This window comes from Flavobacterium sp. UBA4197 (genome assembly GCF_002379575.1).
In the GTDB taxonomy this organism is placed as follows: domain Bacteria; phylum Bacteroidota; class Bacteroidia; order Flavobacteriales; family Flavobacteriaceae; genus Flavobacterium; species Flavobacterium inviolabile.
Window position 1 is genome coordinate 1 of sequence record NZ_DFUB01000012.1, and the last position, 57671, is coordinate 57671.

Annotated in this window: 47 protein-coding genes, 2 tRNA genes and 1 pseudogene (1 of these 50 running past the window's edge); 28 read left to right on the plus strand and 22 right to left on the minus strand. The window is 41.9% G+C overall.

Annotated features, from left to right (window positions below; all coding sequences use genetic code 11):
* Positions 1-62: 62 nt before the first annotated feature.
* Positions 63-572 (minus strand): GNAT family N-acetyltransferase, encoded by a 510-nt coding sequence (locus B3394_RS06270; protein WP_286914259.1) that lies wholly within the window; start codon positions 570-572, stop codon positions 63-65.
* Positions 573-583: 11 nt separating this feature from the next.
* On the minus strand, positions 584-1273 hold the full coding sequence (locus B3394_RS06275) for an IclR family transcriptional regulator (protein ID WP_286914262.1): 690 nt from the start codon (positions 1271-1273) through the stop codon (positions 584-586).
* 101 nt (positions 1274-1374) lie between these two features.
* Between B3394_RS06275 and B3394_RS06280 the strand changes: the two genes are divergently transcribed.
* The 5 genes from B3394_RS06280 to B3394_RS06300 all read left to right on the plus strand — a co-directional run bounded on the left by B3394_RS06280 (position 1375) and on the right by B3394_RS06300 (position 6881).
* A complete protein-coding gene (locus B3394_RS06280) occupies positions 1375-2550 on the plus strand; it encodes an MFS transporter (protein WP_286914266.1) in 1176 nt (391 codons plus the stop codon).
* 12 nt (positions 2551-2562) lie between these two features.
* A complete protein-coding gene (locus tag B3394_RS06285) occupies positions 2563-3285 on the plus strand; it encodes a 3-ketoacyl-ACP reductase (protein ID WP_273245767.1) in 723 nt (240 codons plus the stop codon).
* A 137-nt stretch (positions 3286-3422) separates the two neighbouring features.
* Positions 3423-4289, plus strand: coding sequence for an EamA family transporter (locus B3394_RS06290; protein WP_286914267.1), 867 nt, complete (start codon positions 3423-3425; stop codon positions 4287-4289).
* A gap of 60 nt (positions 4290-4349) precedes the next feature.
* Positions 4350-6272 carry a DUF294 nucleotidyltransferase-like domain-containing protein gene (locus B3394_RS06295; protein WP_177734460.1) on the plus strand — a complete coding sequence of 641 codons (1923 nt, stop codon included), beginning with the start codon at positions 4350-4352 and terminating at the stop codon, positions 6270-6272.
* Between the two features lie 3 nt (positions 6273-6275).
* Positions 6276-6881, plus strand: coding sequence for a 3'-5' exonuclease (locus tag B3394_RS06300; RefSeq protein ID WP_177734461.1), 606 nt, complete (start codon positions 6276-6278; stop codon positions 6879-6881).
* A 63-nt stretch (positions 6882-6944) separates the two neighbouring features.
* On the opposite strand, the gene B3394_RS06305 is transcribed toward B3394_RS06300, so the two are convergent.
* The 10 genes from B3394_RS06305 to B3394_RS06350 all read right to left on the minus strand — a co-directional run bounded on the left by B3394_RS06305 (position 6945) and on the right by B3394_RS06350 (position 18518).
* A complete protein-coding gene (locus tag B3394_RS06305) occupies positions 6945-7487 on the minus strand; it encodes a hypothetical protein (protein ID WP_286914274.1) in 543 nt (180 codons plus the stop codon).
* Between the two features lie 190 nt (positions 7488-7677).
* Entirely contained in the window at positions 7678-9585 is a 1908-nt protein-coding gene (gene acs / locus B3394_RS06310) for an acetate--CoA ligase (RefSeq protein ID WP_177734463.1), read from the minus strand.
* A gap of 11 nt (positions 9586-9596) precedes the next feature.
* Complete coding sequence (locus B3394_RS06315; protein WP_286914278.1) at positions 9597-11507, minus strand: acetate--CoA ligase; 1911 nt, start codon at positions 11505-11507, stop codon at positions 9597-9599.
* Positions 11508-11520: 13 nt separating this feature from the next.
* Complete coding sequence (locus tag B3394_RS06320; RefSeq protein WP_273245757.1) at positions 11521-11886, minus strand: response regulator transcription factor; 366 nt, start codon at positions 11884-11886, stop codon at positions 11521-11523.
* A gap of 1 nt (position 11887) precedes the next feature.
* On the minus strand, positions 11888-14587 hold the full coding sequence (locus tag B3394_RS06325; protein ID WP_273245755.1) for an ATP-binding protein: 2700 nt from the start codon (positions 14585-14587) through the stop codon (positions 11888-11890).
* On the minus strand, positions 14580-14774 hold the full coding sequence (locus B3394_RS06330) for a hypothetical protein (RefSeq protein ID WP_177734467.1): 195 nt from the start codon (positions 14772-14774) through the stop codon (positions 14580-14582). Before B3394_RS06330 ends, B3394_RS06325 begins: the two co-directional genes overlap by 8 nt.
* 80 nt (positions 14775-14854) lie before the next feature.
* Entirely contained in the window at positions 14855-15079 is a 225-nt protein-coding gene (locus B3394_RS06335; protein ID WP_177734468.1) for a DUF6814 family protein, read from the minus strand.
* A gap of 10 nt (positions 15080-15089) precedes the next feature.
* Positions 15090-16625, minus strand: a complete 1536-nt coding sequence (locus tag B3394_RS06340; protein ID WP_286914284.1) for an MFS transporter — start codon at positions 16623-16625, stop codon at positions 15090-15092.
* 20 nt (positions 16626-16645) lie between these two features.
* Positions 16646-17995, minus strand: a complete 1350-nt coding sequence (locus tag B3394_RS06345) for a porin (protein ID WP_286914287.1) — start codon at positions 17993-17995, stop codon at positions 16646-16648.
* A gap of 103 nt (positions 17996-18098) precedes the next feature.
* Complete coding sequence (locus B3394_RS06350; protein WP_177734471.1) at positions 18099-18518, minus strand: IS1/IS1595 family N-terminal zinc-binding domain-containing protein; 420 nt, start codon at positions 18516-18518, stop codon at positions 18099-18101.
* 191 nt (positions 18519-18709) lie between these two features.
* Between B3394_RS06350 and B3394_RS06355 the strand changes: the two genes are divergently transcribed.
* The 12 genes and pseudogenes from B3394_RS06355 (at position 18710) to B3394_RS06410 (ending at position 30833) form a co-directional block, all read left to right on the plus strand.
* Positions 18710-19306, plus strand: a complete 597-nt coding sequence (locus tag B3394_RS06355; protein ID WP_286914289.1) for a hypothetical protein — start codon at positions 18710-18712, stop codon at positions 19304-19306.
* A 214-nt stretch (positions 19307-19520) separates the two neighbouring features.
* Positions 19521-20126, plus strand: a complete 606-nt coding sequence (locus B3394_RS06360) for a flavin reductase family protein (RefSeq protein WP_286914294.1) — start codon at positions 19521-19523, stop codon at positions 20124-20126.
* A gap of 3 nt (positions 20127-20129) precedes the next feature.
* Positions 20130-22430 (plus strand): bifunctional salicylyl-CoA 5-hydroxylase/oxidoreductase, encoded by a 2301-nt coding sequence (locus B3394_RS06365; protein WP_286914300.1) that lies wholly within the window; start codon positions 20130-20132, stop codon positions 22428-22430.
* Positions 22431-22492: 62 nt separating this feature from the next.
* A pseudogene (locus tag B3394_RS06370) lies at positions 22493-22845 on the plus strand (four helix bundle protein).
* Positions 22846-22865: 20 nt separating this feature from the next.
* Positions 22866-24467 carry an AMP-binding protein gene (locus tag B3394_RS06375; RefSeq protein WP_286914305.1) on the plus strand — a complete coding sequence of 534 codons (1602 nt, stop codon included), beginning with the start codon at positions 22866-22868 and terminating at the stop codon, positions 24465-24467.
* A gap of 7 nt (positions 24468-24474) precedes the next feature.
* Complete coding sequence (locus B3394_RS06380; RefSeq protein WP_286914309.1) at positions 24475-26058, plus strand: FMN-binding glutamate synthase family protein; 1584 nt, start codon at positions 24475-24477, stop codon at positions 26056-26058.
* 18 nt (positions 26059-26076) lie between these two features.
* Positions 26077-26508: an acyl-CoA thioesterase gene (locus B3394_RS06385; protein WP_286914315.1), complete on the plus strand. Its 432-nt coding sequence runs from the start codon at positions 26077-26079 to the stop codon at positions 26506-26508.
* 101 nt (positions 26509-26609) lie between these two features.
* Positions 26610-27590: a carbon-nitrogen hydrolase family protein gene (locus B3394_RS06390; RefSeq protein ID WP_177734478.1), complete on the plus strand. Its 981-nt coding sequence runs from the start codon at positions 26610-26612 to the stop codon at positions 27588-27590.
* Positions 27591-27592: 2 nt separating this feature from the next.
* Positions 27593-28699, plus strand: a complete 1107-nt coding sequence (locus B3394_RS06395) for a cupin domain-containing protein (RefSeq protein WP_177734479.1) — start codon at positions 27593-27595, stop codon at positions 28697-28699.
* A gap of 24 nt (positions 28700-28723) precedes the next feature.
* A complete protein-coding gene (locus tag B3394_RS06400; RefSeq protein ID WP_286914318.1) occupies positions 28724-29641 on the plus strand; it encodes a fumarylacetoacetate hydrolase family protein in 918 nt (305 codons plus the stop codon).
* Between the two features lie 16 nt (positions 29642-29657).
* Positions 29658-30407 (plus strand): maleate cis-trans isomerase family protein, encoded by a 750-nt coding sequence (locus tag B3394_RS06405; RefSeq protein WP_273245739.1) that lies wholly within the window; start codon positions 29658-29660, stop codon positions 30405-30407.
* Between the two features lie 48 nt (positions 30408-30455).
* Positions 30456-30833, plus strand: coding sequence for a hypothetical protein (locus B3394_RS06410; RefSeq protein ID WP_286914322.1), 378 nt, complete (start codon positions 30456-30458; stop codon positions 30831-30833).
* 15 nt (positions 30834-30848) lie between these two features.
* Here B3394_RS06410 and B3394_RS18145 read toward each other — a convergent pair whose 3' ends face one another.
* From B3394_RS18145 to B3394_RS06430, 5 genes are all read right to left on the minus strand, one after another.
* Complete coding sequence (locus tag B3394_RS18145) at positions 30849-31040, minus strand: matrixin family metalloprotease (RefSeq protein WP_414654263.1); 192 nt, start codon at positions 31038-31040, stop codon at positions 30849-30851.
* Entirely contained in the window at positions 30965-31465 is a 501-nt protein-coding gene (locus B3394_RS06415) for a hypothetical protein (RefSeq protein ID WP_286914328.1), read from the minus strand. The genes B3394_RS18145 and B3394_RS06415 overlap by 76 nt, the downstream gene beginning before the upstream one ends.
* A 45-nt stretch (positions 31466-31510) precedes the next feature.
* Positions 31511-32218, minus strand: coding sequence for an NRDE family protein (locus B3394_RS06420; protein ID WP_286914331.1), 708 nt, complete (start codon positions 32216-32218; stop codon positions 31511-31513).
* Between the two features lie 139 nt (positions 32219-32357).
* A complete protein-coding gene (locus tag B3394_RS06425; RefSeq protein ID WP_177734484.1) occupies positions 32358-32903 on the minus strand; it encodes a 3'-5' exonuclease in 546 nt (181 codons plus the stop codon).
* Between the two features lie 44 nt (positions 32904-32947).
* On the minus strand, positions 32948-34045 hold the full coding sequence (locus tag B3394_RS06430) for a slipin family protein (RefSeq protein ID WP_286914338.1): 1098 nt from the start codon (positions 34043-34045) through the stop codon (positions 32948-32950).
* A gap of 47 nt (positions 34046-34092) precedes the next feature.
* Between B3394_RS06430 and B3394_RS06435 the strand changes: the two genes are divergently transcribed.
* Positions 34093-34368 (plus strand): hypothetical protein, encoded by a 276-nt coding sequence (locus B3394_RS06435; protein ID WP_286914341.1) that lies wholly within the window; start codon positions 34093-34095, stop codon positions 34366-34368.
* Between the two features lie 354 nt (positions 34369-34722).
* Here the strand turns inward: B3394_RS06435 and B3394_RS06440 are convergent, their stop codons facing one another.
* The 5 genes from B3394_RS06440 to B3394_RS06460 all read right to left on the minus strand — a co-directional run bounded on the left by B3394_RS06440 (position 34723) and on the right by B3394_RS06460 (position 40527).
* Positions 34723-35514, minus strand: coding sequence for a hypothetical protein (locus tag B3394_RS06440; protein ID WP_286914346.1), 792 nt, complete (start codon positions 35512-35514; stop codon positions 34723-34725).
* Entirely contained in the window at positions 35507-35827 is a 321-nt protein-coding gene (locus tag B3394_RS06445) for a hypothetical protein (RefSeq protein WP_286914349.1), read from the minus strand. Before B3394_RS06445 ends, B3394_RS06440 begins: the two co-directional genes overlap by 8 nt.
* A 35-nt stretch (positions 35828-35862) precedes the next feature.
* Positions 35863-35935: transfer RNA gene (locus tag B3394_RS06450), tRNA-Phe, on the minus strand.
* Positions 35936-36007: 72 nt separating this feature from the next.
* Positions 36008-36080 (minus strand) — tRNA-Asn (locus tag B3394_RS06455).
* A 769-nt stretch (positions 36081-36849) separates the two neighbouring features.
* Positions 36850-40527, minus strand: coding sequence for a GEVED domain-containing protein (locus tag B3394_RS06460; RefSeq protein ID WP_286914355.1), 3678 nt, complete (start codon positions 40525-40527; stop codon positions 36850-36852).
* 374 nt (positions 40528-40901) lie between these two features.
* Between B3394_RS06460 and B3394_RS06465 the strand changes: the two genes are divergently transcribed.
* From B3394_RS06465 to B3394_RS06510, 10 genes are all read left to right on the plus strand, one after another.
* Positions 40902-41864: an alpha/beta hydrolase gene (locus tag B3394_RS06465; protein WP_286914359.1), complete on the plus strand. Its 963-nt coding sequence runs from the start codon at positions 40902-40904 to the stop codon at positions 41862-41864.
* Positions 41865-42142: 278 nt separating this feature from the next.
* Complete coding sequence (locus B3394_RS06470) at positions 42143-44347, plus strand: tetratricopeptide repeat-containing hybrid sensor histidine kinase/response regulator (RefSeq protein WP_286914361.1); 2205 nt, start codon at positions 42143-42145, stop codon at positions 44345-44347.
* 107 nt (positions 44348-44454) lie between these two features.
* Positions 44455-45135 (plus strand): response regulator transcription factor, encoded by a 681-nt coding sequence (locus B3394_RS06475; protein ID WP_246296986.1) that lies wholly within the window; start codon positions 44455-44457, stop codon positions 45133-45135.
* Positions 45135-46496, plus strand: a complete 1362-nt coding sequence (locus B3394_RS06480) for a sensor histidine kinase (RefSeq protein WP_177734492.1) — start codon at positions 45135-45137, stop codon at positions 46494-46496. The genes B3394_RS06475 and B3394_RS06480 overlap by 1 nt, the downstream gene beginning before the upstream one ends.
* 112 nt (positions 46497-46608) lie before the next feature.
* A complete protein-coding gene (locus B3394_RS06485; RefSeq protein ID WP_177734493.1) occupies positions 46609-47853 on the plus strand; it encodes a TolC family protein in 1245 nt (414 codons plus the stop codon).
* Between the two features lies 1 nt (position 47854).
* Positions 47855-48937 (plus strand): efflux RND transporter periplasmic adaptor subunit, encoded by a 1083-nt coding sequence (locus B3394_RS06490; protein WP_177734494.1) that lies wholly within the window; start codon positions 47855-47857, stop codon positions 48935-48937.
* A gap of 2 nt (positions 48938-48939) precedes the next feature.
* The gene (locus B3394_RS06495) at positions 48940-52041 is read left to right on the plus strand and encodes an efflux RND transporter permease subunit (RefSeq protein ID WP_177734495.1); all 3102 of its coding nucleotides are present in this window, start codon (positions 48940-48942) and stop codon (positions 52039-52041) included.
* 216 nt (positions 52042-52257) lie between these two features.
* Positions 52258-52635: a hypothetical protein gene (locus B3394_RS06500; RefSeq protein WP_177734496.1), complete on the plus strand. Its 378-nt coding sequence runs from the start codon at positions 52258-52260 to the stop codon at positions 52633-52635.
* An 80-nt stretch (positions 52636-52715) separates the two neighbouring features.
* Positions 52716-57101 carry a CusA/CzcA family heavy metal efflux RND transporter gene (locus tag B3394_RS06505; protein ID WP_286914369.1) on the plus strand — a complete coding sequence of 1462 codons (4386 nt, stop codon included), beginning with the start codon at positions 52716-52718 and terminating at the stop codon, positions 57099-57101.
* Positions 57102-57109: 8 nt separating this feature from the next.
* Positions 57110-57671, plus strand: partial view of an efflux RND transporter periplasmic adaptor subunit gene (locus tag B3394_RS06510; protein WP_286914374.1) — the start only. The gene runs 569 nt beyond the window's last position; only the first 562 of its 1131 coding nucleotides appear in the window; it begins with the start codon at positions 57110-57112; its stop codon lies off the right edge, out of view.

Below are 57671 nucleotides of genomic sequence, written 5' to 3' on the forward strand. Positions count from 1 at the left end.
AACTTATTTCAGGACGGGACAAATAAAAAAGAAAAAGTCCCGGAAATCCGGGACTTTTTTATTTAATCTACTTTTACCTCAAAAAGCGCCAGCGAAATAGCCGAATAGTGTTTGGGCAAAGCAGCCGTTTCTGTGGGTGTTGTATTTCCTAAATAATGAAAACCACATTTGCGGTAATACTGGATTAACTCTTCATTATCGCCCCAGGTATCCATGCGCACATAGTCCATACCTAATGTTTTAGCGTGTTCTTTTGCCCAGGCTAAAATTTGCACCACAAAATTATTCCCTTTAAAATCCGGATGGGTCACAATCCGATGCAGGTAAACCGCCGGTATCGCATTGGCTTCGCCCCAGATAAAAGGATCTTCATAGGTTGTGGCAAAAACGCAGGCTGTTTTTCCGTCAATCAAAATCTTCCATTGCCTGTTTTCCCGGATCTCTGTCTGCACCATTTCCTTATCAAAATCCTGCCAGTGTTTGTTAAACTTCGTTTTCTGATAGGCTACAGCGGCAGCATAAAATTCAAAAATTGTTGTCAGATCGTTTAGGGTACTATTTTCTATGGTCATGTGCTTCTATATTATTTAAGGGAATTCATAATGGTGATTGCCTGCAGCATTTCGGGAAGCTTAAAGCGGAAAGCGGGTCCGGAAACACCTAAAACAGCCACTACTCTATTGTTACTGTAATACGGAATGGCGGCACAGTTCAAATCCGGTTCAAACTGTTCCAGATCTAAAGCATAGCCGTTTTGCTGTATTTCGGCTATCTCTTTTTTCAGACTTTCGCAGTCTGCTTCCTCCATATTTTTCATTAACGTAGCCTGTAAATGTTCGGAATGCGCCATAAATACTTTCCCGATGGCTGTGCGCAGCATACCGTAATCTTTATTAAGCTCCAGCGATATTTTAACGGAACGGTCCGGTTCCGAAATAAGCTCATGTCGGAAATACGTGCCCATCTGTACAGACAAATAAGACGTTTCATTCGTCAGTGCGGTGATTTGTTCCAAAATGGGACGCAGCTGGCTTTTTAACAGGGAAACCGAAGCCGAAGGCGGATAAATGCATTGCAGCTTGGTCGTCACCCGGTAACGGGGCGTTAATTCGTCCTGTTCCACATAGCCCAGATCTTTCAGGGTGTTCAGAAAATTATGAACCGTTGTATTCTGTAAGTTCAACGCATTGGCAATATCATTGAGGCGAACCAGGTTTCCGTTTTGCGTGATATACTCCAGTATATCAAAAGCTCTTTTTACCGATTGTATCATAAAATTCAATAATGATGAATAAAACAGTTTTTCAAAAGAAAATCTATTTGTAATATTCAAAATTAGTAGAATTTTGCAAACTAAACAAGCGTTTTTATTATATGCAAAAAGGACTTATCGCTCTGGCAATCGGAGCTTTTACTATTGGAATGACCGAATTTGTAATGATGGGAATCCTTCCCGATCTGGCAAGTTCCCTGAAAGTGAGCATTCCCCAGGCCGGTCATTTCATATCGGCTTATGCACTCGGAGTAGTTGTGGGTGCCCCATTATTAACCATATTATTACAGAATAAACCACCCAAAACAGCTTTAATCGCATTAGCGGTCTGGATCACGGTTTTCAACAGTCTATCGGCTTTGGCAAACGATTATACCTCATTGCTGATCCTGCGCTTTTTATCCGGTTTACCGCACGGAACCTTTTTTGGTATTGGTGCTGTTGTTGCCGGAAAACTGGCCAAAGAAGGAAAAACGGCACAGGCTATTGCCATTATGTTCTCCGGACTTACGATCGCCAATGTGATTGGTGTTCCGCTGGGAACCTATATCGGGCATTACATCAACTGGCGCATTACCTTCTGTATCGTAGGCGTTATCGGTTTACTGACCATATTGAGTGTTATGTACTGGATGCCTGAATTTGAAGCCTCCGAAAAATCGAGCTTTAAAAAGGATCTGGCTATCTTTAAGCGACTGGATTTATGGCTGGTATTGTTAATTGCTATCATCGGTACAGGCGGATTTTTCAGCTGGTACAGTTATATCGCCCCTTTGTTTACGGAAGTTTCCAAATTCGATGCCGGAACGGTTACCTATTTAATGGTAATTGCCGGATTGGGCATGACCTTCGGTAATTTCCTGGGCGGAAAACTATCCGATACCTATTCTCCCCTTTTTGCCTCAATCGGGTTATTAGTAGGCATGTGCCTGGTTTTAATGTTACTGACTTTTGTAGCCGACAATAAGATAACGGTAACCATTATGACATTTGTTATTGGTGCGGTGGCTTTTGCGATCGTTGCCCCGGTTCAGATCATGATGATGCAGTCGGCAAAAGGAGCCGAAATATTAGGCTCTTCCATCAGTCCGGCTGCGATGAATGCCGGAAATGCCTTAGGAGCTTATCTGGCCGGAATACCGTTAACGATGGGCTATGATTATACATCACCGGACTGGGTTGGATTCGGATTGGCTTTTGTAGGTATTCTGATTGCAATAGCTTTATTTTACCATAGAAAACAAAAAGAAAATACGCTGATCGCGTGTAAAGCATAAATTATATATCAAATGGAACAATTAAAAGGAAAAACAGCTTTAATTACCGGAGCCGGAAAAGGTTTGGGTAAAGCCGTTGCGCTGGCATTAGCCGCAGAAGGTGTTCATCTTGCCTTACTATCAAGAACGGAAAAAGATCTGGTTGACGTTGCCGCTGCAGTAAAAAGCATCGACAGCAGCCTGAATGTGGCTTACGCAACTGCCGATATCTCCGATTTCAACTCGGTAACGGCCGCTATCACAAAACTAAAAGAACAGCTGGGTGCTATTGATATCCTGATCAACAATGCCGGTATCGGTAAATTTGCAAAATTCATGGATTTTGAAATCAGCGAGTGGGAAAACATTATCAAAGTAAACCTTTTGGGTGCTTATTATGTCATCCATGCCGTTTTACCGGAAATGCTGGAACGTCAGTCCGGCGATATCGTAAATGTTTCTTCAAGTGCCGGTGTACGCGCTTCGGCCCTGACAAGTGCTTACAGTGCTTCAAAATTCGGTTTGATCGGTTTGTCGGAATCCTTAATGCAGGAAGTCCGTAAATCGAATATCCGGGTGTTTACGATGAATCCGAGTACGATTGCTACCGATTTATCCGTTAGCCTGAATTTAACCGATGGCAATCCGGAAAGTGTATTGCAGCCGGAAGATTTTGCCGAATTATTAGTAGCGCATCTGAAACTAAACCGTAGAGCATTTGTAAAAGATGTAGGCCTTTGGTCCACCAATCCATAAGCATCTACAATACGGTATCTTATAAAATCCTATAAATCAGATTATAGGATTTTTTTGTATCAAATTGCGGCAATCGCTATTTTTGAAATTCATTATCGTTTACCTTTACAGGACTTTTCAAATAACAAAAATTCAAAATGCATTTCCTATTATTTAGTGTACTCTGTAGCGTTTCTGTTGGCATTTTATTCAAAATAGCCAAACGGTATTCCGTTTCTTTTCAGCAGGTAATCAACTGGAATTATGTTATTGCCATTACGTTGTGTTACCTGTTTTACCAACCCGATATCAGCGCTGTAAATGCAAATGCGCCATGGCCGGTTTATACTATTCTCGCCATCCTGCTGCCCACCATATTTCTGGTTCTCGCAGCCTCAGTGCGCCATATTGGTATTGTTAAAACCGATATTGCCCAGCGTTTTTCTCTTTTTATTCCGATCCTGATCGCCTATTTTGTTTTTAAGGAAGCCATAAGCCCGTTAAAATTCTGCGGACTGTTTATCGGTTTTACCGCCATATTCCTGACGTTATACAAAAAGGAAAGCCGGCAGGACAAGCAAAATAACTGGCTGTACCCGGCAATTGTTTTACTCGGATTTGGTACGATTGATGTTTTTTTCAAACAAATCGCTTCCTATAAAGAGATTCCGTATACAACTTCTTTATTTGTTGTTTTTTGCGGTGCTTTAGTCGTTTCTACGGCCATAACACTGTATAAAACAGTCATCAAAAAGGAACGGTTAAACCGTTTGAGCCTGCTGTTTGGCGTACTTTTAGGACTGCTTAACTTCGGGAATATCCTGTTTTATCTGAAAGCACACAAAGCCTTAGCCGATAACCCTTCAACCGTGTTTGCCACAATGAACTTTGGTGTGATCCTTTTGGGCAGCCTTGTCGGCATTATTGTCTTTAAAGAAAAAATCAGCCGTACCAATTATATCGGAATCATTTTGGCACTAATTGCCATTATTGTGATTACTTTTTCACAGTTGTATACTTTTTAAGTGAATTTTCTGTTTTGAAATTGTTTTAATTTTAGTATTTTTAGGAATTAAATCCCTGTTATGAAAAACCCAATTGCAGAGCGCATAGCCGATTTTTTAAAGCATTATCCTCCTTTTATCAGCCTTTCCTATCAGGAACTGGTGGATATTTCACAAACTATCAGTGTGATCTATTTAGAAAAGAATCAGGTATTGTTTAAAGTTGGCGACGCGACCCACCAAAATTTTTATGTGGTGGCAAACGGTGCGATTGGTCTTTCGGTAATTTCCGATGCCGAGGAATTCCTGATTGATAAATGTGATGAGGGCGATATTTTGGGACTGCGTCCGTTTTTTGCCAAAAACAATTACCTGATGACGGCAAAAGCCCGTGAAGAGAGTATTATTTATGCGATTCCGATTGCCGTATTTCAGCCGTATGTGGCTAAAAATGCCAACGTTCTAAGCTTCCTGCTGGAAAGTTTCGCTTCCAATACCCGGAATCCTTATGACAAAGACCACCGCGGGAAATTGATCTCGGAGAATATTATTTTTGACGAACAAAGTGCCGCGGATATCCAGTATTTCCAGCCGGTTAAATATACTAAGAACCCCATTACAGCCAGTTCCAGCGATATTATCAAACACATTGCACAAACAATGTCCAACAGCAGGATTGGCAGTGTTATTATTCACGATAACCAGTTACCCATCGGGATCATCACCGATAAAGATCTGCGCTCCAAAATTGCAACCGGAGCTTTCCCTATCGACACGGCAGCCGATAAGATCATGTCTTCTCCGGTAATTACCGTTCCGGAAAACATTTCAATTGCCGAAGCACAAATGATGATGCTCAAACACAATGTCGGGCATTTGTGTGTAACCAGGGACGGAACCGAGAAAAGTGCTGTTTCCGGAATTATAACAGAACACGATATCGTAGCGGCACAAGCCAGTAATCCAGGAATCCTTTTAAAATTAACCCGTCGTGCCACACGCTCCAAAGAGCTCAAAACGATACGAGAAAAACTGACCGACCTGATTCAGAATTCTATCGATAAAAATATCCCGATTTCGCACATCACCAATGTGGCGGCAGAAATCAATATTGCCATTACCAAAAGAGCCATCGATCTGGCTATTGAAAAAATGGAAACACCGCCTCCTACCCGATTTGCCTGGTTTAACCTGGGCAGCCAGGGCCGAAAAGAGCAATTGCTGTTAACGGATATCGACAATATTCTGGTATTTGAAGATGTTGAGGCAGAACGTTATGACGACGTAAAACAGTACTTTATGCAGCTGGCAGACAAGGTAATCGAAACACTTGAAAAAGTGGGTTACACACCTTGTCCGCAGGAATTAATGGCTAATAATGAACTATGGTGTAAATCACTGACAGACTGGATAAAACAATACAATACCTGGATTAACACTCCAGGTGAAAAAGGAATTAATCTGAGTACTATTTTCTTTGATTATGATCTGATTTACGGGGATATTTCTTTCGAAAATTCCCTGACGGAAAGCATTTTCAACAGTACCGATAACAACCAACTGTTCTATGCTTTCTTAGGAACAAATGCGATAAAAAAACCGGCACCATTAGGCTTTTTCCGCCAGTTCCTGTTAGAACAGGATGAAGAGCATAAAGATGCTTTCGATATTAAGAACCGTGCCATCATGCCATTGGTTGATGCCGCCCGTGTGCTGTGCATCAGCAGAAACATCAAAGGCATTACCAATACCTACCAGCGTTTTAAAAAACTGGCCGATTTAGAGCCGCAAAATGCCGATTTGTATCTGGAATGTGCCGAAGCTTTTAACACCCTGATCTGGTTCAGAACCGAAGAAGGCCTGCAGAATAGTTCCAACGGCAGTTACATTAACCTGCAGGAATTATCAAAAGTAGATAAAGTGAAGCTGAAAAATTGTTTTCAGCCGATAAATGACATACAGGATTTAATTAAAAATCGTTTTCAACTGACCTATTTTACATAGATTATGGTATTAGATTGGCTTACAGGTAAAGATATTCCCCAATTCTGGAAACAATACGCAGCTCATTTTGACAAAGAAGAACAAAACGGGACAAAGCGCTATGTTGTTTTCGATACAGAAACCACCGGACTGGACTGGAAGGACGATGTAATCCTTTCCATTGGTGCTATTGCTGTAATTGATAACGAAATTAAAGTTGGTGATTTTTTTGAAGTTTACCTGAAACAAGAAGTTTTTAATCCCGAAAACGCCATTCTTACCGGCATTTTAAAAGAAGGCAAAGAAGAGAAAATCATTGAAGCGGAAGCCATTATCCGTTTTCTGGATTTTATTAAAGACGCTACTTTAATCGGCCACAACATTAACTTTGATGTGGAAATGATCAATCAGGCATTAAAACGCCTGAATTTGGGAAAACTAAAAAATATGATACTGGATGTGGATGTCATGTATCAGAAATTTAAAAACCTGCCGGAAGACAAACACCAGAGCCTGGATGAATTGTGTGATATTTTTAAAATCAAAAAGAGCGACCGCCACACCGCTTCGGGCGATGCCTATATTATTGCTTTACTGTTTTTAAAGCTAAAGAAAAAGCTGAAATTATAGCGCAGGATTTCATTTAAAGGATAAAACCGGTAATGGTTTTGAACCGCTGCTATACGTTATTTTTCAGTCAAGGTTTTCGTTTATATCATCTAAATATTCCGAAACGGAAAGTTTCAAATCTTCTTCAGACAAATTTAATGACACCAGTAGCTTATCTATTTGAGTTTCGTAATGACTTCCATGTTCGATCACTTTAAAATATGACGGATTGTTTTTTATTGTTTCAAAAGCTTTTCCAACAATACTTTTTAAAACGTCTGGCACACTGTATTTCCTTTTAAACTTTTCTAACGCTCTGACGAATACCAATAAAGAACCTGTATTTATATCTTTAAATTCTTCATCCCAAATAGCATTGCGGCATTTTGAAATTTGACAATTCGATATAACAGAGAACAAATCAGCACCCCATTGATAATATTCATCAGGATCATTCTGACTGACCAGTTTCTCTAATACCGTAACGATTTCTTCCAGATAATCAACATCTAATCTGCTTAAACCCCTATTAGGATCTGTATTGTCACTGTCGCCAAAGTACACGCTGACTTCACGTTTGTGATTTGGAAATTTATTGGCAATTACTATACCTTCTGTAAAGTTCATTTTTACTTTTTAATGGGATTAAAAGATGTATAAGAAACGCCCCGTCAGCTTTAAGATGGTGGGGCTTTTATGGCTGATATTCACAAATATACCGAAAAGTCAGAAAGAAAAAACTTCACTTCGTAACATTGATAAACAAAAAACCACTTTCAAATTGAAAGTGGTTTTTTGTTATATAGAAATGAATAAACTACAATTTCTCGTTTTTGATTTCCTCTACAATTTCCGGATTCAATAAAGTGGAGATATCCCCAAAATTAGAAAAATCACCTTCGGCTATTTTACGCAGGATTCTACGCATAATTTTCCCGGAACGCGTTTTCGGTAATCCCGATACGAATTGTATCTTATCCAGTTTTGCAATCGGTCCGATATGACTCGCCACATGTTCGTTGATCTCCTTACGCAAATTGTCGCGGTCACGGTATTCCCCGATCTCTTTCAGGATAATAAATCCGTAAAGGGCATTTCCTTTAATATCGTGCGGGAAGCCAACAATAGCCGATTCTGCTACTGCCGGATGTTCGTTGATTGCATCTTCAATTGGCGCTGTTCCTAAGTTATGACCGGAAACAATCACCACATCATCTACCCTTCCGGTAATTCTGTAATAGCCTACTTCGTCCCGTAAAGCGCCGTCGCCGGTAAAATATTTACCCGGAAAAGCCGAAAAGTAGGTATCCTTATAACGCTGATGATCGCCCCAGATGGTTCTGGCAATGGACGGCCACGGAAACTTGACACACAAACTTCCCACAACCTGATTTCCTTCAATCTCGTTGCGCTTTTCGTCCATTAAAACCGGCTGGATACCCGGTAACGGCAACGTGGCATACGTTGGTTTTGTTGGTGTTACAAAAGGTACCGGTGAAATCATGATTCCTCCGGTTTCTGTTTGCCACCAGGTATCTACAATAGGGCATTTTTTCTTGCCCACATGGTCGTTATACCAGTGCCATGCCTCTTCGTTAATAGGCTCACCTACCGAACCGATAACCTTTAAGCTGGATAAATCATGTTTATCAACCCATTCGGTACTTTCTTTAGCTAACGAACGGATTGCTGTTGGCGCCGTATAGAACTGGGTAACCTTATGTTTGTCGATAACATCCCAGAAACGTCCGAAATCCGGATAAGACGGAACCCCTTCAAAAATAACCGTTGTCGCCCCGTTTAATAACGGTCCGTATAAAATATAAGAGTGTCCGGTAATCCAGCCGATATCGGCCGTACACCAGTAAATATCGTTTTCTTCATAATTGAAGATATTTTTAAACGTATAGGCTGTATATACCATATAGCCGGCAGTCGTGTGCAGCATTCCTTTCGGTTTCCCGGTAGAGCCGGAAGTATATAAAATAAACAACGGATCTTCCGCATCCATTATTTCCGCTACGTTGTTCGGAATCGCTTCGTCTAAAAGCGGCTGTAACCACAGGTCACGGCCTTCTTTCATTGTAACAGTTGTATTGGTTCTTTTCGCAACCAATACTTTGGTTACCGAAGGGCATTTTTCCAGGGCTTCATCCACAATGACTTTTAAGTCAATCGTTTTGTTTCCTCTGAAAGCACCATCGGAGGTGATAACCATTTTACATTCGCAGTCGATAATACGGGAAGCGATGGCAGAGGCTGAAAATCCGGCAAATACCACCGAATGTATCGCTCCGATTCTGGCGCAGGCTAAAACGGCAACGGCTAGTTCCGGGATCATCGGCAGATAAATACAAACCCTGTCCCCTTTTTTAATGCCTTGTTCCCGTAAAACGTTTGCCATTTTGGCCACACGGTCGTACAACTCGTTATAGGTAATGTGTTCTGCTGCTTCTTTCGGATCGTTCGGTTCAAAAATAATCGCGGTTTTATTCCCTCTTTTTGCCAGATGGCGGTCAATACAGTTTTTTGTGATATTGACCTTTCCATTCACAAACCATTTAATATCAGCTTCCGCCATATCAAATTCCATTACTTTATCCCACAACTGGTACCAGGTAAAATTCTCTTCTGCTACTTTTCCCCAAAATTTACGCGGTTCACGAATAGACTTTTTATAGTGTTTAAAATATTCTTCGAGATTGTTTATTTTATAATAACTCATGACTAATTTGTTTATTCTTTTGCATCTTTTTTAAATATTCCTATTCCGTAGTTTTTAAAAGCGTCGGTCACTTCTCCGATAATGGCTTCATCATCAATTGTAGACGGAACCTGATATTGTTCTCCGTCAACAATACTGCGCAACAATTTTCTGAGGATTTTACCGGAACGCGTTTTGGGCAGTCGCTGGACCACGACTACATTTCGCAGGGAGGCTACCGCACCAATCTGCTCCCTTACCAGCTGTACTATTTCATATTCCAGCTGAAAGTGCTCAATATCATGTCCTGATTTTACCACCGCCATCGCTAGCGGAACCTGCCCTTTTAAGGCATCGTTAATCCCGATTACCGCACATTCTGCTACTGAATCGTGTGCCGCTACAATTTCTTCCATTTCTGCGGTAGAAAGCCGGTGTCCGGCAACATTGATAACATCGTCAACACGCCCTGTTATGTAAATATAATCATCTTTGTCTTTATACCCGCCGTCGCCGGAAAAATAATAGCCCGGAAAACGGTTTAAATATCCGGCTTTAAAGCGCACTTCGTCTTCCCATAAACCCAGCATCATTCCCGGTGGCAAAGGTAGTTTTATTACCACATATCCTTCCTCATTTGCACCCAATTCTTTGCCGTTTTCATCAAAAATCCGGATATCATAACCCGAAACGGCTTTTCCGGCAGAACCGGGCCTGATCGGCAGGTATTCCACTCCCATCATATTGGCAATCATCGGCCAGCCGGACTCCGTTTGCCACCAGTGGTCAATGGTTGGAATCGGAATATGTTTCCGGTACCATTCCAGTGTGGCAACATCGCAGCGTTCTCCTGCCAGAAACTGGATACGCAGGCTGCTCAGATCGTATTTTTTTATAAATAATCCGTCCGGATCTTCTTTTTTAATCGCCCGGATCGCAGTGGGTGCCGTAAACATAACACTTACTTTATGTTCGGCTATCACACGCCAAAAGGTGCTCGCATCCGGAGTTTTGATCGGTTTCCCTTCAAAAATAACGGTCGTATTGCGGTTTAGCAGCGGACCATACAGGATATAACTGTGTCCTACCGCCCAGCCCATATCGGAAGCTGCCCAGAAAACTTCGCCTTCATTAACGTTATAAATATAGCGCATTGAAAATTTAAGTACCGTGGCATAACCACCTGTATCCCTGACAATTCCTTTTGGTTTGCCGGTTGTTCCGGATGTATACAAAACATACAGCGGATGGCTGGATTCTAACGGTACACAAGGTACTTCTTCCGATCTGGCAACCAGATCGGCATAATCCACATCATACGTCTGAAATGGAATCCTGGCGCCCAACTTCCTGTTAAAAATAACTACTTTTTCCGGCTTGTGGTTTGCCATTTCAATAGCTTCATCCACCAATGGTTTATAGGCAATCAGCCGGTCAATTTCAATTCCTGATGAAGCCGTGATGATCGCTTTGGGTTTGGAATCGTCTATCCGGATAGCCAGCTCATGCGGGGCAAATCCGCCGAAAACCACCGAATGCGTAACCCCGATACGGGCACAGGCAAGCATGGCAAAAGCTACCTGCGGGATCATGGGCATATAAATCACTGCCGTATCGCCTTTGGTCAACCCCAACGAAACCAATCCGCCGGCTAACTTCGCTACTTCGGTTTTCACTTCATTAAACGTATATTTCCTGACATTTTGCGTTACCGGCGAGTCATAAATAAAAGCAACCTGCTCGCCGTGACCGTCCTGAATATGCTTGTCTATCGCAAGATAACAGATATTCAGCTCGCCATCGGCAAACCAGCGCGCATAACCGTTTTCATCTTTGGAAAGTATCGCCTGCGGTTTGGAATACCATTCCAAAACATCGGCCTGTTCTTTCCAGAAATCTTCCGGAGTATCAATACTCCTGTTGTAGCATTCCTTGTAGTTCATAGTCAGTTTGTTTTTAACTGGTGAGCAGCTCGTTAGCCTGTTCCACCAGTTTCTTAATCGAAAATGGTTTGGTCATATACAGATCGGCTCCCAGGGAAAGCCCTTTTTCTATATCCTTTTCTTTATTTTTAGCCGACAGGAAAATCACTTTGCAGTGCTGCAGGCGTTCGTCTTTTTTAATCTGTTCTAAAGTGGCAAATCCGTCTACCATCGGCATCATCACATCGAGGATAATGATGTCCGGCAGCTGAATCTTTAAAATATCCAATGCTTCCTGTCCGTCACGGGCAATGAATACTTCATAATTATTTTTCTTAAACGTATATTCTAATGACATAACGATATTGGGTTCGTCATCTACAATTAAAATTTTCTTCATATTATTCCTTTTCCGTTGTATTATACCTTGGCAGCGTAAAATGAAACACGGTTCCGTCTTCCCTGTTCTCTGCCCATATTTTACCTTTATGGTGTTCAATAATCTGTTTGCAGATCGCTAATCCTAATCCGCTTCCCACCGGTTTTTTGATATTCTGGTTGGTGGACTGGTAAAACTTGTCAAAAATAGCATCCAGATCTTCAGGGTTGATTCCCTTACCATTATCTTTTATACTGGTTTGCACACTGTTTTCCGTTACGCTTAAAGTTATCGAAATATACCCGTTCTTTTCCGGACAGAACTTCACGGCATTTGAAATCAGGTTGTTGACCACCTGGATAATGCGTTCTTCCTCATAAAAAGCTTCCACTTCTTCTCTATCTTCAAACACTATGGTTATCGTCTTGTTGCGTATAAGTTGTTCTAACGGTTCCAAAGCCTTATCTATTGTACTGTTCAGGCTGTTTTTTGTAGCGTGGATCCGCTGTTTTCCGGTTTCAAATTTTTCCAGATCCAGTATCTTGTTAATCAAACGATTTAACCGATCGGATTCCGAGATAATATTCTTTAAAAACTGTTTGCGCAATTCTTCCGGAATATCATCGTCGTGAAATAATATCTCGCTGGAGGCTTTTATTGCTGTAATCGGCGTACGCAGTTCGTGCGTAACGGTATCCAGGAACTCATCTTTCTGCAAGTCCTTTTCGATCAGCTGTTCATTGGCTTGCTGCAACTGGGCGGTAATCTGTTTTAACTCGTTAGATGTTTCGGTAAGCTTTTTATTGATAATGATGTTTTCTTTGGATTCTTCCAGAATGTGCAGCACTTCCTGAAGGGATATTTTTTCTTCTTTAACCACACTGGAAATCAGGATCCTTGCCGATGCCGTTCCGATGTGTCCGGTTAGCAGGTTTTCCGCAAATTTAACCAGCCTTGCATCGGCCAGTTTCTGGTTTTTATCCACATTGTATTTAAGGTTAAAAATATTCAATGCTCTTTTGGTGCGTTCTTCTCCTAAAAAGCGTTTTAAAACTTTTTCAATATCACTGGTATAGGCTGTTCCTTTCCATATAAAAGCATTTTCATGCATCGTAATATATTTGTCGATATCGATAAACATCTCGGCATAATTGCGTTCGCGGTAGTTTCCTTTAAAACTGACGGAAACGGCAAGATAAATAATTGTATTAAAGAACAAACTCCAGAACAGCGCATGCGGAATGGGCGTCAGATAATCCAGTCCAAACAACTGAAAGGGTTTTAAAAGGGAAATACCCAAAAATCCTTCGGTAATAAAGCTGTTATCGATATTCGTAATCCCGATGGAATACGGAATTAAAAGCGTGTACACACACACTAAAAATCCGGCAATCATTCCGGAAACAGCCCCTAACAGGGAACCTCTCCGCCACATCAATGCTCCGAAAAAGGCCGGAGCCAACTGTGCCATCACAACAAACGAAACCAGTCCGATGGAAAACAAATTGTAATCCAGTACGTAAAAGCGGTAAACCAGATACGAAACGATAATCAGTAAAAAAATACAAACCTTACGGATGTTTACGATACGCTTGCTGTTCTCGTCCTGAACTTCACTCTGTAAGGTTCCCAAAAAACCATACGGAATGAGCAGGTTGTTGCTCAGCATGATCGACAATCCGATTGAAGCCACGACTATCATCGAGATCGAAGCTGAAAATCCGCCTAAAAACACCAACACCGTGATAACGGAATTATCAAAAAACTGCGGAATCAATAACGAATAGGTATCGGCATTTACGCTGTTTCCCGAAAACAGGATATTCCCGCCCCATGCAATGGGATATACAAAAACATTAAAAAGCAGCAAATACAGCGGAAACAGCCAGATGGCCGTTTTGATATGGCTTTCCCTGTTGTTTTCAACCACTGCCATCTGGAACTGACGCGGCAGCAGAAAAATGGCAAAAAGGGACAACAAACACAGAAAAAACCAGTTTAAGGCCTGCGGAATACCGCCAATAGTGTTTTTTTCTTTAAATCCGGGCAACAGGCTTGCCTGCGCATAAATATCATCAAAACCGTCAAAAACAAAAAAGGTCACATATACACCAACCAGGATAAAAAAGAACAGTTTTAAAACCGATTCCATTGCAACGGCGGTGACAATTCCTTTTCTTTTTTCGGAGGCATCCACATAACGGGTACCGTAATAAGAGGCAAAAAGGGCTAAAGCGATAGCCACGTAGGTTGTGGTATCATTAAAAACATTGGAACTCAGTGATGTTTTGGTTACTATCGTAAAGGTTTCGGCTATGGCTTTTAGCTGTAACGAAATATACGGCAAAATGCCGACCACACTGATAAAGGTAACCAGCGCTCCTAAAAAACGGCTGTTCCCGTAACGCAGGGAAATAAAATCGGCAATACTGGAAATCTTGTTAACTCTTGAAATCCGGATGATCTTTCGCAGGATCAGGATCCATGCCGGAATGATAATCACCGGTCCCAGGTACACCGTAAGGTAACTCAGTCCCGATTTGGCCGCCACGCCAATACTTCCGTAATAGGTCCACGCCGAGCAATATACCGCCAGCGAAAACGTATATACATAAGGGTTATTGGTCCACTTGCTATGGGCTTTTTTCTCTGCCCAATGGGCCACAAAAAACAGTATGGCCAGATAGAGCAATAAAATGATCAGCAATCCTAAACTATTCATAATACCGCTTAATCACTAATAATGAAACCAATACTGAAAACACCCATAAGGAAAAAAAGTAAAAATAGATAATCGGAATTCCTCCAATCGCTTCAGCTTTATCGAAAAGTAAAACCAAAGGCAGGTTAAAAGCTAATAAAAGCAATAAGGATAAAACGATTAACTTCTGTTCGTGGCGATTTTTCATTTTAATATACGAAACCAAATGACTCCGGCGCTTGCAAACAAGGAAACCGGAGTACAATTAGCAACTAGGTAGTTATATACTTATTCTTTACTGTCATATTCTCCTATCAGGGCATAATAGCCAAACGTTCCCAAACCTAAAACGATTAACGGCGTTAAGATGAATAAAATGATGATTCCAAACACCAAATCGTCCTGTTTTCCGGTTGTAAACTTCGGCAGACCGAATATAAAGATACAAAAATAGGCTGCGGCTAAAGCTAATAAAAGCCAGACAATTCCGAGAATTCTTTTTATTTTGTTCATGATACTGCTTTTAGTCGTTAATATTTTTATCTTTTCCGTTAATATAGAACACTCCTATCACAAAACTGATCGCTGCAATGATAATCGGATACCATAATCCTTCCAGGTAAAACTCGGCATTGCCGTTATCTTTTGCCACAGTTACCAGATACGTGGAAATGGCTGGCAGCAAACCACCAAATATTCCGTTTCCAACGTGGTATGGCAGCGACATGGACGTATATCGGATTTTTACCGGGAACATTTCCACTAAAAAGGCTGCTATCGGTCCGTAAACCATCGTTACAAAAATCACCTGAACAAACACTAAGAAAATCAGCAGCCATTTGTCTGAAGCATTGATATGCACAGTGGTTTTAACATCCGATTTTGCTTTTCCGTCCACCATTACCGGTTTCCCGTCTTCTAAATGTACGGTTTTTATCTGTTCCCATTGGGTACCGTCTGAGAATTCTTTTGTTGTTGTGTACACGGAATCAATTGTCTGATGGGCATTTTCCTTCGTGATGGCAACCAGTTTTGTTTTTTCAACGATCTCCGTTTTTAACGCCACGTCTGTTGTGCTGTACATGGCCTTATATATGGGCCGGTATAAGAATATCGCCAGCAGCATTCCGGTCATCATAATGCTTTTTCTGCCGATCTTATCACTCAGCCAGCCGAAAACCACAAAGAAAGGAGTTCCCATCAGCAGGGCAATACCGAGTAAAGTATCCACCTGCGTGGAATCGACACTCATTACCGTTTTCATAAAGTTCATCGCATAAAACTGCCCGGTATACCAGACAACTCCCTGCCCCATTGCCGCTCCGAATAAAGCCAGCAGGACAAATTTTAGATTGTAACGGTTTCCGAAACTTTCTTTCAGCGGGTTTGTACTGGTTTTCCCTTCGGCTTTCGCTTTGGCAAAAACCGGTGATTCATGCATGTTTTTACGGATTAAATAGGATACCAGCACCATTAATATCGATACCCAGAACGGTACTCTCCATCCCCACTCGTCAAAAGCTTCCGAGGATAAGGAGGTTTTTGTTACCAGAATAACCATCAGGGAAACAAATAAACCTGCCGTTGCCGTTGTTTGAATCCAGGACGTCCAGTAACCTCTTTGTCCTATTGGTGCGTGTTCGGCCACATAGGTCGCCGCACCGCCATATTCTCCGCCTAATGCCAGTCCCTGTAAAAGTCTTAAAAGCAAAACCAGTAAGGGTGCCATAAAGCCTATCGTTTCATAACTGGGAATACAGCCTATTAAAAAAGTGGCACCACCCATTAAAAGCAGGGTAACCATAAACGTATATTTTCTTCCGATCAAATCGCCCAGACGTCCGAAAAATAAAGCTCCGAACGGACGAACCACGAATCCGGCCGCAAACGTTGCCAGTGTCGACAAAAATGCCGCAGTGGGATTGTCGGACGGGAAAAATTTGGTGGAAATAACTACTGCCAAACTTCCGAAAATATAGAAGTCATACCATTCGATAAGTGTTCCTACAGACGATGCTGTGATAACACTCCATATTCCTTTTGTTGATTTATTACTCATAAATGATTAGTCAAAGTTGTTTATAAATAGATTTGCAGTTGAATCAATAAATCCCCTTTCATGCCGTCAATATTGTCTTTTGCAATATAAACCGGGCGGGTGGAATACTGAGTGGTGATTTTAGCGTGGTGTCCGTCCAGAAAGAAATTGGCACCGATATCAAACTGAGAGCTTGATTTTTCCAATGCATCAAACTTTTTATAGGTATAGGCACTAAAAGGCTGAATGCGAACCGTTGGTTTTTCGGCTTTACACGGCAGCAGGAAACCTGCCTGGGTATACCAGATCGTTCCGGAACCAATCATGGGCTGTGTATTACCGGCTCCTGCCAAAGCTCTGTCGCCTGTAAAACCAGGATCGGAAGCTCCTACATTCATAATCCCGATATTTCTCAGGTAATTGGGTCCGAAATCATAATCGTATAGCACGGAATATGCTGTTAAAGCCATCTTTTTGTCCTTGGCTCCCAATGGCATATCCAAAAAGGCATCGGCTGCAAATAATTTCATGTCATGTTTTGAAACGATACCGTTTACCGAAGTACGGGTCGCTTCCGGTGCCGTATAAAATCCGGCTCCTAAATTGAACACTCTTTTAGTACCCAGGTAAGAACCTACTTTATAAGGAAGCAAATTCGATTCCTGATCTAAAAACTGGTATTCAAAATACCCGGCTTTCGACCATCGGGTATTTCCGCTGTTATCCACGGCAACGGCATTATCGGCAACCGCCACATCCACAGGAGTCGTACTGGTGGCAAAAGGTTTGTTGATGCTCATGCGGTATTCCAGTTTTCCGTATTTCCCTTTGGCGAATATTCCCACCTGTCGGGCAAACTGATCGGCATTATCAATTAACGGCCAGTTAAAAATCGGGGCATCAATTGTCAGAAAATTCAATGTGGAAGCCATCGTCATACGGGAAAGTCCCATATAGTAATGCAATCCGCCGCCTATCGATAAACTGAATTTCTTATCGGCTTCCGGCAATACAACTGCATATTCGTTCCAGGCATCGTGAAAAAACATACCCGGTTTTTTTGTAGAACCTGCCGGGCTGCTGAAGGTTTGATTGTTAATCCCGAAATGGGTCACAATCATGTATCTTTTTGAAATCTGTGCATACGCCAGCATTCGCAAACGTCTGTTGCCAATATCGGTATTCGTACTGGCCGGTTCATCACCAATCATTGTTCCCGGATTCATTTCGGAGGAACGAAACCAAATCTGATTCCATGCAATAAAGCGCATGTATTTGGATCCGTCTTCATTGAAATTTACTTTTAATCCTGAACCATAATCCGTGGAACCCTGAGAATAGCTTTCTACCGAGAGAAACAGTAAGCCGGCTAATAAAATGATCCGCTTCATAAGGTGTTAAAATTTGGTTGTTAATTTGTTTTTTGCTTTACCAAATTCTGAAAAGGAAACGGAAAAAAAATATTGCTGTATATATTTTTGTAAAGCAGTATAGCTAATCTTTAAAGCGCTCCCATTTTATCAGCATAAATTTGTCCCCAAGCTCCGTAATGATCATTCCGGCTCCCGATAATTGCTCTTTGTTTTTAAGATATTCTATCAGTTCTATATGGTTAAAAATCTTGTAGGTAGGATGATAATCGGCGTGTGAAGGCTTTTTGATCTTAAATTCCTTTATCCAGTTGCTCACCGTTACATGGGAAACTCCGATAATCCGTTCAATTTCGCGGTAACTCAGCCCTTCCAGGTACAGCTGCAATGCTTTTGTTACATAGTAATTATCGATCTTTTTACCCAGTTTATTAACGGTAAAGTAATATTGGCATTTTTTACACAAATACCGCTGACGCTGGTTGATCACACCGCTTTTAACGATCTTGTCGTTCTGGCATTTCGGGCAGGCTAAAATCTCCATGTATATAAATTTTGCATAAATATAGTATTTTAGCAACAATACATTCATCAATTTGCTATTTTTTTAAATAAAAAATTACACTTTACACATATTTAAAGCACTATATTTACGATTAAAACAGTAAATATGCTTTTTAAAAAATTGCACCGTTTTAATCTATATATCCGGTCATGTATATAAAATCCTTGCTTTTGTCAGCTGCCGTCTTATCATTCACGCTGTTATCCTGTAAACATCCCCTGCCAAATCATCAGTCCGAAACAACTGCAAATCATTATGATTTTCCGGTTGATTCCGTAGAAAGGGCTTTTTTAGACGGGAAACTGTTTTACAGCAGTTTTATCCGCCTGCATCCGAAAGATTATGCCTATATCTATATTGATGAAGAATACATCAATCAGCTCCATAACGAAACCACAAAACAGCTTTTTAATACTACCGAATACCTGACCGCAGAAAACAGGGAGGCATATTATCAAAAAATCATGAGTGCCATACCAAAAGAGGACCGCATCATTTTTGACAGGATCTGGGAATTAAAAGAAGTACGGGAACAAATATCCGGCGATGGCGGATTGCATACACTGGCAACCTGGATGACACAAAAACCTACAGCTGACGATCCGTTTTACTATATAGAAGTCCGGCGACTGTACCTGGAACGATTTGGAATCTGTACGGGTATCGGTTTTGTAAAGGTGCATTCCCAAAGCCATAAGATATTCGTTGCCAATCGCGATGGTGAATACCTGCCGCTAAAGGAATGGCGAAAAATCAAGGACGACTAAACCGGCAATCTATTCACAACCATCAGTCTTAAAAACACTTATAACCGGCATTCCGTTTAAAACAGGTTGAAACGCTCCGAAAACGCAATAAAATCACAAAAAATACACAATTCTTAAAAAATATAGAATAAAAATACATAGTGTATATTTTTATCATTTTAAAAATATTAATTGCAAAAAAAAACCTTTAATTTGCAATAAAACAAACAACACTATGCATCTTGATCCGTCTGTATTAGACCAATCGGCAATATACAAACTACTTACCGGCGCCGTGATTCCGCGCCCTATCGGCTGGATATCATCCGTGAATAATGAAGGCGTTTATAACCTGGCTCCTTTTTCTTTTTTCAATGCAGTTGGCGAAGATCCGCCGCATGTCATGTTTTCCACAGTGCGTCCCAACAACACCAATAAAGATACATTGAATAATGTACTGGAAACCAAACAATTTGTAGTCAATATGGTTACGGAAGAGCTGGTAGAAAAAATGAACATGACCTCGATGAATATTCCTTCCGACCAAAGTGAGTTTGAACTGGCCGGACTAACACCGCTCCCTTCCTTAAAAGTAAAAGCACCACGGGTAAAAGAATGCCAGATCACTATGGAGTGCGAACTGGTACACCACTATACACTGGAAAACCACAAGCATGGCGGCGCAACAATTGTTATTGGCAAAGTGGTCATGTTTCATGTTGCAGAAGATGTATTACTCGACAATTATAAAATTAATATGGAAACCTATAAGCCCGTAGCGCGTTTGGCCGGTTCCAATTATTCAAAATTAGGAGAGATATTCTCCATTAAAAGAGCATAAACAATGAAGATTTCAGTTATTGGCGGTGGTCCCGGCGGTTTATATTTTTCCATTTTAACCAAAAAGGCACAGCCCGATTGCCAGATAGACGTATACGAACGCAATAAAGCTGATGACAGCTTTGGCTTCGGAGTCGTTTTTTCAGATGAAACCCTGAGTGAATTCCTGACGAAAGATCCGGAATCCTATGAATTAATACGAAGCAAATTCGCTTACTGGGACGATCTCGATGTTGCCCGTGACGGTGAAGTTGTTCGCATTACCGGAAACGGATTTTGCGGCTGCTCCCGAAAAACACTTTTGGAACTATTACAGCAGCGCTGCCGCGAAGAAGGTGTTAACCTGCATTTTGAAACCAATATTGACGACCTGAGCCAACTGAGTGATAGCGACATCATTGTTGCTTCCGACGGTATCAACAGTGCGATCCGCGATCGGTTTGCTTCCGATTTCGGCACTAAAACCGAGTTAAAAAAGAATCGCTTTGTCTGGATGGGCTCTACAAGACCTCTGGACGCTTTTACATATTTTTTCAGAACAACACCATACGGAACTATTGTTGCCCATACCTATCAGTACCAGGAAGGTATGAGTACCTGGATTTTTGAATGTTCGGATGCCACCTGGCAAAAAGCCGGCTTTAGTGTAACTGATGAAAAAGATACGATACAAAAAATCGAATCCCTGTTTAAAGAAGAATTGCAGGGACACGGCCTGATCTCCAATCGTTCTCATTGGCGCCAGTTTCCGGCTATAACCAATGACAACTGGCACAAAGACAATATTGTTTTATTGGGTGATGCCAAAGCAACTGCCCACTACTCCATCGGTTCCGGAACCAAACTGGCTATGGAATGTGCCATTGCCCTGTCGGAAGCAGTAATCAGCAATCCCGGCAACGTAACGGCAGCTTTTCAGCAATATGAAAAAATGCGCAGAAACCGTGTTGAAATGATTCAATATGCTGCGAATGTTTCGCTGGACTGGTTTGAGCACATGGATCGCCATATCGAGCACGATTTTATGCAGTTTGCTTTTGGTGTGATGACGCGTTCCAAAAAAGTTACGTTTGAAAATATGGCATTGCGGGATACTACTTTTACACAAAAAGTACTTGCCGAATTTAACCATAAGAACAACAATACCGCCAATACACCTGCGGCATTTACACCTTTCCAACTACGGGAAATGGCATTAAAAAACCGGATTGTAATGAGCCCGATGGGACAATATTCGGCTGAAGACGGATTGGTTTCCGACTGGCATTTAATGCATTACGGTGCACGTGCTACCGGTGGTGTCGGCTTAATTTTAACCGAAATGACCGCCGTTTCCCAAACCGGACGCATTACTTTAGGTTGCGCCGGTATATATACTAAGGAACAAGTAGTTGCATGGAAAAAGGTAACAGATTTTATCCACCACAATACCGCTACTAAAATAGGGATTCAGCTCGGACATTCCGGGCGAAAAGGTGCCACAAAAAAACCGTGGGAAGGTGCTACCGAATCGATTGAAAAACCATGGGAACTGCTTTCTGCCTCACCCCTTGCTTTTAACGATAAAACAGCCGTTCCGAAAGAAATGACAGCACAGGATATGGAACAGGTTATTACTGAATTTGTCCAGGCTGCAAAAAATGCGGATGAAGCCGGGTTTGACATGATCGAACTACAGGCACATCACGGATTCCTGTTAGCTTCTTTCCTGTCGCCTTTAACCAATATCCGTCAGGACGAATTTGGCGGCAACATCGAAAACCGCCTGCGATTCCCGTTACAGGTTTTTGAAGCCATCCGTAAAGTATTCCCGGCTGCAAAACCAATGTCGGTTCGTATCTCTGCTTCCGACTGGGCTACAAACGGAATATCGGAAGACGATACAATCGCGATTGCTGAAGCCTTTAAAAATGCCGGAGCAGACATTATAAACGTTTCAACCGGAAATACTGTTTCCGGACAAAAACCACAGGTAGGCAGAATGTGGCAGACGCCTTTTTCGGACACGATCCGGAATACGGTTCACATCCCTACGATAACAACGGGTTATATCCAGGATATTGACCAGATCAACACCATATTGTTAAACGGCCGTGCCGATCTGGTAGCACTGGGAAGACCTTTGCTGATCGATCCTAATTTCGTGCGGAATGCACAGGCTTACGAACAGTATCAAACTGACGATATCCCCAAACAATATCAGGCGGGTATCTCGCATTTGTATCCGTTGAAAAGCGCCGAAAGAAAAGCTGCCGAAGGCATGAAAAAAGCGTTGAAACCGGAAAGCCATAAGAAGAATTCATAATTACGAATTATGAGTTACACCTGAATAAAGACACTATAAGCCATCTAAACAAAATTAAGGAAATGAGAAAAGATAACATTGTACAGTTAAAAAGCTATGCTTTTGCTGTTAGAATAATCAAAGTGTATCAATTCTTATGTAATGACAGGAAAGAATTTGTACTCAGCAAGCAATTGCTACTTCCGGCACCTCCATTGGTGCGAACATAGAAGAAGCAATCGGCGGGCAGTTGGGGAAAGATTTTTATGCCAAACGCTCTATTTCTTATAAAGAAGCCAGAGAAACACATTATTGAATCAGACTTTTAAAAGATACTGATTATTTAACCAAAGAATTATCGAAGAGTTTGCCGGATGATGTAGAAGAACTATTACGAATAATAGGCTCCATTCAAAAAACACTCCGTAATTCTTAATTCCTAATTTGTAATTAATAATGAAACATTATAGTGATAATTTCGCTCATAACAATCTGCCGGCAGACAAACACCAGCCGGACTATATTTTCAATCATACGGATTTTGAATTTCCGGAAGATCTGAATTGTGCCGAGCAATTACTGGACATTCACATTCAAGAAAACCGCGGCCATCATATTGCGATACGCACCTTTGAAACCACCTGGACGTTTCAGGAATTGTATGACAAGGCTAACCAGATTGCCAATGCACTTACTGACGACATGGATTTCGTTAGCGGCAACAGGGTTTTAATCCGTTCTGCCAACAATCCGATGTTTGTTGCCTGCTGGTTCGGCATCTTAAAAGCCGGCGGAATCGTAGTGGCCACTATGCCGCTTTTAAGAGAAAAAGAATTATCGGTAATGATCGAAAGTGCCGAAATCTCCCATGTGTTTTGCGATTACCGCCTGAAAGAGGAAATGGATCTGGTTCGTTCTCCCTTTTTAAAGAAAGTGGTACACTATGACGGTTCCGAAAAAACCAATTGTGAACTTGAAGACATGCTTCAGCACAAATCCAAAACATTTACCAATTATAAAACCAAATCCGATTCTGTTTCGCTGATCGGGTTTACTTCCGGTACAACCGGAAATCCTAAAATGACCGCACATTATCATCGCGATATTGTCCTGATTTGTGAAGCTTTCCCTAAATATTCCCTGCAACCCAAACCGGAAGATATTTTTACCGGAAGCCCGCCATTAGGCTTTACTTTCGGATTAGGCGGATTGGTATTATTTCCTTTTTATTATGGTGCTTCCACTTTTCTGATTGAAAAACCGTCACCGGAATTACTCCTGGAAGCCATTCAGAAACACAAAATAACGGTTTGCTTTACTGCTCCTACCGCATGGCGTGTTTTGGCAACAAAAGTTAAAGAATATGATATTTCTTCGCTTCGCAAGTGTATTTCTGCAGGAGAAACATTACCTTTAAAGGTCTGGGAAGATTGGTATGATGCCACCGGGTTAAAAATAATAGACGGAATCGGAGCTACCGAAATGCTGCATATTTTTATTTCGTCCAATGACGACAATATGAGAAAAGGCGCTACCGGTTTGCCTATTCACGGTTATGAAGCCAAAATAGTAGACAAAAAAGGAAACGATCTTGGGGTTAACGAACCGGGAAGATTAGCCGTTCGCGGAATTACCGGCTGTCGTTACCTGAACCGAACGGACAAACAAAAAGAATATGTACAAAACGGCTGGAACCTGACGGGTGACATCTTTAAAAAAGATGAAGACGGTTATTTCTGGTTTATCGCCCGCGGGGATGACATGATTATCTCTTCCGGCTATAATATCGCTGCCATTGAAGTAGAAAGCGTATTGCTCACTCATCCGGAAATTGCCGAATGTGCCGTTGTAGGATTACCGGATGACGAACGCGGTATGCTGGTTTGCTCGTATATTGTTCTGAAAGACAAATCCAAAGCGGGCAACGATTTTGGAAAATCGATTCAGAACTGGTTTAAAGATGTGGCTGCCCCGTATAAATATCCGAGAGAAATTCGTTTTTTAGATAGTCTTCCCAAAACGGAAACAGGAAAAATTCAACGATATAAACTAAAATAGTAACAGGATGAGAAAAGCATTTGTAGTTTTCAGTATAACCATTTTATCCATAACAGCGATTTTAATCTATGTAAATTGGAAATTCAGTTTTCTGCTATTAATATTCCTTCCGTTAATAGCGATGGGACTACATGACATGTACCAGTCCAAACAGAGTATCAAACGAAATTTCCCTTTACTGGGAAGAATGCGTTACCTGCTGGAATCGATCGGACCGGAAATGCGCCAGTATTTTATCGAAACCGACACGGCCGGAAAACCTTTTAACCGTTTGCAGCGCAGCCTGGTGTACCAGCGCAGTAAAAAAGAAACGGATTCCATGCCGTTCGGAACGCAGTTAAACGTTTACGAACCCGGCTACAAATGGATCAACCACAGTATTAAAGCCATTCCATTTTCGGAAGTGGATCCCGATCCGAAAATCAAGATCGGCTCCTCACAATGTGAAAAACCGTATATGGCCAGCTTATTCAACATCAGTGCGATGAGCTACGGTTCTTTGAGCAAAAATGCTATTCTGGCTTTAAATTCCGGTGCTAAGCAAGGTGGTTTTTACCACAATACCGGCGAAGGCGGACTTTCACCTTACCACCTTCAAAACGGCGGCGATATTGTCTGGAACATCGGAACCGGATATTTCAGCTGTCGCGATAAAGAAGGTAAATTCTCGTATGAAGAATTCTCCAAAAGAGCCGTTCTGGACAATGTGAAAATGATCGAGATCAAATTTTCACAGGGAGCCAAACCGGGACATGGCGGAATTTTACCGAAACAAAAGGTAACCGATGAAATTGCAGCCATTCGTCTGGTCGAAAAAGGGAACGATATTATTTCCCCGCCAAGACATTCCGCTTTTTCGACACCACTGGAATTGATAGACTTTATCAAAACCCTGCGCAAAGGCTCCGGAGGAAAACCGATCGGGATGAAAATCTGTATTGGTAACAAATCGGAATTCTTAGCCATTTGTAAAGCAATGGTACAAACCCGGACCTATTTTGACTTTATCACTGTCGATGGCGGCGAAGGCGGAACCGGGGCTGCACCTCAGGAATATTCCGATCATGTGGGTATGCCGTTACGGGAAGCTTTAGCCTTTGTATACGACTGTTTAAACGGTTTTGGTATTAAGGATGAGATCAAGATCATTGCCAGCGGAAAAGTAATTACCGGATTCGACATTATCAAATGCCTGTCGATTGGCGCTGACGTCTGCAATTCGGCACGCGGAATGATGTTTGCTTTGGGCTGTATTCAGGCATTGGAATGCCATGCCAATACCTGCCCGACCGGTGTTGCCACACAGGATCCCAAACTGGTAAAAGGACTGGTTCCGGAAGAAAAAAGCGTGCGTGTTGCCCGTTTTCAGCATGAAACCGTTAAAAGTGCCATGGAACTGATGGCTTCTGCCGGACTGGAACATCCGGACGATGTTGACCGGACTGTTATCAGTGCCCGCGTGAGCGGAACAAAAATAGAAACCTATTATGAAATGTATCCGGAAATCGAGCGTGGTTGTTTGTTAAACGAAACAACCGTTCCTAAAGAATTTGCCTTCTTTTGGAAAAAAGCCGTTGCGGAAAGTTTCTAAATTAATTATTACAATACCATGAACCAATATTTTATAAAAACTGAAAAAGTCCGCTTCCAGCATGTTGATTATGCCGGAATCGTATTTTATCCCCGCTTTCTGGAAATGCTGAACTGTCTGGTTGAAGACTGGTTTGAAGAAGCACTGGAACGTCCGTTTTCCAAAATGCACGAAACAAACGGCATCCCAACGGTAGATTTAAAAGTACAATTCAAAAAAGCGGCCCGTTTGGGAGAAACCCTGACCAAAAAACTATGGGTAAAACACCTGGGCGGTGCTTCCCTGTTGTGCGGATTTCAGTTTGAGGATGAAAAAGGAACAATATGTCTGGAAGGCGAAGTAACGCTTGTTAATGTTGCTTTTACCGAAAACCGGGACAATATCAAAGCCGAAGCTTTTTCTGAAGACATGAAACATAAAATTAATAAGTATTTGTTTGTAACGCTATAAGATCCGGTTGTCGTTCACATCCCAAATGGTATATCATACATCATATATCAAACATCCCAAATCATATATCATACCTCAAAAATCATATATCAAAAATTACAATGGATTTTTCAAAATTTAAAGCCGCCACCGTCCAGACAGCTCCGGTTTTTCTAAATGTGGAGAAAACGGTTGACAAGGCCATCGGTATAATTGCAGAAGCCGCCGCAAACGGCGCACAGCTCATCGCCTTTCCGGAGGTTTTTATTGCCGGTTATCCGTACTGGAACTGGATCATGACACCAGTTCAGGGAAGCAAATGGTATGAAGTATTATACCGCAATGCTGTAGCGGTGGATGATCCGGAAATGAAACGGATTTACCAGGCTGCCAAAACACATAACATCCATATTGTTATGGGTATTAACGAGCGCGGTACCAGCTATGGCGAAATTTACAACACCAATCTGATCATTGACAATCAGGGAAACTGCATTGGCAAACACCGGAAATTAGTCCCTACCTGGGCAGAAAAACTAACATGGACTTCCGGCGACGGTTCGTCCCTTAAAGTATATCCCACCGAAATTGGCCCTATCGGAACGCTGGCCTGTGGTGAAAACACCAATACGCTGGCACGGTTTACACTGCTGGCACAAGGCGAACTGATACACATTGCCAATTATATTTCCCTTCCGGTAGCACCACCGGATTACAATATGGCGGAAGCTATTAAAATCCGGGCAGCGGCACATTCTTTTGAAGGCAAACTGTTTACCATTGTTTCCTGCTCTACAATTTCACAGGAAATTATGGATGCACTAAAAGAAGATGTCCCGAATGTGGAAGAATTACTAACCCGAAAAAACTCGGCTTTCTCCGGGTTTATAGGACCAAACGGAGCCGTGATCGGCGAACCGCTGATTGATGAGGAAGGTATCGTATATGCCGATATTGATCTGGCAAAATGCATACAGCCCAAACAGATGCATGACATTTTAGGGCATTACAACCGATTCGATATTTTCGATTTGCGCGTAAACACGGCGCCAACCCGAAAAATAACTTTTATTAACAGTCACGAAGCATTTAATAAGGAATAATTATGAATGATCCATTTAATGATGATGTTATTGGCAGAGCCCGGGTAAAAGATACTCCGGAACTGGAAGCCTACTATAAAGAACTGGAAACATTAGGTGCCGGTGCCTTGTGGACCGTTGCCAACGATATTGAGCCCTGGGAACCGCGGACTTCTTCGGTTCCGATGCTATGGAAATATGAAAACTTACGCGAACTGGTGCTAAAATCATCCGAACTGGTTACGCCGGAACAAGCCGGCCGCCGTGTGGTTTATCTGGTAAATGACAAACGAAAAGACGTAAGTGCCGCCGTAGGCTGGCTATACACCGGTATTCAGGTTACCCGACCGGGCGAAAGTACTTCAGCCCACCGCCATAAGGCTTCTGCCCTGCGCTTTATCATGGAAGGTTCCGGCGGCTACACCGTAGTGGACGGGAATAAGATCATGCTGGAAGTTAATGACTTTGTGATCACTCCCAATTCCAGCTGGCACGAACACGGCGTTGAAGCCGATGGCAAAACCTGTATCTGGCAGGATGGTTTGGATATTCCGCTGGTCAATGCCCTGGAAGCTAATGATTATGCCGTTCACGAAGGCAAACAGCCTCTGGAAGCGCCTTTAAACCATTTGCCGTTAACTTATAGCGGCGCCGGGTTAATCCCTGCCGACAGGGTTTGGGATAAGCCGTACTCTCCATTGTTTAAATATTCCTGGAAAACTGTTTATCCTGCTTTATTGGAAGCGGCAAAAGTAAACGAAGGCTCTCCTTATGACGGCATCATCATGGATTACTCCAATCCGTTAACCGGCGGACCGGTTATGCAAACCATGGGTGCTTCGATGCAGTTACTGCGCGCCGGTGAACACACCAAAGCCCACAGACATACCGGTTCGTTCGTATACCAGTGTGCCAAAGGAAAAGGCTATTCCATCATTGGCGGAAAACGCTATGACTGGAAAGAGCGCGATATTTTCTGCGTACCGTCATGGGTATATCACGAGCATGTAAACCTTTCCGAAACAGAAGACGCCTGTCTTTTCTCGTTTAACGATTTACCGGTTATCAAATCGCTGGGATTGTATCAGGAACAGGCATATACGGAAAACAACGGCTTTCAAACCATTTAATTACACGAAGAATCAAAATACACAATGAAATTAGCTACTTACAGAATTAACCATGCTGCTCCGCGTTTAGGAGTTGTTCAGGACAATCACATGATCGATCTTGAAGATGTTGCCCGAATAAAAGAAGAAACGCTTCCGCTGACAATGCTGGATCTGATTGACCTCGGGCTGGATGAGGTTAAGCGAATACAAAGCCTGATTGACAGCCTGACAGAAGAACAAAAGAGCAATTGCTATTATCCGCTATCGAATGTAACGTTTCTGGCTCCTATCCCGAAACCCCGCAAAAATATTATCGGAATCGGATTAAACTATACCGAACACGTTGCCGAAAGTGCCAGAACACTGGACACATCCAAAGAATTGCCGCAACAGCCGGTAATTTTTTCAAAACCGCCAACAGCGGTTACCGGAACAGATACTGCTATCATTCACAATCCGAAACTAACACAGCAGCTGGACTGGGAAGTGGAACTGGCTGTTGTTATCGGTAAGGAAGGGAAATATGTAGCCAAAGAAAAAGCTTTGGATTATGTTTTCGGATATACGATAATCAACGACATCAGTGCCAGAGACTGCCGTCGTTCCGGGCAATGGATCGTTTCAAAAGGACAGGATACTTTTGCGCCGATGGGACCGGTTCTGGTTACCAAAGATGAAATCCCGGATCCGCATAACCTGAACCTTTCTTTAAAGCTGAATGGGGTTGAAAAACAAAATTCCAATACCCGGTTTATGTTGTTCAACATCAACGATCTGATTGAAGATCTGAGTACGGTATTTACCCTGGAACCGGGCGATATTATTGCTACCGGAACACCTGCCGGTGTGGGTGCCGGACGCAATCCGCAGGAATGGATGTGGGATGGCGACACGGTTGAAGCAACAGTTGAAGGAATTGGCACTATAACCAATACAATCAAAGAATTAAATAAAAATTAATATTCCGATTATACCCATGAAAAAATACAGAATCGGCCAGATCGTTCCCAGTTCCAACGTAACTATGGAAACCGAAATTCCGGCTGTTTTCCGTTCCCGTGAAACGATTTTACCGGAACGTTTTACCTTTCATTCCAGCCGTATGCGAATGAAAAAAGTGACCAAAGAAGAACTGGAAGCAATGGATGCCATGAGTTTGAAATGTGCTCAGGAATTATCCGATGCGCATGTCGATGTTATGGGCTATGCCTGTCTGGTAGCCATCATGAGTATGGGGCGCGGTTACCACTGCGTTTCGGAAGTGAACCTGCACCAGGAAACCATAAAAAATGACTTCCCTACTCCTATCGTTACCAGTGCCGGTGCGCTGATTAACGGTTTAAAGGTTTTGGGGGCTAAAAAAGTAGCGGTTATTACGCCTTATATGCGTCCGCTTACGGATTTGGTTGTTGATTATATCGAACATCAGGGATTTGAGGTTGTCGATTCGATTGCCCTGGAAATTCCGGATAATCTGGAAGTGGCTGCTCAGGATCCGATGAACCTGCTGGACATCTACAAAAGGCTGAACCTGGAAGGTGTTGATGTACTGGTAGCTTCTGCCTGTGTACAGATGCCGTCTTTGGAAGCGATTGACCTGATCCAGAAAGAAATCGGGATTCCGGTGACTTCTGCCGCCGTTTGTACGACCTATGAAATGATGAAAAAACTCGGACTGGAAGCAAAAGCGCCTATTGGCGGGGAATTGTTAAACGGAAAATATTAATCTTTTCCCTGTTTAAATTTTCTATTTTTGATATTAAAATCAATTTCTATGAAAAATATATTACGAAATAGCGCAAGCTTTGCTGCCCTGGCTTTATTATTAAGCTGTAATCAGACTAAAAAAGAAGAAAGTGCTTCGGAACCGGCCGCAGTTGAGCAGACAGCTCCTGCAGCAGAACCGGAAGCAGCTCCGCAGGTAACAGAAACGGTTTCCGGAAAAATTACCGCTATCCAGCCCGGTAAAGACGGTTATACCGCAACGTTGGAAACTGCTGATAAAAAAGTATTCTTTGCGACCATCAGCCATTCTAATTTAACCAAGCACGAACAATACAAAACAGTTGTTGTTGGTGATACAATTACCGTTAAAGGCGATCTGTGGCAAAGCGGTGAAGAATCACACATTACCGTTAGAGCGATTTTATAAAAAGATAAGGGGAAATTAGTTTAATTTCCCCTTACATTTTTTACAGAGTTTCATTTTTGCATTATCCACTGTTGCAATCTTTTCGACAGCATCGGTCATCACACAGTGCTTGTCTTCACAATGGGGCAAACCTAAATTATGCCCGAATTCATGGATAACGACCTTTTTAAATCTTGACAGCGTAATTTCAGTATCTTTATGTTGTATCCGGTAAGTCGATACGACCGAACTATTGCCGGGACAATATGCCAATCCCATAATCCCATAATCCCAAAATCACGATACCTCGATTCCGGTTTTCTAATATTTCCGTTTGTATCATATTTTGTTATGGATATATCACTGTTTGTTAATCCTAAAACATAGTCCAGCGTATCCAGATCTGCCCTTTTTTGAATCCTTATAATACTATCAGCCCTATATCTTGGTAATTTTACAGCTGTATAAGCTTCCTTATATAGTTTTCGCTCCGGTAAAACGACAATTTTCACATCATAAAAATTGGAAATAACTTTTGAAATTGTATCTACCTTATCCGGAGCCATTCCTTTGTATGGAACAATTCCTACCACCTTTTTTTGATGACAACCGATTAAAAATAAACTGAGAGTTAAAAACAATATGTAACGCATATAATTCTTTAAAATAAAACAAGTTTTAAACTTTCTTAAATCTGTTTAAACACTAATAAAACTATTTGTAAATTGTTGGTTTGTTGTCAGGTCTTCATGATTGAGCGTCACTTTTTGCTGCTGAATTATCGTTTGCGTAATACTGAGCGTTTTCAAGATATTGTCCCTGTTGATCACCAGTCCGTTTTCGCAGTCTTCATTTTCGGCATAATGATGAAACATCATCATCTCCGATTCGGTAATAACCGGATTTGATTTTACAAAACGGGCAAACCATTCAGCCCGTTGTTCCCTGACCGCTTTCGGATACAGGGTTGCGGAGGACCAGATATAGTTTTTTGCGGCATCCAGTTCCGTTTCACTTTTACTGACCTCGTTCCATTGCAGCTGGTATAATGTATCCGCTTCAAAGACAACCAATGTAAAAGATTCGATTTCGTTTAAATTGATGTTGCGCCAGCTTTGCAGTACTGATGCGGCGCTTATTAGTTCCAAAACGATCAGTCCCCTGCTCATTCTGTAGGCAGCTTTCCGGGCAAGCCTTTCCTCTGCTCCGTTTAAAAGCACAACAATACGGCCTTTTTCGCTCACTGCATACCAGGTTCCACCTGCTTTACTGTCTTTAGGATAAAAAACCTGCTGCCCGTTAACAAAATATTTTCGCGGCTCTAAAGCCGGTCTGGCAATCATTTCATCACGGTTTGAGGTAATGATGTATTTACCGTTGCTGTTTATAAAAGTTACTGTGCACATAATCTACTAAATTATAGAAATTTTCCCGAAAACAATCCGTTTACCGGTCTGTTATTTCCGGTAATTCCAATAGCCGTAAACTCACTTTTGACCAATAAAAAAAGCTTCGGAATTCCGAAGCTTTTACATCAAAAAACAATTATTGCTTTAAGCACCAATACAGGATCTTGGCAATATTTTTGGCATCGTCCACACCACGGTGATGGGTACCTTCCAGCGGAATATCCAGGATGCTTAAAGCGCCATTCATACCGGTAGGTTTTTGCAAACCTCTGGTTTCGGCAAAGAGTACTTTAACATTGATATGCTCCGCTCCCATAGGGTAATCCAGATTGAACCGGGCACATTGTTTCTTTAGCATGTTCAGGTCGTAGGCTCCATAACTCGCCCAGGTGTATTCTTTTGGATCATACTGTTCCGTAAGTTTTTCCAACGCTTCCGCAAACGGAATTCCTTTTTGTTCCAGCAAATCCTGGGTAATTGTTGTTAATTCCGTACAAAACGCACTTACAGCGGAATGTTGCGGCTTTATTAAAATCCCCTGATTCTTCGTTATTTCACTGGTATGACTATCCAGCACGCAAATCCCGATTTCAATAATTTCATTTTCCTGTCCGGCCGGAACCGGTCCCTGCCAGCATGTGGCTTCTAAATCTATAATGATAATTTTAGCTGTTGTTTTCATTTTTTATCTTTTTAAAAACTACGGATACCCTACCCGTAGTTTTGTTATTTTACAAAGATGTCTTTCAACTGACCAATGACGTTACCGCTGCCGGAAATGGTGATCTCCCCAATTTTATCCGCAATTTTTTCAACGTATTCCATCTCTTTCAATTTCCATAACATCTCATTTTCTTCCATTAATTTGGCAGTATTCAATAAACTGCGTGTTGCTGCCGTTTCTTCACGTCGCATGATGCTGTTTGCCTGTGCTTTTTTCTCGGCCACCAATACCTGGTTCATAATTTCCTTCATATCGCCCGGTAAGATCACATCGCGGATACCGGCATCGGAAACCGTTAAGCCCAACTCACTGATTCTGGCTGCTGTTTCCTGCAAGATAATTTCGGCAATGGTATCTTTTTTATTCAATAATTCATCCAGGGTCAAACTTCCCACAAAAGCACGCAATGCCAACTGCATCATAATATACAATTGTTTTTCGGTATCTTTATTAATAACCAATGCTTTAATAATATCGGTTATCTGATAACGTACAAAAAAATTAATGCGTAAGGCCGCTTTATCTCTCGTTAATAATTCCTGACCGGAGATCTCCATTTGTTGCTGGCGGACATCGATTGTCCGTACTTCTACAGTGGTATTATTCTTCCAGAAATAATGCATTCCAGCTGTCAATTCTTTGATGAACACACCGTTAATATACAACAATGCTTTTTCATGGCTCAAAACCAAAAAGCGGCGTACATAATTGCTGATGCGGATGTTGTCCAATAAAGTTATCGGAACAGCTTCTGTAATATCCACTTTGGATAAATCGACCGTAATAAATTCCCGTTTGATAAAACCTTTCCAAAAGGCATAACGGCCGGCTGTCATTACTTCTTTAAAGTTACCGTTTTCAAATTGCAATACAATCTGATCATCAGCTACTTCAACAACCGTTAACATAGCTGCCAATACTTCATTCTGCATGATATAATTTAATTCATACTGGGAATGAAAGGCAGTATTGTTATCGTAAATAACCACTTCCTTATTACCGAAAATCCAGTAAGAACCTTCCTGTAATACCTGAATCAATTTCTGATTCTGGAAAACCAAAGCGGTTTGTAAAGCTTTAATATGTATTTTTTTTAACATAACTGTATTTTTTAAATTTTTAAATCTTTTAATAAAAACGATGGCCGTTGTTTCCTGAAAAGGACGGAAAACAAGTGGTTTACAGATCCGCAGGAATGGTTTATGGCTATATTTCTTTTTCTAAAAAAAGAGCAAACAATAAAGCAAATCTGTTTTTCCATAAACAAAGCCTGATCTCAGGTCTTGTCAGGAATGTGATTATCGACATTGCAGGCAATAATCACCAACAAAGGCACAATCGTTTTCTGGTGCATTTTTTAGAGAAATGCCAACTCGGTCTCACAGACTTTTGGCCTGTAACAAAAACTACATTAGAAGTGTAGTACTCAACCAGACGAGCTAACGTATGTAAATACGCAGGGATTCGAACCCTTTTAAATGAAACAAGTCCCCTAAACTTGTGCGATTACCAATTTCGCAATTCCGTTTAACCGGAAGCAGGACTCGAACCTACAATTCATTGCTGCTTTTTTGGAAAACAGTAAAACCTTCAAATCAAGTTGCACAATAAAACTTAATACTGCTAAGCAAAGTATATTGCAATGGTGCTATACCGAAACACACAACAGGACTTGTCTGATATTTTTAAAATGTGTTTTAAACGTTGTCATGTATTACCAGACAAAGATTTCAACACAACTACGCAGTATATGTGCGTATATAAATATTTTTTCAAATTATTTTTTAATCCACGCAATAACAGTGTGTAAATATGTTAATCTGACGGATTCAAACCGGGTGATATTCGGAATATGGTTTACTTCCAGTAAATATTTTGTTCCGTTATCCCCGAGGATATAATCGTTTCCAATCATGTCCATCCGGAGTTTTTCCATCAGCTGTTTCGAATCTTCCAACAGTTCCGGATCGACCGGCATAAAGCAGGCTTCATCCGGATGTATCGATTTTAGCCAGGTTGCTCCTTCGAGCTTTATCTGCCAGGCTTCGGTACCGATAATCATGATCCGGACAGCCTCACCGCTAAAGAAAGGCTCAATCACGGAAGCTTCCTCACTTTTCCAGTATCCTGAAAAACGGTGTTTGTTTTCCCCGCAGTGCCAGTTGCCCCATTTTGCCACAGTATCCGTTTGAGTATCCATCTCGGTATCTTCCGAAATAAACCCTCTGGGTGAACTAAAACGGGAATACTGCATTGCTTTTACCAGGCACGGAATCTTTAGCCGGCAATCCATCATGCCGAGGGCATTTGGGAAACAATCGCCTCCCCATAGCGCCAGACCGGTTATAAAATCGAAATCGTTTTCATAAATTCCATAGTACACCACTTTGTCAATGGGCAGCATCCCTACTCCGGTTTGTTTTTCCATAAGCAGCGTTCCGTCTTTGATCAGTATTTTCGGTATGGCCTGATGCCAGACGATATGGCCCTGGTAATTCGCCTGTATAATGTCGTATTCTTCCGGTTCAACCCCCACTAAGGCTATCCGGTTGTATAACAGCTTATCCATGGTACATCCGTTTTAAGTGTTCCTGATCCCGTCTGCCTGCCTGTCCTAAAGAACTTCCGTTGCAATAGCCAATATTTACAAAATCGTTTTCTTCGGTAATGATCCATTCTTTCCGGGTAACGGCTCCGGTATATCCCGAACCGTAATTGCCGGTAATTTTTTTGGTAGCCGGATCCACATTACCCCATTCCGGCGTTTTTCCATTGTAAAGCGGCTCCACAAAATAGATGATTCCTGTTTTTCCTGATTTCATTAAAAATCTTCCTGTTTCATCAGTATTGGTTAAAAACCTTTTTAAAATGTCTGGTCTCATAGCGTACCTTTTTTAAATTAAACTTCATTTTATTGTGGAACGGATCCGAATTGAACGAATACCTTCTGCGCTTCAGGCAGACGTGCACACCGGGTACACCACCATTCCGGCTGACTTTATGAGATTTCCGAGAGACAGTCGGAAATCCCAATAAGTCCGGTTCCTTTCTAAGAACTCCTGCGATTCCGGAAGGATTCGAACCTTCAACCTATTGATTAACAGTCAAGCGCTCTGCCAATTGAGCTACAGAATCTTTTGTAAGGGCATAAAAAAAGCACCTTGTATAAGGTGCTCATCAATTGTATAAGATTATCATGATCTTATGCATTATGAATACACCCGTATTCGCTGAAAGTCAAATCCAGTAAGAGGATTGCTTCCGATAGTATTTTTTACTGAATTGAAATTCATTTGTAATAGTGTTTTATATGTTGCCTGTATTCTTGTCATTGTTGTGCTGCAATTTTCTGCTGCAAAGATAAAGTTGAATTTTTCAACCGTGCAAATATTTTTTAATTTATTTTTCTGATTACCAGATAGTTACACATAATTTTAGAGCAAAGAAATCCCTGTCCGCTAACGAAAGCGGTTTACTGTTATTCTCAAATGGCTGTCTCTCATCTGATTACTGTTCAAGGCTATTTGGGACTATTATGATAATTCATTAAACATTTTTTTTCATTTTTTTATTCGGAATTCCATTCCGTAACTGTTTTTAACTATTTTTTGCTGTTCGCAGCAACCTTTTTTGCATATCTGCAATAAAAAAAGCGCCCTGAAATCAGGACGCTTTGCTATATTTTTAAACGTTTCTTACAATTTTGCGGATTGTTTAAACATCAAAATAATACCCATACGCCCTACGTTTGGCCGGGAAATCCCCTCCTAAACGATTATTACTATCCTGTGATAGTACAGCGATATGTCTTTTTTGTGTTTTCATTCCGATGCAAATGTAGGAAAAATTTCTTAACAAAAAAGCTCCGGATTTCCGGAGCTTTTCAAATCAAAAAAACGAAAAACTATTTTTTAATAATTTTCCGGGTGGCGGATTTGCCATTTTCAAAAGTGATCTGTAAAATATACATCCCTTCTGAAACTGCTGATAAATCAAGTGTATTGTTTTTATCTTCTTTTACCAGCTGTCCTGAATGGTTGTAAACTTTAACGGATTTCACCGCTGCATCCGACTGGATATTTACCACAGAAGTTGTTGGATTTGGATAAACAACATAGTTTGTTTTATCAAAATCGCCACTACCCATGGTTTCCTCAACAAGTAGTGTATAATCTTCAGCCTGTCCGTAGCTTTCCGTATTACAAGGAGCGATACTTTGTGATGCGAATTTTTTAAGCACTCTCATTCGGGTTGTTCCCAAAAAGGCTGTCTGCGGCACAGGAATCGTACCGGTTAATTCTTTTACATCAATTCCCGTTGAGTTGCTAATATAACCCAGTTCATATCCTTCTTCCGTTTCGAACGTTCCGTTCTGATTCCAGTCGATATAAACTTTAAAATAGCTGCTCAAACTTCCGTCCGTATTTCCTTTTAATTTAATAGGATAGTTTTGTCCTTTAACAACCGTTCCGGTAATTGCTGTAAAATCTTCATAGGCCGGACTTGTCAGGGCATTTGAAGTAACATTATTAATTCCTGCAAAATTAACCAGTGTGATCGGTTCCACTCCCTGAGGGAAAGCCGGCGTACAATAAACCGGTAACTGGTTGGTGATGGTAATCTGGATTTCACCAAAAATAGCCGTATCGGCAGTAGCGGTTGCTCTTACGGTAACCACTCCGTTTGTAACGGCCGTTACCAATCCTGTAGCAGAAACCGTTGCCATGCCCATATTATTGGAAACAGACCAGCTTACCTGCTGATTGGCATTTGCCGGTAAAGCCGCAGCTACTAACTGTAACGTACCGTGATTTGTGGTTATCGCTGCCGGTACATTATTTTCTGTAGTAACCACCACGCTGGTTACCGGAACAGTATTATCCGGTGCGGCATCAATTTTAAAATTGTCGAAAGAAAGATCGTAATCTCCGGCTGTTCTGTTGGCCGTTACTCTTATAGAAACATACTGCGTTGCATAAGCCGCCAGAGAGTATACTTTACTGATATAATTACCGGTTCCCTGTTCATTCTCAATATTGGTGATATTGGTCCAGGTAGTGCCGAAATCCGTAGAAACTTCTACCGTATAATTACCCCATGTAGCCAAAGGAGAATAGGGTGTAGAAAAGGCAGATTGTTTATAATCAAAACTCAACTGGTAGTTCGCCGGAAGCGGTCCTACATTTATGGTTTTGAATGTTCCTGTCGGTGCCGTGTTGTATAAGTTTTTATAGATATTATTACCGGTATTTCCTGTCGCACCTCTCTCGGTTCCGATTGTCCATCCGGTAGTTGTCCATCCGTTCGGAGTTGTAGTTCCTGTAAAAGGCTCCAGCCAAGGTGCCGGAGTGGTCAATATGGTCGTAAAAGATGTTTTAGTCCAGTTACTTTTATCGTTAGCTCCACACACACTTCTCACAAATACATAATATGTTGTACCGGATTGTAACTGTCCGATAGTCGCGGTTGTTTGTGTTGTTTGCAATAAAAGATCCGTTAAACCAGGAGCCGTATTGGTGTCGGAAATAAAATATTCATATCCTCCGTTTGGCGCTCCTGCATTCGAATCAAAATTCCAGCTGATCGCCGCCTGATTCGGAGTAATTCCCGATACAGTAAGGGTAACCGGTGATAAACATGACGGAATTGCTTCCCATACCACATCGTCTACAAATACATTCGAATAGGTTGTACTTCCTTTTCTTTTTAATCCGATAAAAGAATCCGTACCGGTATAGCTTGTAAAATATACAGTAAACTCCTTGTATTCCGTTGTAAGTTCCGTAACACTTCCAAATGGGGTAAACACTGCTGTAGCACTATTGTTATCCAGCGTTCCGATCTGGATATTGTTTCCTGCCGTCGTAGAACTTCTTCTTGCCTTGAATCGCAATCTGTAGTTTCCGGCATTTAAATTGGTTAACTGCGGGCTTACCAATATAACGTCTACACCGGCATTATCAGTATTCGCACCGGAATTGTATAGATTCACGGCATTAGGCGTACTGCTGCCACTGGTACTGCTCGTCGCAACCGATGAAGAGCCTGTACCGGTTCCTCTGATTATTTTACTCCAGCAACCGGCTAAATCCGGTGTAACGGCATTGTCGAAGTTTTCATTAAACGCCGCAACAGGAAGACACAAAGTGGTTAGGTTTCCAACGCTTGAATAAGCACTGTTGCAACCGTTATTGGCCCTTACCCTGTAGTAATATTTTGTACTGTTGCTGATATTCTGAACTGCATACGTCAACGCTGCCTGTGCACTAAAAGGGGAACCGGCAATCTGACTGGTAAAATTAGCATCGGTAGCCACTTCAACAAAATAGGCAACTGCTGCTGCCGATCCGCCGGCAGAAGCAACCCAATTCAAGTCGAAAGAAGTTGCCGTAATGTTTGCATTTGTAACCGTTCCCGGTGCTGCCGGACAGGTGGTAATGTTTTGCGATACCGGATTGGCTGCATTATAAAGCGGTCCGCCGGAGCAGGCACTGTTATAAGCAAAAACGGTAAAGGTATAAGCTGTATTTCCGGTTAATGCTGAACTCACAAACGTTAGTGATGCGGTATTGGAAACAATATAACCGCCCAGTCCTGTTCCGGTGGCATAGGTCGTACCGTTAACCGGTGGCGTTGGAGCTGTTCCCAGCGGTGTTCTCACAACCAGGTATTTGTCAACTGCCGGTGATGCCGCTTCAAACACTCCGTTAACCGTAGTTCCGGCCACTGTTAGCACTAAATTGGATGGCTGTGCAACAGGTGCCACACATGGTGACGGTGGTGTCCATATAAAAGTATATCCGGATGTTGGCAATGAAGTTGAATTACAGGTAACACTTGACGAACTTGAGGTTCCCGCTGCGGTAGCCATCCAGTGGCTGTTTGCCGTTCCGCCTGCAGACCGGTTTGTATAATCTGCATCCGAAGCGCCTCTTAATCCAACCTGAACCAGTGCCGAAGTGGGCACTCCGGTGATTTTTAAATCATATACAATGGCGACAGTATTGTTTTCCCGCAAACGAATTTGAAAATTCCAGTCGAAATAACTGCTTACAGTAGCAGAAGACGAATACGGTCTGAAATGTTTCCACTCAATTACAAACTCACGGTTTGGAGCGGTTCCCACTACTTCATATCCTATGGATCCGGTTTTGCCCTCAATATTAAATAAGGCATTTAAATCGGAACCCACAGCACTGATTGCAGCAGTATATCCGGTACTGTTCGAGATCGGGCTTGTTAGCGACGAGCTCGGAGCGGTAGCTCCCAATGTAACAAAACCGTTTGTGCTTACTTTCGCACCGGAATAAGCAATATTGTTCAGCGTAAAAGCAAACGGTATGCTATTGTTCGGAATAGTGTAGATCACATCATCTAAAGAAGCCGAACCGGACAACGCTGTTGCTGTTGCCAGAACTACCGGATTGGCAAGTTCTGTATAAGTTCCCGGATTCTGGGAGAAAATGTAATTGGAAACCTGCGCAAAAGTGGCTATTGGCAGGAGAAAGAGTCCCAACAGAAAACATTTCATTTTCCATTGATACAACCTGAGGTTGCTTTGTTTTTTGTCATTTGAATACATAAATAAATAGTTTTACTGCATAGTTTTATTATTAATCCGGCAAAATTACTTATTTAGACTAAATAAAAATAAAAGAGATTTCTTAATGTCAAAAAATTATTTTTTTAGTTAATATTTATGTGGAATTTCCGGTTTTTAATAGATAAAATAATGCACCTGCTATTTTTATCCAAAATTTTAATGGTCGTCAAAAATGCTTTGCGGCTGCACTTTGCCCGGATTTTTAAAGAAAAAATAAAACAGGACTCCTGCAAGGCCGAATCACTGTTATTACAGGGTTCTTTTTTAAAACTTTTTGTAACTTTAAGAACAATCAAAACGGCAACTGTATGAAATCGTTTCGCTTCATTTTTTTGATCCTAATCACAACCCACATGACATTAAAAGCACAGGACTATAAAGAAGATATACTGGGAGCCGGTTTTGAGCAAACCGTTATCCGGCAGCCGGACGACTACGAAGGCAGCGTAATTACAACCCTGATCCGTAAAAAGGCAGTCCATACCACTAACAGGGCGGTACTGTACATTCACGGTTTTAACGATTATTTCTTCCAGAAGGAAATGGCGGAAGAATTTACCCGGCACAACTATAATTTTTATGCTGTTGACCTGCGCAAATACGGCCGCGCTCACCTGCCCCATCAAAAACTGAATAATGTCCGTGATCTGACCGAATATTATGCCGATATCGATTCGGCTTTGCAGATCATTCAAAAAGAAGGGAATCAAAAAGTACTGTTGAGCGGTCATTCAACCGGAGGCTTAGTAGCCGCACTTTATGCCGATTCGCATAACGGCAGTCCGTTTTTTAGTGCTGTGTTCCTAAACAGCCCGTTTTTTGATTTCAACATGAATGCCATTGTTAAAAAAATAGGGATTCCCTATATCGCTAAAAAAGGGTTGAAAAAACCGGATAAAACCATCAAAGGCGGTTTTACAGAACTCTACGGCAAAAGTCTGCATAAAAACGACTACGGCGAATGGGATTATAACCTGAACTGGAAACCGCATATCGCTCCCGAAGTCAATTATGGTTTTATCAGGGCGATTCATTCCGGTCATCAAAAAGTAAAAGACAGCCTGACCATTGATAAACCCGTTTTGGTACTGTTTTCTAAAAAATCCATAACCGAAAAAAAGTGGAGTGATGTCCTGTTTACCGGCGATGCAATTCTAAACGTTAAGGATATCGAATCGGGTGCCCGAAAAATAAAAGGATTAGTAACCCTTAAGCCCATTGATGGCGGGCTGCACGATTTGATTCTTTCTCCAAAACCGGTAAGGGAGAATGTCTATAAAGTGCTGTTTTATTGGCTTGATGACTTTATGAATTAATGTTATTCCGCTTTATTTTACTATTTTAGCCAAAATAAAACTGTTAATTTTTTTTAAATAATAACACTTAATCTGTAGCTTTTAAGAACTTTTTAACAAAAAACAAGTTTAGTCTTTAAAAAAATAAGAAAACACTAATTCTTACATTATGAGAACAATTTAATTCCTAAAACAAGCTGTTTATAGTATTTTTGTACTAATATTGTTATAGTGAACCATTACAATTTTAACATAATACTAATTCGTTAGATTTATATTATAGTATTATTAACTGATCAATGACTAATAAGCCATTAAGTACTTCCCTTTTATTAGTTTTGTTATTTTCCCAGCTTGGATACAGCCAGACAGGAAAAATAACCCAAAAAGAGATTTCTAAAATGATTACTGCTTCCAGTGATTACATGCTCAACCTGAAGTGTGAAGAATCGCTGAATCTCGCCAAAAAAGCACTGAATCAGGCCTATCAGATCAACGACAAAGCCCTTATTGCCAAAGCGTATAACATTATCGGACTGAACTATGAAGAGTTTTCCGATTTTAAAAAGGCGATTACCTACTATGAAAAAGGGCTTCACTATGCTAATCAGACAACAAACGATACCATTAAAGACTGGCTGCACAATAACCTGGGCAGCGCCTATTGTTTCCATAAACTTGATTTTGAAAAAGGGATTGACCATTATAAAAAAGGACTGTTCTATTCTAAGAAATTAAAGGATACCAACGAAATTATTTATACCCGGCTGAATATTGCCAGTGCCTATTTTGAGATTAAAGACTTTCAAAAAGGAATTTACTACCTGAAAGACATTGAAAATATTGTCATGGAAAGTGATGAACTGGAAGCTAAAATTTCCCTTAATTCTCTTTTAGGTTCCTATTATACGCATACCAACAATTTTAAAACTGCAGAAGCTTTCTATCAGAAAGCCCTGGAGCTTTGCGAAAAAAACAAGATCGAATTCCTGCAAACCAATGCCTGTGAGCTCTACAAAGATTTTGCGCAATACTACTTTAAAATTAAGGACTATAAAAATGCCTACCTGTATCTTGACAAATACACCACTACCAAAAACAAGATCTATAACGATCAGCGGATCAGTGAGGTTGAAAAAGCCGGAAATCAGATTGAACTGGATGAATACAAAAGACAGATCAGCCAGATTGAAAGTGAAAAGCAATTACAGGCAAGAAGCTTGCATCAATCGCGAATTATCGTTGTATTGTTTATCATCACATTACTGTTTTTACTGCTCTTCCTGTTCTCTTTATATAAGAACAATGAGATCCGTAAAAAGATCAACCGCGACCTGAAAACGGCCAATAAACAGCTTCAAAAAGCAAAAGAACAGGCCGAAGAAGTATCCCAGCTAAAATCCCAGTTCATTTCGACAATTAGTCACGAATTGCGAACACCGCTTTACGGTGTGGTGGGTATTACCGACATCATTGCCGATGAGCACAAAGAATTGTCCAACAGTTCCTATCTGAAATCGTTGAAGTTTTCGGCAAGATACCTGTTGTCTTTAGTGAACGATATTTTACAGGTTTATAAAATTGATGAAAAGAAAATAACCCTCGACAACACGGCTTTTAATGTTATTGAAGACCTGCACCAGGTAACGGACAGCCTGATGTTCCTGGCTGAGAAAAATCAAAACAAACTGACGCTTGAAGTGGACGAAGATATCCCGCAGCTGTTAATCGGCGACCGGGTGCGTTTGTCGCAGATCTTTATGAACCTGATTGGGAATGCGCTTAAATTCACTCATAACGGACAGGTAAAAATCAACGTACAGCTGCTCCGGACCGAAGGAACATTCGTTTACCTGCAATTTGAGGTAATCGACAACGGTATCGGAATTGCCGAAGCCGACCAGGAAAAGGTTTTTGAAAAATTCGTACAGATCGAACGCAAAGAAGACGACTATCAGGGAACCGGTCTGGGACTGCCTATCGTTAAACAGCTAATCGGGCTTTTTAATGGTGAAATACACATTGAAAGTGAAGAAAATGTAGGAACCAAAATGACCTTTATCATTGGTTTTGAATCCGATAAGGACAAAATAAAAGAATATACCAATGATCTGGAAGTGGATTTTGTACACCAGAAAAGCTATAAAATACTGGTGGTGGAAGACAACAAAATCAACCAGCTGGTTACCAAGAAAATACTGGACGACAGCAATTTTGAAAGTATTATTGTCGACAACGGCTACCATGCCATTGAACTGCTCGAAAAAGAACCGTTCGATATCGTATTAATGGACATTAACATGCCTATGATCAACGGTTTTGAAACCACCAGGCTCATCCGGGAAAAAGGCATCACGATTCCTGTTATTGCGCTTACGGCTTTCGACAAACAGGAAATATCCGAACAGGTATATGCTTCCGATATGAACGGCATTATCATAAAACCTTTCGAACCCAAACAGCTGTATCAGATGATTGTAAACCTGTGTCAGCCGGTTGCCTAACCGATAATCCGGTTATCTTTTAAAAAAAATACGGCAGTAATCCGCAGTACATGTTTCCGATAATCGTTTAACTTTCCTACTTTTACCATTCCTTAACCACCAATCGAATGATTAAAATCCTGCTGCTGGAAGACGATTTAGTACTCTCTAAAGAAATTCATGACTTTTTAAAATCAAAAGACATCGAATGCGACTGCGTTTTTGACGGAGAAGTTTTTTTCAGACAACTAAAAACCGATAAATACAATATCTATTTACTCGATATCAATGTACCAAAGCTGAACGGATTGGATGTTTGTACCAAAATCAGGGAAACAGACAAAACCACCCCTATTTTAATGATTAGTGCCTATGGTGATCTGACCGATAAAGTGGATGCCTTCCAGCTGGGAGCCGACGATTACCTGGTAAAACCGTTTCACCTGGAAGAACTGCTGATACGGGTACTGGCGTTACTGCGCAGAAGCAGCACCCCGCAAAATGAAGAAGAACTGATTGTTATAGACGACCTGGAAATCTCACCGTCTACCATGACCGTAAAACGCGCCAATACCGTTATCGAACTCACCCAGAAAGAATACCAGCTGTTGTTATTACTGGCACGGGCAAAAGGCAGAACGCTTTCCAAACAAAGTATTTCCGAACAAATCTGGGATGCCCATTTTGACACCAACCTGAATACCATAGAAGTGTATATCAATTTCCTGAGAAAGAAAATTGACCGGAATTATGAAACCAAACTGATTCACACCCGCCCCGGATTCGGATATTACCTAAAAGACGAATAATGACTTTAAAAAGACGAATAGCCGTAAACGTAAGTATTGCTTTCTCCGTAATTTACGGCATATCCGCTATTTTCATTTATATCTCTTTTTCTTCTTTCAGAAAAGAAGAATTCATGGAACGCCTGGAAGAAAAAGCGCTTACCACAACCAAATTATTACTTGAAGTAAAAGACATTGACAATCAGATTTTGAAGCTGATAGATCAAAATACAATCAATAAATTGTATAACGAAAAGACGCTTATTTTCGACAGCCGCTACAAACTGATCTACAGCAGTATTGACGATGCTTCCGTAAAATGGGACGTCAATTTTTTACAGAATATCAAGAAACACAAAAAAATATATTCTTTCGAAAAAGAAAAAGATGTTCTGGGGGTTTTCCACATTTACAACAATACCGACTATTATATCATCATTGCCGCCGAAGACAAATCGGGAATCAGCAAGCTCGAATATTTATACCAGATCCTGATCATTTCCTTCTTTATCGGAACCACTCTGGTTTGGCTGACAACCTATTTCTTTATCCGGAAACTGCTGGAACCGCTGGACAATTTCCAGAAGATCATTACCAGTATCTCCATTAACAAACTGAATACCCAGCTCATTGAATCCTCAAAAGCAGACGAAATTAACGTACTGTCCAAAGCCTTCAACCAGATGCTGCTGCGTATTGAAAAATCCTATCTGGCGCAAAAAGAGTTTACCTCCAATGCCTCACACGAGCTGCGAACACCCATAAGCCGGCTGACGCTGCAACTGGATAACCTGATCCAGCAGGGCGGCCATTCCGAAAACACACTCAATTACCTCAATAGCATGAGCAAAGACGTCAGCCAGATTTCCGACCTGATCAACTCCTTGCTATTGTTGGCCCAGATTAACGCTTCCAGCTTTAGCAGCGGTTTCCAGAAGGAACGTATTGATGAAATCATCTTCCAGGAATATGAAAAAACGGTAAAAAACTTTACCGATTTCCAGATGAACTTCGAAATCAGCAATAGCGAATCCGACCTCGAAATCAGAGGCATCAAATCGTTACTGGAAATCGTGTTTGGCAACCTTTTTAAAAATGCCTACCTCTACTCTTCCGACAAAAAGATCAACGTTGCCATTGAAGACAGCAACGACGGAACTGTGGTGATACAACTCAGCAATAAAGGCGAAAAACTGCCGCCGGAAGAAGAGAAAAAGATCTTCAACTCATTCGTAAGGGGAACCAAGAACCAGACCATTCAGGGTTCCGGTCTGGGATTGCGCATTGCCAAGCGAATCCTGGATCTCCACGAAGCAAAACTGGCGTATACGTACATTGATCAAACCGGATTTCATCAGTTTACAATTATTTTTCCTACTTAATTCTTTCATAAAAACCACCTTAAATGCATTTTTAAGCTTTTTTTAAGGTCGGCTTTAAGGCTGTTTTAAGGTACGTGATAGCATCTTTGTAAAGAATTTAATTCTTTTACAGATGAGAGTACTACCTTTTATATGCACACTGCTATTTTTTCAGCTGACTTTTTCGCAGAAAGCGCTTACGCTAAAAGACTGCGAAGATGCCATGCAGCAAAATAACTACCAGCTACTGGCCGAACAATACAATATCACCGCTTCCAGAGCTGCCGTTATTCAGGCTAAAATCTGGGATCATCCCAATCTTTCCCTTGCCGTTAATGCTATTAACCCCGATGAAAAGAGATATTTTGATGCCGGTAAAAACGGGCAGAAAGCGATTGCTGTAGACCAGCTAATCCACATTGGCGGTAAAAAGAGAAATGAAATCAAACTGGCCAAATCCAATGTAGCTCTTGCCGAACTGCAATTTGAAGAATTAATGCAGGATTTAAAGCACGAATTAAGACAAAGCTTCTATGCGGTTTTCTTCGACCTGAAAAAAATTGCCAGCATCGAATCGCAGACCAAACAAATCGAAGACCTGCTGCAATCGTATGAAGTACAGGCAGACAAAGGAAACATTCCGTTAAAAGATGTGGTAAGGCTGCAATCCTTACTGTTAAACCTTAAAAATGACCGTATCGCTATCCAGAAAGAAATAACCGAGCAAAAAAAGAGCCTGGTTATCCTGACCGGAATAGATGAAGAAATTGTACCATCGGCCGACGAAAATGAACTGATCTTGACCTTTAACGCTCCAAAATATAACGAAAGCGAATTATTCAATATTGCCAAAGAAAAAAACCCGGAATACCTGAGCTCCCTAAAACAGGTGGAAAGTCAGGAACTGGCCGTAAAACTGCAAAAATCCCTTTCCGTACCGGATATCACTGCCGGACTTGCCTACGATCAGGTGGGTGGTGCGTTTAAAAACGAGGTAAACTTTACATTGGGTATCCCGCTTCCGCTTTGGAACAGAAACAAAGGAAACATTAAAGTGGCCGAAGCACAACTGGGTCAGGTAAAAGCAAACAAAGACTTTAAAACCTTAGAATTAAAAAATGAAGTCAACGGAGCGCTTTCTATCTGGAAAGAACAAAAAACACAATATACGTCCCTGTCCAAAACCATCAACCAGAACCTTGATCTGGTTTACCAGGGCATTCTGAAAAACTTTCAGCGACGCAATATCTCATTATTAGAGTTCACCGATTTTATGGAAAGCTATAACCAAAGCACATTACAGCTGAACGAAATGAGAAAACAACTGATACTATCCGGAGAACAAATCAATCATATTACCAATACAACTATTTTCTAAGATGAAATATACATTTATAACTTGCCTGTCCCTGCTTGCTTTACTTTCTTGTCAGGACAAAGAAAAAAAAGCAGAAATAAAAGAAACCTTCGTGCTAAGCAACAAAATGCTGCAAACAACCAAAACGGCACCGGTAACCCTACAGCCGCTGCGAAACGAGTTGAATTATTACGGTAAAATCACGACCGATAACAACAAAACCATTGAAGTATTCCCGGTTGTTGGCGGTAGTGTTGCAAAAGTATATGTACAATTGGGTGATTATGTAAACAAGGGCCAGCTGCTGGCAACCATCAGAAGTACCGAAGTAGCCGATTTTGAAAAACAACTGGACGATGCTAAAAACGATGTGATTGTGTCCAAAAACAACCTGAAAGTAGCCCAGGAACTATTTGAAGGAAAATTAAATTCCGACAGAGATGTTATTGAAGCCAAAAGCAATTACGACAAAGCCAAGTCCCAGTTGCAGCGCATCCAGGAAACGTATAAGATATACAATATCAAATCGGGTGCTATCTATGAAGTGCGTTCCCCGTTGAGCGGTTTTATCATCCAGAAAAACATCAACGAAAACATGCTGCTTCGCGACGACCGCAGCGATAATATTTTTGACATCGCCGAAATCAACGATGTATGGGCTATCGCCAATGTAACCGAAAGTGAGATCAACGAGATCAAACTGGGCGAAAATGCGGCCGTATCCACGTTGAGTTACCCTGATAAAATATTCAGCGGAAAAGTCGACAAGATTTTCAACATCATCGATCCGGATACGAAAGCCATGAAAGTGCTGATCAAACTGAATAATCCCGATTATGTCCTGAAACCGGAAATGAGAGCATCGATCAAGATCTCTTATGTGGAAAAAGACAAAGAAATGCTTTCTGTTCCCGCTTCCGCCGTGATATTTGACAAGAGTAAGAATTTTGTAATCATTTATAAAGACCGGAACAATATCGAAACCCGCCAGGTTGAAGTATTCCGCCAGGTTGGAGACACCGCCTATATTTCTTCCGGAATCAGTGCAGGAGAAAAAGTAATGACACACAATCAATTGCTAGTTTATGGCGCCTTAAATGATTAATTATGAATAAATTTATCAGAAACATAATTGCTTTTTCCCTAAAGAACAAAGCATTCACCTTTTTTTGGGTTGGAATTCTTGTCATATCAGGATTTGTAGCCTTTAAAAACATGCCCATCGAAGCCTTCCCGGACGTAACCAATACCCAGATTATTATCGTTACCGAATGGAATGGCCGAAGCGCCGAAGAAATTGAACGTTTTGTAACGACTCCTATCGAGATTTCGATGAACTCTGTTCAGAAAAAAACGAGTGTGCGAAGTATTACAATGTTTGGTCTGTCGGTTATCAAAATTATCTTTGAAGATGATGTCGACGACTTTTTTGCCCGCCAGCAGGTAAACAACCAGCTGCGTACCGTTTCCCTGCCCGATGGTGTGGATCCGGACGTACAGCCGCCTTACGGGCCAACCGGGGAAGTATTCCGCTATGTGCTGAAAAGTAAAGACCGGGACACCCGCGACCTGCTAACCTACCAGAACTGGGTAATAGACCGTCAGTTAAGAGCCGTTCCCGGTGTAGCCGATGTGGTTGCTTTTGGCGGACAGGAAAAAACCTATGAGATCAGTGTAGATCCGGGACGTTTGTCTAAATACAACATTACACCGCTGGAAGTATTTGATGCGGTAAACAAAAGTAACCTGAACGTAGGTGGTGACGTTATCGAGAAGAACGGCCAGGCCTATGTGGTTCGTGGTGTCGGGTTGTTAAGCTCCATTGAAGACATCCAGAACATTATTGTGGCCGATGCCGGCGGTAATCCCGTATTGGTAAAAAACCTTGCCGATGTGGCCGAAAGCTCCTATCCGCGTGTCGGACAGGTTGGTCTTGACAAAAACAACGATGTTGTGGAAGGAATTATCGTGATGCGAAAAGGCGAAAATCCGAAAGAAGTACTGACGAAAATCAAGGAAAAAGTAAACGAAATCAACGATAACGTATTGCCGAAAGACATCAAAATGGTTACTTTTTACGACCGTGATGACCTGATGAATTTCACAACGGCAACCGTAATGCACAACCTTTTTGAGGGAATCATTTTCGTAACCGTAATTGTATTCCTTTTTATGGCCGACTGGCGAACGACTTTAACCGTTGCCATCATCATACCGCTGTCGCTGCTTTTTGCCTTCCTGTGTTTGAAAATAAAGGGCATGAGTGCCAACCTGCTATCCTTAGGAGCCGTCGATTTCGGTATCATTATTGACGGAGCCGTCGTCATGGTCGAAGGGATATTTGTAACGCTGGACCATCTCGCCCATAAAAAGGGTATGAAAGCCTACAACAAGCTGGCTATTGGTAGCGTGATCAAAAAAACCGGTACAGAAATGGGGAAAGCTATTTTCTTCTCCAAACTGATCATCATTACCGCCCTGATCCCTATTTTCTCTTTCCAGAAAGTAGAAGGAAAAATGTTTGCACCATTAGCCTATACCCTTGGTTTTGCCTTGCTGGGAGCCTTGCTGTTCACGCTTACGCTGGTGCCGGTATTGTCCCATATATTACTGAATAAGAACGTTAAAGAAAAGAACAACCCGTTTGTGAACTTCTGGAACAGAATCGTAGAAAAAGGATTCCGCTTCACCTTTAAACACAAACAAAAAACACTGTTCGTTTCGATAGCCTTTATGATTTTAACCTTTATATCGGCCAAGTTTTTAGGAACGGAATTTTTACCGCAGCTTAATGAAGGAGCTTTATGGGTAACGGCCGAAATGCCTATCAGTACGTCGCTTCCGGAAAGTAATAAAATATCGGCCGAAATACGGACCATCCTGGGAAGCTTCCCGGAAGTGGAACAGGTATTGTCGCAAACCGGAAGAAGTAACGACGGAACCGACCCGAACGGATTTGGATTCGCCCAGTTCCAGGTTGACCTTTATCCGAAAAAAGAATGGAAAAGACACATATCGCAGGAACAGCTCATAGACCAGATGGATGCCAAACTGAAACAGATTCAGGGAATTACCTATAACTATTCGCAGCCGGTAATTGACAACGTGGCGGAAGCGGTAGCCGGATTTAAAGCGTCCAATGCCGTAAAAATTTACGGGGACGACCTGAACAAACTGGATGAACTGGCCACCAAAGTATTGGCACAGATCAGAAATATTGACGGTATTAAAGACGTGGGTATATTAAGAAACGTCGGACAACCGGAAGTAAGCGTTATCCTGGACAGGGAAAAAATGGCCGCTTACGGTGTTACCCTTGCCGATGCACAGGCAGTACTGGAAATGGCTTTTGGAGGAAAAACAGCTACCCAGAAATATGAAGGAGAGAAAAAATTTGATGTTCGTGTCCGTTATACAAAAGAATACCGAAAAGATGAAAAAGATCTGGCACAATTAAAGGTTCCGACCATTGACGGCGTAAAAATCCCGTTGAAAGAGATTGCCACGATTAAAAAGATCACCGGACCGGCTTTTATTTACCGCGATAACACCAAACGTTTTATTGCCGTTAAATTCTCTGTACGTGACCGTGATTTAGGAAGTACTATTGCCGAAGCACAATCGGTTATCAATAAAAAAGTAGAGCTTCCTTCCGGATACAGCTTCGGATGGACCGGTGAATTTGAAAACCAGGTAAGAGCGACACAACGTTTAAGTCAGGTCGTACCGATCAGTCTGGTTGGGATATTCGTCTTGCTCTTTATCATGTTTGGTAACATCAAAGATTCCCTGTTAGTACTGGCTAATGTACCGTTTGCCGTAATCGGTGGTATTATTGCGCTGCATGTAACCGGTATGAACTTCGGAATTTCGGCAGGTGTCGGATTCATTGCCCTGTTTGGTATCTGTATCCAGAACGGTGTGATCCTGATATCCGAATTCCATAAGAACCTCAAGGAAAAGCTCACGCTCAATGAGGCCATTATTGAAGCCGTAAAAATCAGAACCCGTCCGGTAGTAATGACTGCTTTAATGGCTTCCATCGGATTGTTACCGGCAGCGATTTCAACCGGAATCGGTTCCGAGTCACAAAAACCGCTTGCTATCGTAATTATTGGCGGACTGATAACCGCAACCATATTGACACTGTTGGTATTCCCGATTATCTTCTGGATATTCAACAAGAAAAAGCATCAGCCAATTGATTGATTGTAAACAATTTTTTTATTTGTTATTTTGGTTATTTGGAAAGGCCTCATCTCCGGATGAGGCTTTTTTTATACCGCTTTTATTACAACGGTAAAACTGGGTTCCTTTTTTAATGATTTCATAACATTATTTGGTCTCATTTTATATTAACGATAATAATCAGACATAATCATCGTTTTTGTTGCTTATAAACTACTGAAAGGGTAATTTTACCTTGTGCAAAAAATCTATATCTACATATTAGTTTTCCTGATCGGCTCCAGTAACAGCTTTTTTCAGCAGTTCTACAAACTGCCGGTGCTGTTTCAGCACTATATGGAACATCAGCAGCACGATGATATCGATTTTGTAAAATACCTTTCCATGCACTATTGGGGTCAGGATGATAACGATAATGATCAGGAACGCGACATGCAGCTTCCGTTCAAAAAAATCGACCTGCACACCGCCCAGCTTGTATTTGTTCCGCTCGACCGACCTGTTGAGTTCCCGTCCTGCCCTGTTATCTTAAAGGATCAGCGACCAATAATATACAAACCCACTTTTCATACCAATCCGGCATTAGCCTGCCTGTTCCGACCACCTTCAGCATAATTGCCTTATTAGAAAATACTTTCGGAAGTTAAAACAGCCTTGTTTTAGCCTCCCTGCTATTTATTCAAATACATCCAATTATGCTTAATAAGATCATTCAATTCTCAGTTAAAAATAAACTGGCAATTGGCATCTTCACTATACTGTGGATTCTCTACGGATGCTATGAAGTGAGCCGTTTGCCAATAGATGCTGTACCGGACATCACAAACAATCAGGTACAAATCATAACGACCGCACCGTCACTTGGTGCCGAAGATGTGGAACGGCTCATCACCTTCCCTATCGAACAGGCCGTCAGCAATATTCCCGGATTAAAGGAAAGCCGCAGTATTTCGCGGTTCGGACTCTCTCTGGTAACGATCGTACTGGAAGATGATGCCGACATATACTGGGCACGCCAGCAGGTAACGGAACGGTTGCAGCAGGTTAAAATAGACGAAAAGGCCAATGCGCCCGAACTGGCACCCGTGACTACCGGTTTGGGAGAAATCTATCAATATGTTTTAAAGCCGAAACCGGGTTATGAGGCTAAATATTCCCTGGCCGATTTGCGGACAACCCAGGATTGGGATGTACGCCGGCAGTTACTGGGAACCAAAGGTGTAGCCGATGTAGCCACTTTTGGCGGTAACCTCAAACAATATGAAGTGGCAGTAAGCCCGTCGCGTTTAAAATCGTTAAACCTTACCATAACCGATGTGTTTACGGCCTTAAGCCGGAACAACCAGAATACCGGAGGCTCTTATATCGAAAAAGGTCCTACGGTATTGTATATCCGCAGCGTTGGTCTGGCCAGAAGCATTGGCGATATCGAAAATATTGTTGTTAAAAACCTGCACAACGGTGCCCCGGTACTGATTAAAAATGTAGCCAACGTTAAAATAGGTTCCGCGGTGCGCTATGGTGCACTGACCACAGATGATAACGGCGAAGTCGTGGGCGGTATCGTTATGATGCTGAAAGGACAAAACTCTTCGGAAGTAATTAAAAATGTCAAAGCGCGGATAGCCGAAATACAGGGACGCTTACCGGATGGTCTGGTTATTGAGCCTTTCCTGGACAGAACCAAAATGGTGGACAATGCCATTGGAACCGTTGAAAAAAACCTGATTGAAGGCGCTTTAATTGTAGTGCTGATACTGGTGCTTTTCTTAGGCAACCTGAGAGCCGGGCTGATCGTGGCCTCCGTAATTCCGCTTTCGATGCTGTTTGCCATTATCATGATGAACACCTTTGGCGTAAGCGGCAACCTGATGAGTCTTGGCGCACTGGATTTCGGGCTCATCGTTGACGGTGCCGTCATTATAGTCGAAGCTATTTTACACCATCTTCACAGTGCCAAAAAATACAAAACGGTCAATACCATTTCGCAGGCAGAAATGAACGAAGAAGTTTCGGGTTCGGCTTCCCGCATGATGAATGCCGCCGTATTCGGCCAGATCATCATTCTGATCGTGTACCTGCCGATACTTTCCCTGCAAGGTATTGAAGGGAAAATGTTTAAACCCATGGCACAAACCGTTGCCTTTGCAATATTGGGTGCTTTTATTTTATCGCTCACGTATGTGCCAATGGTTAGTTCCCTGTTTATCAGTAAAAAAATAAGCCACAAGGCAAACCTTTCCGACAGGATCATGCAAAAACTGGAACGTGTTTATGAAAAGGCACTGGCAAAAGCACTCCGCTTTAAAAAAGGACTGGTCGGGGCTTCTTTTGCCCTTTTTGCGCTGGCTGTATTGGTATTTACACAGATGGGCGGTGAATTTATTCCGCAACTGGAAGAAGGCGACTTTGCCGTAGAAACCCGTTTGTTATTAGGAACTAACCTCTCGACCACTACCGCAACTATCGAAAAGATATCCAAAGAGCTGAAAGCAAAATATCCCGAAGTCCAAAAAGTTGTTTCCCGCATTGGCAGCGCCGAAATCCCTACCGACCCGATGCCTATTGAAGGCGGTGACATGATTATCGTGCTGAAAGACAAATCAGAATGGACCAGTGCCAAAACCTTTCCGGAAATGGCCGATAAAATGGCCGCAACAGTGCAACAGGTCGCACCCGGCGTATCGACCGGATTCCAGTTTCCCGTTCAGATGCGGTTTAACGAGCTGATGACCGGAGCCAAACAGGATATTGTCTGTAAGATTTACGGGGAAGATCTGGACAAACTGGCGGTATATGCCGAAAAATTGGGCAGCATCAGTAAAACGGTTTCCGGAACTGCCGACTGGTATATTGAAAAAGTAACCGGAATGCCGCAGATCGTCATCCATTACAATTGGGCAGAAATAGCCCGATACGGGTTGTATATCGACGATATTAACCGTACTGTAAATGCGGCTTTTGCCGGCGCGGTTGCCGGACAGCTCTATGAAGGCGAGAAAAAATTTGACATGGTTGTTCGTGTGGAAGATGCCGGAAGAAAGGATATAAACGATGTCCGCAATTTATTAATCGCTACTCCGTCCGGTGTTCAGATTCCGCTGTCGCAGGTAGCAGCGGTGGAAGAAATCGAAGGTCCCAACCAGATTCAGCGCGAAAATGCCAAAAGAAGGATTATCGTAGGCTTTAATGTCCGTGGCCGCGACGTACAGTCGATCGTTCAGGAATTACAGCAAAAAGTAAATGCCGAGATTAAATTTGATTCCGGTTATTACATTACTTACGGCGGTGCTTTTGAAAACCTGCAGCAGGCAAAACAACGCCTGGGAATAGCGGTTCCGGTAGCTTTGTTCCTGATTTTTGTAATGCTCTATTTTGCGTTTTCATCGCTAAAAGAAGGCGCTATCATCTACACGGCAATTCCTTTATCGGCTATTGGCGGTGTCTTTGCTTTAGCCTTGCGGGGCATGCCTTTTAGTATCTCTGCCGGCGTTGGTTTTATTGCGCTGTTTGGTGTTGCCGTGTTAAACGGTATCGTACTGATCTCGGAGTTTAACCGTATCAAAAAAGCCGGTACAATAACCGATCCGCTGCAGCAGGTCATGACCGGTACCAAAAACCGGCTGCGTCCGGTACTCATGACGGCTGCCGTAGCCTCACTGGGATTCTTACCGATGGCGCTCAGCAACGGTGCCGGCGCAGAAGTACAGCGCCCGCTGGCTACTGTAGTGATTGGCGGTCTGATTACCGCTACCCTGCTCACCTTGTTTGTACTACCTGCCTTATATCTTATGTTTTATAACACAATTGATTTTTCAAAAATGAAAACAAAATTGAAATTCAAAAATAAGCTGCCTTTATTATTTTTGGGGCTGCTTTCCTCCTATATCGTACAGGCACAGCAGCCAAAAGAAATCACACTGAAACAATCGGTTGCCCTGGCCCTGCAAAACAATTACCAGGTACAGGGAGCCCGGTTAAGCGAGCAATCTGCTAAACTGCTTCAAAAAACGGCTTTTGAACTTCCCAAAACCCAATTGGATATGGACTACGGACAGTTTAACAGCCGGCTGAACGATACCCGTTTCGGTGCCAGCCAGTCCTTTAGTTTTCCAACGGTTTACACCAACCAGAAAAAGCTGCTGCAAGAAAACTATGCTGCTGCACAAGCCAGGACCCAACTGACCCAGCAACAGTTAAAAAGCCATGTCAGCAGTCTTTTTTATGAATTGTTATGGCTGCAACAGAAGAAAACCTTACTGGTATATGCCGACAGTATTTATCGTTTGCTGGAAAACAAAGCCAACCTGCGGTTTACCAAAGGCGCTACAGACGTACTGGAAAAAGCAACCGCACAATCCAACCGGCAGAAATATACCAATCAGCTACAGCTGCTTGCCAAAGACATCAGCATACGCCAGCAGCAGTTTAACCTGCTGTTACAGGACAGCATACTGTATGTTCCGAAGCACGACAGTTTAAAAATAGAAATACCGGCTTCGCTATTCCAAACCGCCGATGTCGCACAGCTGCCCGCCATGCAATGGAGCCGTCACCAGACCGAAGCCGCCAAATGGCAATGGAAAACGGAACGTTCCAGAATGTTACCCGACTTTGTACTGGGCTACAATAACCTGAGTATTACAGGCATGCAAACATCCGGAAACGGTACAGACGTTTATTACGATCGCAACGACCGTTTTCATTATGTAACCGTAGGATTGACCATTCCGGTGTTTTTTTCGGCACAGTCAGCCCGGATAGCGGCATCCAAAGTGGAATGGCAGTCTGCACAAAAACAGCAGGAATTACTGCTGTTACAGCTAAAAACCAATTCCGGTACTGCGCTGCAGGAGGTTGAAAAATATACCGAAGCCCTGCATTATTATGAAACGGAAGGTTTAAAAAATGCCGATACCATCATTAAGGCGGCAAACCGGCAGTTTGAAAGCGGTGCAATAGATTACCTGCAATGGGTACTGGTTATCAACCAGGCTATCGCTATTAAAAATGACTACCTGGATACCGTTAACGCATATAACCAGGCCGTTATACAAGTACAACAACTTCACAATTTATAATATTCAACATGAAACACTATATCCTGATTTTCGCCTACCTCTTTTTACTCACCGGCTGCAGTAACAAAAAAGATACTCCGGAAACTGCTACCGGAAAAACAGTTCCTACTGTGGTTTCCCTGACTGCCACACAAATAAAAAATGCCGGAATCGCATCTGCTTTACCGGTCGTACAGGATGTTCAGGGATCTTTATTGCTCCAGGGTTCGGTGAGCGTTCCGCCGCAAAGTACCGTAAGCCTTAGCTTCCCGTTGGGCGGCTATCTGAAACACACTGCGATGCTACCCGGTATGTACGTTCGAAAAGGCCAGGTTCTGGCTACTATGGAAGACATACAGTTCATACAGCTGCAACAGGATTTTTTAACGGCAAAAGAGCGTTTTCTTTTAGCCGATAAGGAATACAAACGTCAGAAAGGACTGAATGAAAGTAAAGCCAGCAGTGATAAAGTTGCCGAACAGGCACATACCGAAAGACAAACCCAGCAGATCGATATGGCTTCGCTTGCGCAGAAATTACGCCTGATCGGTATTAATCCGGAAAAGCTGAATGCTGCCTCTATTTCCAAAA

What these genes read in the sequence shown, in the direction of transcription:
- B3394_RS06270 (WP_286914259.1), bottom strand. Translation starts at nt 572, where the DNA reads ATGACCATAGAAAATAGTACCCTAAACGATCTGACAACAATTTTTGAA.
- B3394_RS06275 (WP_286914262.1), bottom strand. Translation starts at nt 1,273, where the DNA reads ATGATACAATCGGTAAAAAGAGCTTTTGATATACTGGAGTATATCACG.
- B3394_RS06280 (WP_286914266.1), top strand. Translation starts at nt 1,375, where the DNA reads ATGCAAAAAGGACTTATCGCTCTGGCAATCGGAGCTTTTACTATTGGA.
- B3394_RS06285 (WP_273245767.1), top strand. Translation starts at nt 2,563, where the DNA reads ATGGAACAATTAAAAGGAAAAACAGCTTTAATTACCGGAGCCGGAAAA.
- B3394_RS06290 (WP_286914267.1), top strand. Translation starts at nt 3,423, where the DNA reads ATGCATTTCCTATTATTTAGTGTACTCTGTAGCGTTTCTGTTGGCATT.
- B3394_RS06295 (WP_177734460.1), top strand. Translation starts at nt 4,350, where the DNA reads ATGAAAAACCCAATTGCAGAGCGCATAGCCGATTTTTTAAAGCATTAT.
- B3394_RS06300 (WP_177734461.1), top strand. Translation starts at nt 6,276, where the DNA reads ATGGTATTAGATTGGCTTACAGGTAAAGATATTCCCCAATTCTGGAAA.
- B3394_RS06305 (WP_286914274.1), bottom strand. Translation starts at nt 7,487, where the DNA reads ATGAACTTTACAGAAGGTATAGTAATTGCCAATAAATTTCCAAATCAC.
- acs (WP_177734463.1), bottom strand. Translation starts at nt 9,585, where the DNA reads ATGAGTTATTATAAAATAAACAATCTCGAAGAATATTTTAAACACTAT.
- B3394_RS06315 (WP_286914278.1), bottom strand. Translation starts at nt 11,507, where the DNA reads ATGAACTACAAGGAATGCTACAACAGGAGTATTGATACTCCGGAAGAT.
- B3394_RS06320 (WP_273245757.1), bottom strand. Translation starts at nt 11,886, where the DNA reads ATGAAGAAAATTTTAATTGTAGATGACGAACCCAATATCGTTATGTCA.
- B3394_RS06325 (WP_273245755.1), bottom strand. Translation starts at nt 14,587, where the DNA reads ATGAATAGTTTAGGATTGCTGATCATTTTATTGCTCTATCTGGCCATA.
- B3394_RS06330 (WP_177734467.1), bottom strand. Translation starts at nt 14,774, where the DNA reads ATGAAAAATCGCCACGAACAGAAGTTAATCGTTTTATCCTTATTGCTT.
- B3394_RS06335 (WP_177734468.1), bottom strand. Translation starts at nt 15,079, where the DNA reads ATGAACAAAATAAAAAGAATTCTCGGAATTGTCTGGCTTTTATTAGCT.
- B3394_RS06340 (WP_286914284.1), bottom strand. Translation starts at nt 16,625, where the DNA reads ATGAGTAATAAATCAACAAAAGGAATATGGAGTGTTATCACAGCATCG.
- B3394_RS06345 (WP_286914287.1), bottom strand. Translation starts at nt 17,995, where the DNA reads ATGAAGCGGATCATTTTATTAGCCGGCTTACTGTTTCTCTCGGTAGAA.
- B3394_RS06350 (WP_177734471.1), bottom strand. Translation starts at nt 18,518, where the DNA reads ATGGAGATTTTAGCCTGCCCGAAATGCCAGAACGACAAGATCGTTAAA.
- B3394_RS06360 (WP_286914294.1), top strand. Translation starts at nt 19,521, where the DNA reads ATGCATCTTGATCCGTCTGTATTAGACCAATCGGCAATATACAAACTA.
- B3394_RS06365 (WP_286914300.1), top strand. Translation starts at nt 20,130, where the DNA reads ATGAAGATTTCAGTTATTGGCGGTGGTCCCGGCGGTTTATATTTTTCC.
- B3394_RS06375 (WP_286914305.1), top strand. Translation starts at nt 22,866, where the DNA reads ATGAAACATTATAGTGATAATTTCGCTCATAACAATCTGCCGGCAGAC.
- B3394_RS06380 (WP_286914309.1), top strand. Translation starts at nt 24,475, where the DNA reads ATGAGAAAAGCATTTGTAGTTTTCAGTATAACCATTTTATCCATAACA.
- B3394_RS06385 (WP_286914315.1), top strand. Translation starts at nt 26,077, where the DNA reads ATGAACCAATATTTTATAAAAACTGAAAAAGTCCGCTTCCAGCATGTT.
- B3394_RS06390 (WP_177734478.1), top strand. Translation starts at nt 26,610, where the DNA reads ATGGATTTTTCAAAATTTAAAGCCGCCACCGTCCAGACAGCTCCGGTT.
- B3394_RS06395 (WP_177734479.1), top strand. Translation starts at nt 27,593, where the DNA reads ATGAATGATCCATTTAATGATGATGTTATTGGCAGAGCCCGGGTAAAA.
- B3394_RS06400 (WP_286914318.1), top strand. Translation starts at nt 28,724, where the DNA reads ATGAAATTAGCTACTTACAGAATTAACCATGCTGCTCCGCGTTTAGGA.
- B3394_RS06405 (WP_273245739.1), top strand. Translation starts at nt 29,658, where the DNA reads ATGAAAAAATACAGAATCGGCCAGATCGTTCCCAGTTCCAACGTAACT.
- B3394_RS06410 (WP_286914322.1), top strand. Translation starts at nt 30,456, where the DNA reads ATGAAAAATATATTACGAAATAGCGCAAGCTTTGCTGCCCTGGCTTTA.
- B3394_RS06415 (WP_286914328.1), bottom strand. Translation starts at nt 31,465, where the DNA reads ATGCGTTACATATTGTTTTTAACTCTCAGTTTATTTTTAATCGGTTGT.
- B3394_RS06420 (WP_286914331.1), bottom strand. Translation starts at nt 32,218, where the DNA reads ATGTGCACAGTAACTTTTATAAACAGCAACGGTAAATACATCATTACC.
- B3394_RS06425 (WP_177734484.1), bottom strand. Translation starts at nt 32,903, where the DNA reads ATGAAAACAACAGCTAAAATTATCATTATAGATTTAGAAGCCACATGC.
- B3394_RS06430 (WP_286914338.1), bottom strand. Translation starts at nt 34,045, where the DNA reads ATGTTAAAAAAAATACATATTAAAGCTTTACAAACCGCTTTGGTTTTC.
- B3394_RS06440 (WP_286914346.1), bottom strand. Translation starts at nt 35,514, where the DNA reads ATGGATAAGCTGTTATACAACCGGATAGCCTTAGTGGGGGTTGAACCG.
- B3394_RS06445 (WP_286914349.1), bottom strand. Translation starts at nt 35,827, where the DNA reads ATGAGACCAGACATTTTAAAAAGGTTTTTAACCAATACTGATGAAACA.
- B3394_RS06460 (WP_286914355.1), bottom strand. Translation starts at nt 40,527, where the DNA reads ATGTATTCAAATGACAAAAAACAAAGCAACCTCAGGTTGTATCAATGG.
- B3394_RS06465 (WP_286914359.1), top strand. Translation starts at nt 40,902, where the DNA reads ATGACATTAAAAGCACAGGACTATAAAGAAGATATACTGGGAGCCGGT.
- B3394_RS06470 (WP_286914361.1), top strand. Translation starts at nt 42,143, where the DNA reads ATGACTAATAAGCCATTAAGTACTTCCCTTTTATTAGTTTTGTTATTT.
- B3394_RS06475 (WP_246296986.1), top strand. Translation starts at nt 44,455, where the DNA reads ATGATTAAAATCCTGCTGCTGGAAGACGATTTAGTACTCTCTAAAGAA.
- B3394_RS06480 (WP_177734492.1), top strand. Translation starts at nt 45,135, where the DNA reads ATGACTTTAAAAAGACGAATAGCCGTAAACGTAAGTATTGCTTTCTCC.
- B3394_RS06485 (WP_177734493.1), top strand. Translation starts at nt 46,609, where the DNA reads ATGAGAGTACTACCTTTTATATGCACACTGCTATTTTTTCAGCTGACT.
- B3394_RS06490 (WP_177734494.1), top strand. Translation starts at nt 47,855, where the DNA reads ATGAAATATACATTTATAACTTGCCTGTCCCTGCTTGCTTTACTTTCT.
- B3394_RS06495 (WP_177734495.1), top strand. Translation starts at nt 48,940, where the DNA reads ATGAATAAATTTATCAGAAACATAATTGCTTTTTCCCTAAAGAACAAA.
- B3394_RS06505 (WP_286914369.1), top strand. Translation starts at nt 52,716, where the DNA reads ATGCTTAATAAGATCATTCAATTCTCAGTTAAAAATAAACTGGCAATT.